The organism is Sutterella wadsworthensis (assembly GCF_003315195.1).
GTDB classification, from domain to species: Bacteria; Pseudomonadota; Gammaproteobacteria; order Burkholderiales; family Burkholderiaceae_F; genus Sutterella; species Sutterella wadsworthensis.
Genome location: NZ_QNRV01000017.1, coordinates 1 through 57671 on the forward strand (window position 1 = coordinate 1; position 57671 = coordinate 57671).

The following is a 57671-nucleotide window of genomic DNA, read 5'->3' on the forward strand; positions in this document are numbered from 1 at the left end:
AGGCGCGGGCAGCGCCTTAGAGCCTGTGGGGAGCTGCAGTCCACTGCTGCAGTTCAAGTGAATCGGCCTTCTCGCAAGAGACGCGCAGGTCAGCAGCAGGAACCCATCCGAAGAGATCCCCAAGCGCCTGAAAACGCGTAAGGACTCAGTAGGGAATCTCCGTTCTTCATGGCGGAGAGGATGTCAATGATGTTTAAATTCTGCGCTTGCCTTGAGGACGGCAGCCTGACGTTCTGCAGCTCGGCGGGCACGTTCTTCATCAAAGAAGGGAACTGCGGCTGAAAGATAGACATACATCGAATAAATCGTCAGCACCGCCGCCAGCCAGATGAGCCCCGTCCCGATCAAGGCAATGTCGATGCCGAAGATCGGGTCGTTCCAAAGAAGACAAGGGATAGCCGTCATCTGTGCAATCGTCTTTGTTTTGCCGTACCAATTGACTTTGACGCGGCCGGATTCACCGATCTTGGCCATCCATTCGCGAATGCCGGTCACCGTGATTTCGCGTCCGATAATGATCATCGCAACGGCCATGTCGAGACGATCGAGCCCGACCAGAGCCACCAGGGCTGCTGACACAACAAGCTTGTCGGCAATCGGGTCAAGGAACGCACCCATGCGGGTAGCCCAGCCTTCGTAGCGTCTGGCCAGAAATCCGTCGAGCGCATCTGTCACGGCGGCGACAACAAATGTGACGCAGGCGATGACGTTGACCCAATGCGGCGCAAGCCATGTTTCAGGGATATAGAAAACGCCGAGAACCACGGGGATCAGCGCAATGCGCAGCCACGTGAGGACCATAGGGACGTTGATTTTGAAAGGCGGCTTGAGCTTCATTATTTTGCCGTTGGGCCTGAAAGGGTTTGAAATAATTAAGAATTTTCAATCAGGGCTGCTCGTCGGATTCGGTTGACAGAGGGGCGCCCGTATTCACCGGGACTGCCGTATGCAGCTGACTGTAGATTTGTTCGGCAAGTTTGCGAGAAATACCGGGCACTTGAGCAATATCTTCAGCTGAAGCATTTTTGAGCTGCTTCATGCCGCCGAAGTGCCCGAGTAGTTTAGCGCGGCGTTTGGGTCCGACGCCGGACAAATCCTCTAATTTAGATGTATTTCGAGTCTTAGCGCGCTTGGCCCGCATGCCTGTAATCGCAAAGCGATGGGCTTCGTCGCGAATTTCGGCGATGAGCATCAGTGCTCGAGACATTTCGCCCAAAATGAGCGGTTCGCGTCGATGACCGTCGATGACTGGGAAGACGAGTGTCTCAAGACCGGTTTTGCGTCCTTCGCCTTTAGCTACCCCAACGATTGCGCCGACATCGAGTCCGAGATCTTCGAAAACTTCTCGGGCCATCTCCACCTGGCCGCGGCCGCCGTCAATTAATACAACTGTCGGAAGCTCTGCTTCTCCGCGTGCTGCAGGCGCATATCTGCGAGCAAGCACTTGCTTCATTGCAGCATAGTCGTCGCCGGGTTCAATGCCCGCTATATTGAATCGCCGGTAGAGCGACGACTGCATGCGGCCCTCTCGGAAAACTACGCAGGATGCTTGTGTAGCTTCGCCCTGTGTATGAGAGATGTCAAAGCATTCGACGGAGAATTCCATGGGATCGTCATTCTTCGGTGCAAATGCAGGACCGAGCACCGCCATCAAATCATTGAGGCGCGCGGTTTGAGTGCCGGATTCAGCGAGTCTTCGGGCAAGCGCTATCTGCGCCCCCTGTATGCACATCTCAAGCCAGCGCCGGCGTGTTTCCTGCGGTTCGCTGACAACGGGTACGCGGCGGCCGGCAAGATCCGTGAGCAGTGATGACAAGCGGGCCGGCAGCTCCGGATCGGCAGGATCAGGTTCAACGATCAACAGGGCCGGAATGGGAAGTTCGGCGTAGTGCTGACTGACAAAGGCTTCAATGACTTCACCCTTCGAGGGCATCAGATCCTGAGCGGTCGGTGCTCGGTCGCCGGCTTTAGGAAATATGGCGCGATCGCCTAAATGGCGGCCGCCGCGCACCATGGCGAGATTCACACAGACAATGCCCTGACCTATCGATGCCGCCACGATGTCGGCGTCAACATCTCCGCCTGTTGTCTCAATGGCCTGCTGATGCCGCATTTGAGTGAGCGCGGCGATGCGGTCGCGCAGATGGGCGGCTTCTTCAAACTGCCAGGCATCCGAAGCAGCCCACATGCGTTTTTCCAGATCGTTGAGAACGTCAATGGAGCGGCCTTCGAGAAACTGTGCAGCACGACGACAATCTGCCGCATAAGCCTCTTTGGTGATAAGTCCGCAGCAGGGAGCCGTACAGCGCCCGATCTGTCCCAAAAGACAGGGGCGTGATCGGTTTTTAAAAACGGATTCTTCGCAGGTGCGCAGCTGAAAAGCTTTTTGCAGCATTTCGATGGCGGTTCGCGCCGCACTCGAACTGGGGTACGGACCGAAAAATTTCGACCGTTTGTCGACGCCGCCACGGTAATAGGAAAGACGAGGGAAGTCGCCCGCGCCAATGCGGATGTAAGGGTAGCTCGCGTCGTCGCGCAGACGGATGTTGTAGTGCGGCTTAAGCGTCTTGATGAGATTGTTCTCAAGCAGGAGCGCTTCGGCTTCGGAACGCGTAACGGTGGTTTCAATCCGCGCAATGCGGCTCACCATCAGCGCTATGCGCGGGGAGAGTCCGGTTTTGCGAAAGTATGAGGAAACACGGTTTTTCAGGTCCCTCGCCTTGCCGACGTATAGGCAGGTGCCGTCGGCGCCGAAGTAGCGATAGCAGCCCGGCAGATGCGGGAGCGTACGAACTTCTTCGCTGGGATTGAAGGTTTGCACAGCGGGGAGCGCACCGCAGGAAGCCGCTTCAGCCTCGGCTGAGGTGTTCTCCCAAGGCGCGGACGCAGACTGTTCGTCATCAGCGGAAACAGTCTGCTCTCCCTCATGAGTCGCTTTCGTGCTCATCAAAGCAAAAGCTGAGCGGCGAATTAATTTTTCTTCTTTTTCCCGTCGTCGCCGAGCAGTTCGTCAAAATGCAGCGTAATGCCCTTATATTCCCGCTCGACCTTTTCGGGGCTGGCGCAGCGGAACTCGAGCCACGCCTTGGCAGGCTGACCGTCGGCTGAGGCTGCCGATGAAGAACCCTTGAGCGGCATCATGCCCATGCCCTTGTCGGTGCAGAAGGCCTTGGCGCGCTCGTAAACGAAATCGGCGATGCGGGCGGAAGATTCAACCTTCGGGCGTTCCGCCGAAATGCGCCAGATAGACCCGACGACCGGTTCAATATTGACGCGGCTGTCGAAGGCCTTTTCAAGCTCTTGAGTCGCAGAGGAACAGCCCGAAAGCAAGAGGGCAGCACCGGCAGAGGCGCAAAGAAAAAGGGCAACAGAAGACTGGCGGGGCATGAGGAGCATGAATAAGTTCACCGTGAAGACGGCGGAAAAAGAAAACCTTCACATTATATGAATGGGCATGAATGAGCGACGGATAGGTTAAGACTCGGAGCGCTTTTCTCAGCCTCGGCACTGCTCCTTTAGAAACGGGCTCCCAAACCATGCGAATGAATACAAATCAATGTGTTGGCTGAAGATAAAAATAATCAAATCAATCAATAGATTGCATACAGTCACAGGCTGTAATTTCTGTAAGGCGGCCTTAATTTGCGGTTCCTAAACTGCCCCGCAAAATAGAACTCAAGCGTCCTTAGGCCCTGGACGCAAAGAACGCCGCTCATGACAACCCCAAGCTCGATTACCCAGCCTCTTATTGAAGTTCGCGGACTGACCTGCGAGCGCGGCGAACGTACGCTCTTTACGGGCATGTCGTTCACTGTGGCTCCGGGTTCGCTGGTCCGCATTGCGGGATCAAACGGGGCGGGAAAAACCACGCTTTTGCGTCTCTTGACGGGACTGATGCGGCCGGCCGAAGGTGAGATCTTCTGGCGCGGCGAACCGATTCTCAAGGCGGCTCAGGATTTCTGGCGCGAGCTCTGCTATATCGGCCACCGCAACGGCGTGAAGGATGATCTTTCCGTGATGGAGAACGTCCTCATCAATGCGCGCATTGCTTCGCTGAGCTGCACGCCCGAAGCTGCTCGCGCAGCATTGGCAGCCGTGGGCCTCTCAGACTACGAAGACGTTCCTGCCGGCCAGCTCTCGCAGGGACAGCGCAGACGCGTTGCGCTGGCGCGTCTTTGGCTTTCAGAATCTGTGCCGCTTTGGATCCTGGATGAACCCTTTACAGCGCTCGATGTCAAGGGTGTCGCCCGGCTGGCGGACTTGGTTTCCAAACATGTTGCCGAGGGCGGCGTGGTCATGCTGGTGACGCATCAGGAAGTGCCGGTGGATCCGAAGCACCTGTTCATCATTGAACCGGAGCGTTGGGCTCCCAAGCGCCGATCGGCGGTTGAGCGGGCGATGGCGGATGCGGCAGCTGCCGAAGCCGAAAGCGCTGCCCGGGACTGAAGAGAGGAGACGCCAAGATGTTTAATCTCTTCATGACGATTCTGAAACGCGATCTGACGCTCTCACTTCGCCGCAAGTCTGACCTCGCTCAGGTGATCTTCTTTTTTGCGGTGGTTGTAACGCTCGTGCCTTTGGGTGTCGGTGCGGAAACCAATATCCTGCGCAGCATCGCCCCGGGTGTCGTTTGGGTTGCGGCGCTTCTCGCGGCGCTCCTTTCGCTCCCGCGTATGTTTGCGACCGACCATGAGGACGGCACGCTCGAACAGATGCTCGTGGCTGCAGAGCCGGTTCCGGTCATTGTGGTGGCTAAAGTAGCCGCGCATTGGATCGTTACGGGGGTGCCCATGACCATCTTTGCGACTATTTTCGGGGTGATGTTCGACTTGGAGCTCGATGTGACGCTCGTCATGGTAGCGAGTCTCCTGATTGGTACGCCGGTGCTCTCTCTCGTTGGTGCGGTCGGCGCTGCGCTGACGCTGGGACTTCGTGCCGGCGGCGTCCTGACGTCGCTTCTCGTGCTTCCGCTTTATATTCCCGTCCTCATTTTCGGCTCGGGAGCGGCAACTGCCGCTGCTATGAGTCTCTCACCGGCTTCTCACTTCATGATCGTCGGCGGGCTTTCGCTCTTTGCACTCGCATTGGCGCCTTTTGCAGTGGCTGCGGCGCTGCGGATTGCCGAACAGTAAACCTTCATTATTCAGAACAAAAATAATTCATCGCAGGAGAACAGAACCTGATGAGCACTTCAATTACATTGGAAGGCTTCTATCGCAAGGCCGGGAAGCTTATTCCATGGTTTATGAGCGCAGCACTGGTGCTCTTTGTCGTCGGCGTTTATCTCGGGTTCTTCGTCTGCCCGATTGAGGCGCGTCAAGGCAACTCTTACCGCATTATTTTTATTCACATTCCTGCGGCGTGGCTCGCCATGTCGCTTTACCTGCTGATGGCCGTTGCGAGCATCGTGGGACTGCTTAAAAACTCCCGACTTGCTTTCATTCTGGCGCAAGCGATGGCGCCGACCGGCGCCCTCATGGGCTTTATTGCGCTTTTTTCGGGTGCATTCTGGGGACGGCCGACGTGGGGCACATACTGGGTGTGGGATGCTCGCCTGACATCCATGCTGATTCTCTTCTTCCTCTATCTCGGCTTTATTGCGCTCCATTCGGCCATTGACGATAAGCGCCGCGCTGATCAGGCTGCGAGCGTCATTTCCATCGTCGGTGCCGTGAACGTCCCGATTATCTACTTCTCGGTGCGCTGGTGGAACACCCTTCATCAGGGAGCCTCCATTACTTCGAGCGGCTCTTCGATTGCGCCGATCATGCTCAACACCATTTTCATCATGCTGGCTGCCGGCACGCTCTACGGCGCAGCCGTCGTGCTTTCGCGGACTCGTACGATGATTCTTGAACGCGAACGCAAGAGCGATTGGGCGCAGAAGGCTGCGCTGGAGGGGAAATTATGAACAACTGGAACTCTCTGGCTGACTTCATTTACATGAACGGCCACGGTTACTACGTTTGGTGCGCATACGGCGCATTTGTGCTCGGTGTTTTGTTTGAGCTTTACGGCCTGATTACTCGCCGCCGAGCGATCTGTCGGCGCATCATGCGCGAAGCACGTGCAGCGCAGTCGACGCTGGAAAGCTGATCCCCCTGCGATTGAGACCCCAAGGAAAAAACATGAACGCCAAAACTAAAAAACTTGCCTTGATCGGCGCAGCCGCCGTAGTGCTCTGCGCAGGCATCTTCATGGCACTGCAGGCCTTTAACGAAAATCTGGTCTTCTTTTTCTCACCCACTCAGGTAGCCGCTAAAGAAGCGCCTGTGGGCCGCACGTTCCGCCTCGGCGGCGTGGTTGAGAAGAATTCAGTCGTTCGGGAAAAGGACGGCGTAACCGTCCACTTCCGTATCACCGATACGGCACAGACGGTTAATGTCGAATATAAGGGCATTCTGCCCGACCTCTTTGCCGAAGAGCAGGGCGTTGTTGCGCAGGGCAAACTCAACGAAGCCGGTGTGTTTGTTGCGAGTGAAGTGCTCGCCAAGCATGACGAAAACTACATGCCGCCTGAGGCCGCCAAAGCGCTCGAAGATGCGCATAAGGCCGGCGTAGCCAAGGCTCACGCTCAGGGCATGGACTCGAAGAGCCACGCCGAGGCGGTCAAATCGGGCGCTCCGATGCCGGCCAACCATCCGTAAGGATTAAGGGACATTATTCTTCGCGCTGCGAAGCTGCTCTGCGCCGTTTGACTCGGAACAACGGCAAAGAACGAACTGCGCAGCGCCTTCACCAGCGGCGGACACCATAGAAGGCCCGTCCATTTACATTAGAAGAAGCCGATGACCGAGCGAGGCTCTGATAGAGAACCTCCCGGTATGTCAACAACGGAGAAATCAAGTGATACCTGAGATTGGTCACTTCGCACTGATCCTGTGCCTTGCGCTCAGCATTGTCCAGGGCGTTCTGCCGCTCGTGGGCGCAGCCCGCGGCAGCGGTCCGCTCATGGCAGTGGCGCGGCCTGCGGCTGCAGCCAACGCATTATTCGGCACGATCGCCTTCGGGTGCCTTGCGTACTCGTTTTATATTTCCGACTTCAGCGTGCTCAACGTTGCCAACAACTCCAACTCGATGCTGCCCTGGTACTACAAGGTCGCAGCGACTTGGGGTTCTCATGAAGGCTCGATTCTCTTCTGGACGGTAACGCTTGGCTGGTGGGGAGCTGCAGTTGCATTCTCGGCGAGGAAGCTCCCTGAGGATATGGTGGCTCGCGTGACGGGCGTTATGGGGCTTGTCGGCATGGGGTTCCTGCTCTTCATGCTCTTTACCTCCAATCCGTTCCTGCGAATTTTCCCGGCACCGGCCGAAGGTGCAGACTTGAATCCGCTCCTGCAGGATCCGGGGATGGTCTTCCATCCGCCGCTGCTTTATTTGGGCTACGTGGGTTTCTCGGTTCCCTTCGCCTTTGCGATTGCTGCGCTCCTTTCCGGACGTCTTGATGCGGCCTGGGCGCGTTGGATGCGTCCTTGGACGACGGCTGCCTGGATTTTGCTCACGCTCGGTATTGCGCTCGGTTCCTACTGGGCCTACTACGAACTCGGCTGGGGCGGCTGGTGGTTCTGGGATCCGGTCGAAAACTCGTCCTTCATGCCCTGGCTCACGGGTACGGCGCTGATTCACTCGCTTGCAGTGACTGAAAAGCGCGGCTGCTTCCGTATTTGGACAGTGCTCTTGGCGATCATCACGTTCTCACTCTCGCTCTTGGGGACCTTCCTCGTCCGTTCCGGTGTTCTCACGTCGGTGCATGCGTTTGCTACGGATCCGGAACGCGGCCTCTTTATTCTGGCTTTCCTGATTCTGGTGATCGGGCTTTCGTTCCTGCTTTTCGCTTGGCGTGCGCCAACGGTGGGTTTGGGCGGCAACTTCGCACTGATCTCGCGCGAATCCATGCTGCTGGTCAACAATGTTTTGCTGGTGGTGGCGATGGGCGCCGTCCTTTTGGGCACGCTCTATCCGCTCTTCCTCGATGCGCTTAATGCCGGCAAGATTTCTGTTGGGCCTCCGTACTTTGATGCGGTCTTCGGTCCGCTGATGCTCCCGCTGGTGTTCCTGATGGCAGTGGGGCCGATCGCACGCTGGAAGGAAGCCGATCCCATGACGCTCGTGAAGCGCCTCGCCTGGTGCTTTGTGGTGGCGATCGCGGTCGGCATTGCCGTTCCGCTTCTGATGGGCGCATGGAGCACCTGGGTCTTTACCGGCACGACGCTGGCTGTCTTCGTGATGTGCGGCATCGTTGAGGAAATTCGCGGCGAACTGAAGTTTGCCCCCGCCGGCACCGGCATCTTCGGTCGTCTTACCCGCATGACGCGTGCCACGTGGGGCATGCACCTTGCACACTTTGGCGTAGCAGTGTTCATCATCGGAGTGGCGCTGGTGAAGGGCTATCAGGCTGAGCGCGATGTCCGCATGTTTGAATCTGACGTCGTGCATGTTGCGGGCTATACCTTCACCTTCAACGGCGTGAGCTCCGCTCGCGGCGCCAACTTCACCGCCGACCGAGGCGATTTCACGCTCTCGAAGGACGGCAAGGAACTTCAGCACCTTTATCCGGAAAAGCGCAAGTACTTCAGCTCCAATTCGATGCCGATGACAGAGGCCGCCATTCGCCATTCCATTACGGGTGACGTGTATGTGAGTCTGGGCGTGCCGAGTTCGGACGGCGGCTGGGTGGTTCGCGTGTATTCGAAGCCTTTCGTGACTTGGATCTGGTTCGGCTGCATCATCATGAGCGTGGGCGGCCTGCTTGCGATGCTTGATCGCCGTTATCGCCGCCGCCGTGAAAAGAAGGCGGCGGAGGCGGCCAAGTCCAACAGCGCCGGCGCAGCGCCAGCCGTTTGATCGTCTCGGAGAACTCAGAAAATGATGAAAGCGAAATTCCTTATTCCGTTTGCTATCTTCGTGGTGCTCGCGGGGTTCCTCTTCAAGGGGCTCTACCTCGATCCCCGCGCTCTGCCTTCTGTGCTGATCAATAAGCCGCTGCCGACTTTTGAACTGCCGACGCTCTTTGATCCGACTCAGAAATTCAGCACCGAAGAGATGAAGGGCAAAGTCTGGATGCTTAACGTTTGGGCAAGCTGGTGCCTGCCCTGCAAGGAGGAGCACCCCTATCTTGTCGGGCTGAAGCGCTCGGGCCTGAAAACCCCGATTGTGGGCTTCCTCTATAAGGACACGGTCGGCGCCGGTCGGCAGGTGCTCGAAGACACAGGCAATCCCTATGACGTTGTGATCTTTGAAGAGAAGAACAAGGTCGGCATCGATCTCGGTGTTACGGGCGTGCCGGAAACCTTCATCATCGACAAGAAGGGCGTCATTCGCGCCAAGGTGAGCTATCCGATTCTGGATGATCTTTGGAACATTCAGGTGAAGCCGCTTATCGAAATCCTGGAGAAGGAAAAATGATTAAACGCTTCATTCTTGCCGCCGCAGCCTTAGGCGCCGCTGCGCTTCTCGCACTGCCGCTCGCTCAGACCGCTCAGGCGGCTCCGCGTGAGGCTGCGCCGACGGCCTTTGATCCGGTAGCGCACAAGCGCGTCGTTGAGGTGTCCGAGCAGCTGCGCTGTCTCGTCTGCCAGAATCAGTCGATTGCGGAGTCCAATGCGGAACTTGCCGTTGACTTGCGCAACCAAGTGATCGAACAAGTCAAAGCCGGCAAAACCAATCAGGAAATTGTTGACTACATGGTCGACCGCTATGGGGACTTTGTGCTTTACAAGCCGCCGTTCAAACTTTCCACGGCAATTCTGTGGCTTGGACCGCTCTGTCTGTTCCTGATCGGCATTGGTGCCTTCTACATCAACCTTCGCCGACGCAAGCGCCTTGTGGCGGAATCTGTCAAGCCATTGACGGCACAGGAGAAGGCGATGGCCGATGACCTCCTGAGCGGACGCAAGGAGTAATCGAAAGTGACGATTTTCATTATTCTCTGTGTACTCATGTGCGTGGCAGCGGTTGCGGCCGTCTGCCTGCCGCTCTGGTTCGGGTCCCGGGCCAAAGCGGAAAGTGACCGCCGCAGTCAGGTGCTCGCTATCCTTCAGCAGCAGGCCAATGACCTTGAGGCGGAGCGAGCTGCCGGTCGAATCGATCAGGATGAATACGAAGAAACGCGCAGCGAACTTGAACGCCGCGTTTTGGAAGAAGCCAAGCACGAAGAAGAAATCAAGAGCGGGCGCAGCATGATGATGCCGCGCGTGCTCGCAGTGGTGCTTCTTGTGGTTATTCCGGCTTCTGCAGCAGTCGCCTACTACGCGCTTGGCCGCTATACGGCCATGGATCCGGCCTTTATCGAAATGATGGAGCGCCAGAGTGCCAATTCGCGCGGTCACTCGCAGCGCGATATGCAGAAGATGCTCGACGATCTGAAAGCCCGATTGGCTGAAGATCCGAGAAATGCTCAGGGCTGGTTCCTGCTTGCCCGTACGGCGGCCTCGATGAATCGTTTCGATGATGCCGTGGAGGCTTTCAAGAAGTTGAATGCACTGGTGCCCAACAATGCCGACATCATGGCTGATATGGCCGACATGATGGCTGCGGCCAACGGCAAGGTCATCACGCCTGAAGTCGAGAAGCTCCTGCAGGATGCCCTCAAAGTGGATCCTAATCAGTGGAAGGCCTTGGCGCTGCTGGCCATGCAGTCTTGGGACCGCGAACGCTATGCTCAGGCTGCGCAGTATTGGGAGCGTCTGCTCAAGGTTGTGCCGCCGGACTTCCCCGACCGCGATCAGATTGCTTCTAATATCAATGAAGCCAAGCGTCTTGGCGGCGTGAATGACTCGATCTCGGCCGTTTCGCCAAATGCCGGCGGTGCCGGCGGCAAGTCAGCGGCGGCGCCTTCTTCGACGGCCGTTGAGCCGGTGCCGACAGCATCGCCCGCGACCATGAGCGCTGTGGCCGGTACGGTGACGCTTGACGCTGCGCTCAAAGATCAGACCTCGCCAGACGATACGGTCTTCATCTACGCGCGCCCGGCTTCAGGAAGCCGCATGCCCGTAGCGTTCACCAAGGTGAAGGTGAAGGATCTGCCCTACAACTTCGAACTCAATGAAACCATGCGCATGGCCATGGGGGCGGAGACGCTTGCCAACACAAAGATTGTGGTGGTGGGTGCGCGCATCTCCAAGACCGGCAATTTCATGCCGCAGCCGGGTGACCTGGAGGGCGAAATGGATCAGCCCGTTGAGGTCGGCGACCGCGGTCTGATTGTGACGATACGCAAGGTTCGTCAATAGCACCAAAGTCTGCTCCGAAGAAAAAACAGCGGCCCGTTGAGGCCGCTGTTTTTTTTGAGCCATTGCTGTCGGCAAGCTGTCACGAAATATTCATGACGACGTCAGATGAGCGTTACAGCCTCGTCACATGGAGTGCTGAAAATAACAGCTGTTTAGTTTTGCTCATCCCTCACACGTTCATGCTTGTTCTCGAGAATATCGCTAAGCGCTACGGCGACAAGTCCATTCTTTCTGAAATTTCACTCGCCATCCCCAAAGGCAGCATCGTCTCCATTTTGGGACCGTCCGGCTGCGGCAAGACGACGCTTTTGAATTTAATTCTCGGGCTGGTGCCGGCAACCTCCGGACGCATTCTGGTTGACGGTGAGAATGTGACGAACGTTCCGATGGAAAAGCGCGGCTTCAATATTGTCTTTCAGGACTATGCGCTCTTTCCCAATCTCAATGCCGAAGAAAATATTGTCTACGGTCTGAAGAATTGTCCGGGCCGATCCACTCCGGAAGAAGTACGCGATCTCATCCATTTATTGGGACTCGAGCCGCATCTTAAAAGCCGCGTGCAGGAGCTTTCCGGCGGTCAGAAGCAGCGCGTGGCGCTGGCGAGAACGCTGGTGATGAAGCCGCGCCTTCTGCTCCTTGACGAGCCGCTTTCTGCGCTTGACGGATTGATTAAAGAATCCATCAAAGAGCGCATCCGCACCATTGCTCGGCAGCTCAAACTAACGACGCTGATTGTGACGCATGATCCGGAAGAAGCGCTGACGCTTTCGGACAAGGTGCTCATCATCAATGGCGGCCGAATTGCACAGTTCGATACGCCTCAGGGCATTGTGCACCGGCCGGCGGACGATTTCGTTCGCCGCTTCATTCTTTCGCAGCTGACGATCAAGCGCGACAATATTTATCGACTGTTTGGGCAGCCCGCAGCCGAGCAGTCGCTGATGCCGGCAGCGAGCTGAGAGGATGACGTCCATGACGACAGCGTCTTCGGGCAGTACGCTGCTCGCGGGGGTATCGGCGTTCCTCACGGGCGCCGGCACGGATGAGCGCAGACATTACCGAGTGCTCTATGGGGCGGTAATGATTTTCTTCGCGCTCTTTTTAGGCGTCCCGCTCGCCTTGATCTTTGGCCAGTCGATTTTGGAGAAAGGCACGCTGACGGCCGCGAACTGGTTCTCGGTGGTCATGCGCCCGGGTTTCTGGTCGATGATGGCCAACAGCTTTGCGGTGAGTACTGCCGCAGCGGCTGTCGCTACCCTTTTGGGTTTCTTCGCTGCCTACGGTCTGGTGATTTCACAGCTGCCGGCTTGGGTGAAGAAAGCGGTGCGGATTCTGATGCTCCTGCCGCTCTTTCTGCCTTCGATCACCTATGGCTTTGCCGTCATTTACTCCTTTGGCCGTATGGGGCTTATCAGCCAGTTCTTTGGTCCGCCGCCGTTTTCGATTTACGGTTTTTGGGGACTGCTGATTGCTGACGTGGCTTACCTGCTGCCGCCCGTTTTCTTGATCATCAGCAATGCCTTTATTTACGTTGATCCGCGCTACGCAATCGTCTCGCGCGTGATGGGCGACGGGTTCCTGAGACGCTTTTGGACTTCGGCGCTTCGTCCGGTCGCCGGTGCCTGCGTTTCCGCCTTTATGCTGGGCTTCTTCTTGGCCTTCACGGATTTTGGCATTCCGATTTCCATTGCGGGTCAATATGATGTGGTCGCTACCGAACTCTATTCGACGATGATGGGTGCCGTGCCGGATTTCGGCCGCGGTGCTGTGGTGGCGATATCGATGATGGTGCCGGCAGTCGGTGCGGTGGCTTTGCTGCGGTGGAGCGAAAAACTCAATTTCCGCAGTACGGACATTGTGCGGCCGATGCTCATGCCGTCAGCCGCAAGAGACGGAGCATTTCTCCTCTTCTATGCGGGATTGGCGGCAGTGCTGCTTTGCATCTTTGCCGTGATGTTCATCGTGCCCTTTGTTGAGAACTGGCCTTATAAGCCGAACTTCACGATTCAGCATTTCATCGACATTTTGGGCGAAGACGATATCGGCGGGATCTATCTCCGTTCGATCGGCGTGGCAGCTGCTTCTGCGGCCATCGGTACGTTTATCTCCTTTGCTGCGGCGCTTATTCAGGCGCGCTCCAAGCTGCCTCGCGTCTGTCGTTCCGCCATGGATGGATTGGCCATGATGACGAGTACTTTGCCGGGCATGGTGATTGGCGTGGGCTTCCTCTTCGCGTTCTCAGGCACGATTCTACAGAACACGATCGCCATTCTGATCCTCGCGAACCTGGTGCACTTCTTTGCTTCGCCTTACCTGATGGGGACGGCAGCGCTCTCACGCATGAATGCAGGATGGGAGACCACGGGACTGCTGATGGGTGATACCTGGATTCAGACGATCCGCCGTGTGGTGCTCCCGAATGCGCGGGCGACGCTCATTGAAATGTTTGAACTCTATTTCATCAATTCAATGGTGACCATTTCAGCGGTGGTCTTCCTCTGCGGCACGTCGACGATGCTTCTGACTACGAAGATCAAGGAATTTTCCTATTACGAGCGGTTTGACGCAATCTTCGTGCTGTCGCTCTTGGTATTCGTGACAAACGTCGCCGCAAAACTCATTCTCGACAAGTTGGCAGAGTGCTCGCGCACTGATCAAAAGGCCGGCTCAACTCGTTCATAACGCTTGCTGCTGAACGCACTCCCGCAGTGACCGACTCCCCAGCGGCATGAAATTCAAACACCTCTCTTATTTGTCATTTACTTGTATTGGATAAAAAAATGAAGCAAATGTTCACTCTCGCGGCTGCTGCCGCCGCAGTATCTCTGCTTGCCGGCTGCAATGGTGAAAAGCCCGCTGAGCAGAAAGCTGCCCCTGCGGCTGAGGCCGCGGCTGTCATCATTTATTCGAATGCTGACGAAGAGGCACAAAAGGCGATGAAGAATGCCTTGGATGCCAACGGCATGAAGGGGCTCTATAAGATTCAGGGGCTGGGCACCTCCGAACTCGGCGGCAAGCTCGCTGCCGAAGGCAAGAATATTGAAGCCGACGTGGTAACCACCGCTTCCTACTATCTTGACAGTCTCCAGAAGAGCCAGAAACTTTTCCAGAAGCTTGCGTTCACGCCGGACACGATCAATCCGACACCGGATTACTATGCGCCGATCCTCGGCAACTGCGGAGCGCTCTTCATCAATACTCAGGTGCTCGCTGCGGACAAGCTGCCTCGTCCCACCCGCATTGAGGATCTTGCTCAGCCCATCTATGCCGGTCATATTTCCGTGCCGGACATTCTGGGTTCTTCCACATCGTGGCTGATGACGCAGGCTGTCATTGCCGATAAGGGTGAAGCCGAGGGCGCGAAGATTCTTCAGGCGATTGAGAAGAATGCCGGTGCGCATCTGACGAAATCGGGTTCCGCTCCGCTCAAACTCATTCGTGCGGGTGAGGTGGCTGTAGGCTTCGGGCTTCGTCATCAGGCCGTAGCGGACAAGGCCAAAGGACTTCCGGTTGACTTTATTGACCCGGTGGAAGGCAACTTCATGCTCACTGAAGCGGCTGCAGTTGTCGACAAAGGGGATAAGACCAATCCGAATGCACAGAAGGTGGTCGAAGTGATCATCAAGAATGCTCGCCCGGAACTGCTCCAGTACTACCCAGTGGCGCTCTACAAGGGTGAAACGGTATCGGCCGAAAACAAACCGGCCAATCCGAAGCAGTTCCCTGAAGCCTTGACTGTGGAGCTCCTCCAGAAGCACCAGAAGCTCGTCAAGGGTGAGTAAAGACTCACAGAGCGCGCTTCTTCAGTTCGAACCCCTCGACGAGACCTGTCTGATCGAGGGGTTTGTCTCTCAAAAAACACCCGTGCGGGCAGCCTTCAGAGGCTGCTGTGCATCGGGTGTCTAAGCACACTAGAAAAAATACTGCTGGCGCATGCTTTCATGCGCAGCATTTTGAATGATGCAAATGCCCAATATTGCTGATCCCAATACCTACAAACTTTTAACGCCCGGCCCGCTCACTACGACGCTCGCCGTCCGCGAAGCCATGCTTGTCGACCGCTGCACTTGGGACGACGACTACAAGGCAATGACCGAATCCATTCGCGCTTCGCTCTTGGAACTGGCCGAAGCAAACCCTGCCGAGTACGGCGTCGTGCTGATGCAGGGCTCAGGCACTTTCGGCGTGGAATCTGTTCTCTCAAGCGTGCCGGGTGCAGCCGACCGCGTACTGGTGCTTGTCAACGGCGCTTATTCAGAGCGCATGTGCCAGATTCTGACTTATCACCGCATTCCGTTTGACCGCATTGACTGCGGCTGGGATGAGACGCCTGATGCTCAAAGAGTTGCCGAGTGGCTGGATGCGCACCCCGAAACGACGATGGTCTCGATGGTGCACAGCGAAACGACGACGGGTATTCTCAACGACATCGAAAGTGTGGCCCGCGTCGTAAAGGCGAAAAATCGCTTGTTCATCGTGGATGCCATGAGCAGCTTCGGCGGGGTGGAAATCCCGGTGGAGTCTCTAGGCATTGATTTTTTGGTTTCCTCGGCCAATAAGTGCATTCAGGGCGTGCCGGGCTTTTCCTTCATCATTGCCCGCAAATCTGCGCTGCTTGCCGCTAAAGGCAATGCACGTTCGCTCTCGCTCGATTTGACTGCGCAGTATGAAACGCTCGAGAAGGATCACGGCAAATGGCGGTTCACTTCTCCCACGCATGTCGTGGCGGCATTTGATGAAGCGCTCCGGGAGCTCAAAGCCGAAGGCGGCATTGCAGCTCGGCATGCCCGCTATGCTGCGGTCAATGAGGCGCTGCGTGAAGGCATGGCCGAACTGGGCTTTAAAGCCTACGTGGCAGCAGATCGGCAGGGGCCCTTCATCACGACTTTCCTTTATCCGGATCAGGCCGGTTTCGATTTCAAGCACATGTATGCGGTGCTCAAGGCCGGCGGATATGTCATTTATCCGGGCAAGCTCACGGAACGTCCGAGCTTCCGGCTGGGCAATATCGGCGAAATTCACAGTGACGATGTGCCGAAAATTCTCGGCCTTTTCCGCGGCTATCTCGCATCACTCTGAACATCCATCTCAGGCAGATCATTATGAAGCAGACCATTCAAGGCGTTATTTTCGATTGGGCGGGCACCACGGTTGACTTTGGCTGTTTTGCGCCGGTTTCAGCGTTCGTTGAGGCTTTCCGCAAGGCAGGCATTGATGTGACGCTCGAAGAGACGCGGGCGCCGATGGGCAAACTCAAAATTGAGCATATCCGCACCATGCTGGCGATGCCCGCGGTCAAAGCACGCTGGACAGAGCGTTGGGGACGGTCTCCGGAAGAAAGCGATGCGCAGGCGATTTATCACGACTTTGAGCCGGCTTTGTTCGCTGTGCTCGATCGTCACTGTGAACTGAAGGACGGCGTTCTTGACTGTGTGAAGGAGCTGCGCAGCCGCGGTCTGAAGATCGGCAGCACCACCGGCTACACCCGCGAGATGATGAATGTGGTCGAAGAGGCCGCGCGTCAAGCGGGTTATGCGCCGGACTGCCTTGTCACGGCGGATGAGACGGGCGGTTTCGGACGTCCTTGGCCCTACATGATTTTTGAGAACATGCGCCTGCTGAAGCTCCCCGCCGTGCGTACCGTTGTGAAAATCGGCGATACGGTGAGCGACATTGAAGAGGCGCGTGCCGCCGGCGTCTGGGCTGTCGGCGTCGTCGACGGTTCATCCGTCATGGGACTTTCGCACGCTGAATTCAGCGCGCTCACGGATGCGGAAAAAGCTGCGGCACGCATCCGTGCTCGTTCAGTCCTCTTGGCGGCCGGCGCTGATTTTGTGATTGATTCGCTAAGCGAACTGCCCGGACTCATTGACGGCATCAATGCTCGTCAGGGCCGGTGACCGCTGCTGCCCTGAAAGGGCAGCAGAGAAACTGTCTCCGCCACGTTTCCGCTTCTCAGCGGGAGAGGAGTGAATTGAACGCTCATGCATCCTTAGGGTGCATGAGCGTTTATCAAATGATCAAGCGCGGCAGCTCTTTTATTTGCCCGTTGTGCTGTCGACGAGATTCATGCGCATGATGGCAATATGGCGCGAACCGGGCTGGCGTTCAATATCAAAGCAGTCCCCTTCGATCTGCGGGAAGAGCTTAAGGAACTCATCCATCTCACGGCGTGCGTCTTCGGGGAAGGTCTTCCCGATGAGTCGGCAGGTGTCGGCAACATGACGGCTGTTGCGCGTTCCCACCACTGCCGCTGCGGCTTCGGGCTTACCGATGGTGTAGAGAGACGACAGACCGGCAATTGAAAGACCAGTCGATTTGCCCAAAGCAGCAAGGCGTTCGAGGAGTTTCTGATAACCCGCCCAGCCGAGCGTATCCTCAATGACCAGCAAGTATTTGACGAGAGAACGGTTTTCGAGGCTCTGAAGGTCCGGTTCAGGTTTGCCGAGCCACTTGTCGGAAAGAAAGCCCCCGGCGACCGTGCCGTAAGCGATGAGCTTGACGCCGCTGCGGCGGCAGAAATCTGTCATGGCCTTTTCCGGGCGGCGGTCGAGGAGCGAATACTGGCACTGATTGGTAACGACGGGAATGCCGGCATCCACAAGCTTTTTGAGGTTGGCGGTGTTGAAATTCGTCGTAGAGATGCAGCGGATGAGTCCCTTTTCTTGGAGCCGCATGAGTTCGCCGGCCGTATCAATCATGCCGGGAACGTCGTAGTCCCACCAGTGGAACTGCACCATGTCGAGACGTTCAACGCCAAGACGCGAAAGTGAGCGCTCAATCACGCGCTCAACGTAGGCGCGGTCGACATGAGCGAGATCCTTAAGATCGGGGACAAATTTGGTGTGAATCTGCGGCAGCGACAAGCCGGCGCGGCGCCGTTCGGCAATGATTTGGCCGTAGAACGCTTCAACCCCCGTATAAATGTCTGCGCAGTCAAAAGTATCAAAGCCGCGGTCGAGCAGTTCGGCGAAGGCATTGTGGGCGTCCTTCATGTCGAGCGCATGTGCGAGCGCATGACCGGTGGCGAGCTGCCAGCCGCCGTTGATGATTTTGGGAATGCTGTAGTCGGCAGTGAGCTGCGTACGGGCAATGGATGGCGTCATGACGGAGGTCCGAAAAAAGTTCAGTTTGAATTAGGGATGTTTGTCTGTTTTGGCTGGGAGCGGCACGACGGTGCATTCACCGTGTCGGAACCGCCGCAGCCCCGTGCGTGAAATGCGAAAGCGGGCGCCGCAGTTGGGATCCGGACAGGCAATGAGCGCGTCAGTGGTCATCCAGTCTGCCGCGGCTGTCGGCCGCTGTTTGGCAGGAATCAGCGGCAGCAGCGCGGCCATGGCATAGAGGGAAAATCGGCCGCCTTCGGGGAAGACCAGATCTTCACCTTCGACTTTGAATCCTTGGCCGAGATGATGACGGCAGACGAAATTGCCGCCCTCCACGGTAACGGTAAGGTCAAAGAGTTCAAACTCATCCGGTTCGAGTTCTGAGGATGCTTTGGGCAGGGAGTTAAGGGGGGCAGTCATAGTGTGTCTCAAAGGTGCGCCGCATTCCGGTTCTCTCTGATGAAAGCGGAGTCAAGTCTTATGCCTTGTCCGTGGCCTGAGGTTCATCACTCATCTTAGGACGTCCGATGCCGGTGGCGATCGATACTGAGAATACGACGAAAAGCGCAATGGGATAGAACGTGGCCGTCATCAAAGAAAACGGCGTGAGGGACGGGTCTCCCAGCGCCGAGGCGGCTGAAAGCGTAATGAGTGAGAAGGCCGAAAACGGCAGAACCACCGGGATGCTGTTGGCAAATCCAGCGAGCAGATAAGCGCGGCGGTACGGATCGATGCTGCTGCGCAGCAGTCGGTCGGCCAGCTGTCCGGCCAGCGCCACAGCGACGCTCGTGACGGCGGCAAGGCAGGTGGAAATGAAGACCGTGGCGACGGCCAGAGTCACTTCGGCGCGGCGCGGCGACTGATTTTCGTTCGTGAGGAACTTGGCCGTGGCATCGGCAAGCCCGGCGTGTTCAATAACGCCCGTAAAGCCAAAGAGTGCAAGGCACATCAGCATGATGCCTGAGACGTTGGCGATGCCGCCCGTCAGAATGCCGGAAATGGAGCCATTTTCTACGCGAACGATCTGCGAGGGTTCAATCACGCCGGTGAGCAGACCGATGATCAGTCCGGCAACGGTTGCCATCGTGACAGCGTGGAGTGCGTCGCGCATCTTTATCGCAATGTAGATGAGGAGCACCACCGGGATCAGCATCAGGAGACGCATCGGATCTGCGGCGGCATTGAGCGCTGCGGATGGTTCTGAAGCGCTGCCGCCGAGAGCGTAGAAGGGGAGCGCAATGATGAGCGCAATGACGGCAAACGGGAAGCGGGTCTTGACAACGCGGCCGAGATCAAGGGGCTTGCCGAACTTATCCGTCTGCGTCATGGCCGAGATGATGGCCACGTCCGAAACCGGCGCGAGGTTGTCGCCGAAAATGGCGCCCGAAAGAATGGCGCCGGCCATCAGCGGCACATCGCAGCCGAGCGCAGCGCCGAAAGGCAAAAAGATGGGGGATGCAGCCAGAATCGTGGAAATGGAGCTGCCGGTGGCTGTGGCCAAAAGCGATGAAATGAGAAAAACGGCTGGGGTGAGCAGCGGCGTTCCGGCAATTGCGCCGCCCGTGAAGGCGGCGAGGGCTTCGGCGAGCCCGGCGGCCTTCATCATGGCCGAGAATACGCCGGCAGCCATCAATAGCAGCAGCACGGTTGCCGTCATTGGCGATGCGGCGCCTTCCAAGACCGCTTTCCAATAGCGCATCGGCTTTTGGGTGAGCAGCGCGCCTGCTACCAGCGCCGTGAGACCGGCACCCGCAAGCGCCATCAGATCGAATACTTTGAGGACGATAAAAAGGTAGACCGAAAGCAGCGCAAAAATGAGAAATGGAATGAGGAGCGATGCGGGTCCGAAGAAAAAGGGAATGCGGTTTTCGTCAAGCGAAGCGTCAGAGGCGCAAGCCGGTGCAGGGGAGGTCATGGTGAATTCTCGTGAGGGCATGAAGGAGAAAAACTGCAAATCGTCTGCGGCGGGACTTCTTTTGTTTTTTTGAGATACGGCTGAAAAACAAAACCCGCCGGAAGGCGGGTTGGACTGAGAAACTGGGGGAAAGCATCAAGTGCGCTGCACGATCTTTCCTTCTCTCAAACCGGCGCGCAGGTCTGCGCACCCGCCATTGAACTTGACGGGAGTCGCCACCACTGACGGCGAGGCTGCAGGCAGGAGAGAAAATTTTCCGGCTTCATAGTGATTTCATCGTACCTGCCGTCACTCGAAAAGGGCTTGGTAGGACTGCAAAACCCAATTGATGCATATCAATCACTTGTTTGTCCAAATTCAAATGCTCCACTTGATTTTTTAGAAAAATTACGTGAAAAAATATGAATTTTTCAAGCGGAATCCGTAAGGAAGCTGAAATTCATCGTTGTCATACGGCGAATTTCGCGGTTTTGCCGTTTTTTTGCATCTCGTGCTATGGTGCTTGAAACGCGTTGCGGCAGTAGACCTGATAGGTATACAGCTGCGGCCGATTTCTTCGAATGTTTTCATGAGCCAATAGGAAGCATTATGCAGGTGTACATCCGCACTTCTTGCCGAGCTGCCGACGTCCTTCACGGCCGCCGCTCGAATGCTCTCCGCACCAGCTCTACATCCTCTACATCCGCGTCTCGCAGCACAACAGGCAGCGAGACGCTTGACGCCTTGCGGATGCACGTTCGAAGAGACTGACAGGCATTCGGAGAAACCGAATTCCACCAGCACCCAACAAGCGGGAACCTAAAAGGGTTCCCAAAAACGAACGGGAAGCTCCGAAAGGCGCCTCCCGTTTTTTTTATACCTCTTCCCTCTTTAATTTAATTACAGCCTCAACCGCCGAACATCGAAAAAAAACGGCTTGCCAAGCAGTTTTAACCGGCGGAAGGTTTTTGGAGACGCTCATGGATCTCATCCGGAACTTCAAAATTCACGCGGCGGCACTCATTATTGTGGTGCTCGCGGAACTGGTGGGTGTACAAAAGTTCGGTCTAGTCGTGCTTTTGCCGCTGCTTTATGCACTCGTATTTGGTGCATTGGTGAGCTTTCCGCGCTGGAGTGTCGTGAGGCTCGATGAAATGAATCGAGCCGGCAAGATGCTCTCCGTGGGCGTTCTTTTGCTGATCACGAAGATCGCGCTGGACATCGGTCCGAATATTGAAATGATCATGCAGTCCGGCTGGGCGCTGATCATGCAGGAATTCGGCCACTTCTTCGGCACGCTGATCTTCGGTCTGCCGGTGGCGCTTCTCGTCGGCATGAAACGCGAAGCGATCGGCGCGTGCTACTCCATTGACCGAGAACCCAACGTCGCCATTATTTCGGAGCGCTTCGGCCTGGATTCTCCAGAAGGCCACGGCGTAATGGGCATGTATGTCTGCGGAACGGTCTTCGGCGCGCTTTGGGTGTCGGTTCTGGCCGGCGTCATTGCTCAGATGGGTTTCTTCCATCCGCATGCGCTTGCCATGGGCGCCGGCATAGGCAGCGCCTCCATGATGGCCGCAGCGACGAGCTCGATCATCGTCGTTCATCCGGAATGGGAAGAAACCGTGCGTGCCTATGCAGCGGCGGCCAATCTCCTCACGTCTGTGATCGGCATCTACTTTGCGCTCTTTATTTCGCTCCCCGTTACGATCAAGGTTTATGAGTTCTTTACGGGTGACAAGGGATCGGCGAAGCCTAAGGTCAACGACTGATCCTCTTCCATGGCAACGAATACAAGCGAACAAGACAAAGGAAACGAAAAATGGAAATCCGCAAACTCATGGAAGAAATGAAGGACGTGCTGTTCATCCTTCTGGTGACGGCCTTCTTTACCTGGATCGCCAACTGCATCCAGCTCCCGAAAGTCAATATGGCCGAAAGCTCGATTGGCGTACTGCTTCTCGTCGTGATCACGGCCTTCGGCATTCTGGTTTCGCACCTGCCGGGCTTTCGTATTCTCCCGATGGTCTTTTGGGTATCGATCATCGCAGTGGTTATCTCGCTGCCGGGCTTCCCGGGCGGCGACTGGGTCATCCACTATACGAAGCAGGTAGGGTTCCTGCCCATCACGACGCCGGTGCTTGCTTACTGCGGCCTGTCGCTCGGCAAGGATATCGACGCCTTTAAGCGTCTTTCCTGGCGCATTGTTCCGGTGGCGCTGGCCGTCGGTGCGGGCAGCTTCATCTGCGCAACTGTGCTCGCTGAAATCATTCTGCATCTTGAAGGCATCTTCTGATGCATTGAGGCAGCTTTATTCGCCCGCTCAAGTCCGGACTGTTCAAGTTCACTGGGCGGGCGCAGAATTTGTCATTGACAGGTAAGAGGAGTCTGCGCAGCGCCAAACCGATCCACCCGGTTCCGGGCGATCGGCTGAAGATCTGCGCAGTCTCTTTGAATTTTTTTTGAGCTCCATCGGAGTCGCTTCATTTGCAAGGTTTTTTCCAAAATGAATAAGGAAGAACTGAAAGCGCGGGTCTGCGAAGTTATTCGTCGCCGCAACCCCGACATTGTCCGTCTCGGGCATGCCATTTTTGCCGAGCCTGAACTCGGTTTTAAAGAGCAGAAAACTTCTGCCAAAGTTCGTGCCGCCTTTGATGCGCTCGGCCTGGACTATGAAACGGGCTGGGGCATCACTGGCGTGAAGGCGCGTCTTGCCGGCAAGGGACACCGCCGTACGGTTGCCGTTCTGGGCGAGCTCGATGCCATCGTCTGCCGCAACCATCCGCACAGTGATCCCGCGACGGGCGCAGCTCACTGCTGCGGACACAATGTGCAGATCGGCAATCTGCTGGCTGTCGCCTATGCAATGAAAGAATCCGGGGTCATGGATTATCTCGGCGGCGATCTGGTCTTCTTTGCTGTTCCGGCCGAAGAATATGTCGAAATTGACTACCGCAGCGGACTGCGCCGCGAAGGCAAGCTTCAGTTCTTAGGGGGCAAACAGCAGCTTATTGCCGAAGGCGCCTTTGACGACATCGACATGGCTATGATGATGCACGTCAACGCGACCACCAATCCCGAGGGGGAATTCACCGTTGGGGCAAGTTCGAACGGCTTTGTCGGCAAACTGATCGAATATCACGGCCGTGCTGCTCATGCGGCTGGTGCTCCGGATCGCGGCATCAATGCACTCAATGCGGCAATGATGGGGGTGATGGGCGTCAATGCGCTGCGCGAGACCTTCCGCGAAGACGACTGCGTGCGCTTCCATCCGATCATCAATTCCGGCGGCGACCTTGTGAATGTCATTCCTGACTACGTGAAGATGGAGAGCTACACGCGTGCGGCCAACGTCGAGGCGCTCGCCCGCTACAACCGCGACATTAACCGCGCACTGAATGCGGGCGCCATGGCGCTGAACGCTAAGTGCGATATTACGGATCTTCCGGGCTACCTCCCGCTTAAGCCCGATGAAAACTTCCGTACGCTGCTGCGCGAAAACGCCAACCAGATTTTCGGCGCAGCAAACGTTGAGGAAGGCGTTCATTCTGCCGGCAGCACGGATATGGGCGACGTATCCCATCTCATGCCCTGCGTGCATCCGTGGGTGGGCTGCGTTACCGGCACGCTCCACGGTGCAGACTACGTCGTTTCGGATGAGGAGACGGCGTATGTGAAGACGCCTGAGGTGCTGGCCATGACGCTGATTGACCTGCTCTGCGACGATGCTAAGGAAGCCGATCGCATCTGCCGTGAATTTAAGCCCGTATTCACGAAGGAGACGTATCTGCAGTTTATGGATGATCTTGTTCGTCAGCATTGACTGAAGACGAGCTCTGCCTGATCGTTTGCCAAAGTTCGGCCAGGCACATTTGAACGGCTTCTGTGGAATATTGCTCACAGAAGCCGTTTTGTATGCTTGCAGGACGTTCATACGGTCTGCTGTCGGTCAATGCAGTCAACAGGGAATACACGCGCAACGCTATGAAGCGTTTGACTTAAGTCATTGACATTGCCCGCGCGGATGATTGGTTTTGAGCGAATGTCTCAATTCTGTGTAGGATTATGGGGTCCGAAGCGCCCGTGAAGGCGAGGAGGAACGGGACGGCCCCTCAGGCCGGATCCGCGGAAGATGCCGACCATCAGGCTGATGCACTCAAAGGAAAACGTGCCGCCCGGAAGGCATTGACCAAGGCTGACGGAAAAGATCCCGTCGGCATAAATTCACCACTGACTGGAGGGCGCTTTGTGTCCGTCACTCAGTCAGAAGCCAACCCGGGAGGGTCCGGCAGTTCGAAAAATCCCCGCGGAGAGGAGGCCGCCAGCGCCTGAGACTCGAAGCATGTGAACGATAAGAAGAGGGATCACGTTCTGCTGCACAATCCGCTTCATAAATATGAGGCCCTCTGATGGCTATGTTCAAAAAAATGGCTGCGGCTGCCGCAGCTGCCGCCGTTGTTTTCTCTTTTTCAGCCGCCGCTGATGCTGCTCAGACACTTCGAGTCGGCAGTCTCACCGTTTATGCGCCGTTCGAATATGTGAATTCGCAAAACGGTGAATACGAAGGCTTTGACATGGATCTGATCCGTGAAATCGGACGCCGAAAAGGGTTCGATGTGCAGATTATTTCCATGACGCTCGACGGTCTCGTGCCGGCGCTGGTGAGCGGCAACATTGATGCGGCTGTTTCGGCGCTGACGATTACGCCGGAACGTGCGGAAAAGGTCGATTTCACCAAACCGTACCTCAACGCCGGTCTCACCGTGATGACCACGAAGGATAACGCTCCCAAGATCAAGAGCGTCAAAGACCTTGAAAATAAATTGCTTTGCGCCGAAATCGGCTCAAGCGGCGCATTGGTGATGAAGCGTATCCCCGGCACGACGGTGCGTACCTTCAATTCTGCTGCGGATGCCTTTTTGGAACTCAATAAGGGCGGCTGCTTCGCAATGCTCAATGACGGTCCCGTCAACAAGTACTTCCTTACACAGAAAGCTTCTAAGAGCATGAATCTGACGGCGCTTGATTTTGTCGTTTCCGACGACTTCTACGGCATGGCCGTCCAGAAGGGCAATAAGAAGCTGTTGAAGGAGCTCGATGACGCATTGGACGAGATGCGTGCTGACGGTACTTTCCAGAAGATCTACGACAAGTGGTTCGGCGACGTCAAGTAACTGTTCTGACGCTGTCGAACTAAGTATCGGCAGATTCTTTCAGAGCCTCCAGAAAAATCTCGGCATTTTCTGGAGGCTTTCGTTTGATTGGCAGCGTTAAGCGCATTCGGGCTCAGACTGAACCCCAGCCGGCCGGAGTTTCAATCTCGGGCATAAAGTGTTTAAGGGTTGGCTGCGAGTGCATGCGCGGTCTGGAGCACCGTGCGGACAAGCGCCTGAGTTTCCATTTCGGGATCGAGCCGCTCAACCACAAAGGCCGGCCCATGGAGAGAGGCGCCCATGGAGGTGAGCGGGGAAGCTGAGGCGTCTCCGTGCAGGTCCGAGCCGCAGAAAATCCAAAGCCCGGCGTGCTGATCCTGAGGCCGGATCGGCCGGATGGAAAAGAGATAGCGGAACACTAAGCTCATCGTCTGAGAAGCGATCACGGTCTGCATGCGGGAGAATTTAGCGTCAGCCACAAAGTAAACCGCCCGTGAATGGTCGGCCGAGTCGGCGTCGTGCTTCAATGCGGCACGAAGGATAAAGTCCGGCGTGTAAAAGGGCTTGTCGGCGGTTCTCAGCGTGTTGGGAGAGTCGCTGTTTTGCATCAGGGACCAGTCCGAAGTGCGGGCGAGTCCAAGCCCGTTTTCTCCGGCATACATCCCGCCGCTCACGACCGGTTGGTACCAGAGTGTGAGTTCGATGCCGTCTTTCTCAAACGTGAAGGTATTGGCGTGGGGACGTTCGTCACTGCCCGTGGTCAGGCCTTGCGCTCCCTGATAGTCATATCTTGAGGCCGTCGTCTGCAGGAACCCGTTGGCGGAGAATGCGTCGAGCAGCGCTGTGAGAACGTAGTATTCGTATAAACGGCTGTTCGCCATGCAGGTGAGCAGCATCTCGCCTTCCTCCAGACCGGGCGGCGGAGCTTTGCGCCAGTTGGAAACCGCCTCAAAGATTTCTCGATAAGGCGTAATGGCGAGAAAGACCGGCGTTGGGCGCAGCGGCCATGGATGCATTTCGCCTTCAATGCCGAGGGTGCGCACATAGAGCTCGCGCAGTTGAGTCAGGCGCTCTCGAAACTGCAGAAAGCGGCTCGCGGCAAGCTGGAGACGTTTGGCGGACTCCGCAAAAATGGCGGCGGTGGAAGGCACATAACCCTCAGGGACATTGAACTGCGTGTGCGGAAGCTGCTCGGCCGCTGCCGTGAGTTCCGCAGATTCCGTGTCGATTTCATGGGCAAGCGAGGTTAAAAACCCGACCAGCGCTTGGTTTTCATAAGTATTGAAGGAGGGCTGTGCAGAACGAATCAAGGACCTGCGCGGCAGCCAGGCGGGTCCTATGCCGTTCGGGCGTATGCCGATGCCGCCGGGAGCCGGTTCGAGCTCTTCGGGATGGCGAACAATAAATTCGAGGGTTTTCTGTGTAAAGCTTTTGAGTTTGGCAAAGGCGCCGACCTCTTCACGTTCGCTCAGACGGCTGCGTGCATTCGTACGAAAATAACTGAAGTGCCGTTCATAGAGCTGAATAATGCGCTCGAGCGCTTCTTCCTGATTGCGAATCGCTTTTTCCGAAGATGATTCGCCGCAGTCCTCTTTCGTTCGATCGTGCGAGCACACTTTCGGGAAGAGTCTGTCGCTCGCTGATGCGACTCGTACAGCCATTTTAGATATGGCTTCGGCGCGTTCCCCTTTAGGCAAAAGCACATGGATGGGCGGCGCATAGAAAAGCTCCGGGACTAGAGCGTCGGGTCTGCGAAGCGAGACGGAGAGTCTCGCAAGACCAAATACGTCCGCAAAAAGATTCGGGTCAGTCGGCTGAGCAAAGAACTGCAGGCCGTCACGGCTCGTCGATGAACATAAAACGACATCGTCATTGAGCTCAATCGTGACCGCAGCGAGCCGCTTGAGCATGGCGCCTTCACATTCAATGCGGTACGGCCGATCTGCAAAAACCGTCGGCAGCGTCCTCACGAGCGTGTCTGCGCAGAGGTGGACGGGCGCAGACTGGAGCGTAAGCTCCACCGTTTCGCCCTTCCAGCTGAGCGGAACGAGACGCAGCCGGTTAGCGGCGATTCGAGAGATGGAGTGTGAATCGTCGCTCACGGCTGCGGCAGAGGAATGAATCGCGTCGTTCACCACTCAGGCTCCTTGCGTGATGCTCTTGGATATCGGTCGGTAGCTTCACAAGAAGCTGAAGTATCCGAGTGCACGGTCGCCGCGGCTGATCATCGTTTCGAGCAGTCCGGCGGTTCGCACCAGCCGCCGCCGGTGAGCCGCATCCAACAGATTGACGAGCGCCGATCTGTAGTCCGGGCCATTGCCGGAAAGATGCGGGAGCAGCCGGGAGGCTGCGGCGCAGTCGAGTGCAGCGTCTGCCACACTTTGCCCCAATTTTGGATCTTCACGGAAAACAGGCAGACCGCCGAGCACGGCTTTTTCAAAAGCGAGCTGCACACGAATTGACATCGGCGTTCCGGCAGCAGCCGTAAGCGAAATAAGCTCTTCCAAGCCTTCCCTCGCGGCGCCGGTGAGAGGTGTTGTGCCGGCGGAAAATAATGATGAAAGTGCCGCCCAGCTGATGATCTGCGGCGTAAAGCTCCGCGGAGTGCGAATCAGGGCTGCGCGGTCTGCGGCCGGCAGGGTAATGACGGCAGCGCGATCGACGAGGCGAGGTGAGAGTGTTTCAGTCGTGTGGTCGTTGTTGATCGTAGCGAGAAAACGAAGCGCAGGCGAAATCTTCAGTCTTCTGTGGTCGCCGAGGCTGATGGAGGCGTGACCAGAGGCATCGTCGCAGACATTCATGAAGTCTGCCCAGTAGTACTCCATGGGCGAGAGGTTGGCTTCATCGAGAAGCATCACCGCAGGGAGTTTGGGCGCTCCGAGCCGAGCTTCAGCATCGAGAGCCTGGAAAGCATCGCGCCGGCGGTCATCAACGCTCTCAAAAGTCTTGGTGAGCGGATTCCAATATCCCACGAAGTCGCGTTTGGAGGTCCAGCCGCGCTCCACGGAGATCGGCAGATAGCGGTCGGCAAATTCCGGCGACGGCCAAAGCGCGAGCGATTCGGGCGACTGACGGCCGAGCGCCTCCGATACGAGGTCGAGTCCAAGGACGTGCGCAAGGATGGAGCAGATCGATGTTTTGCCCGATCCCGGCGGCCCGGAGAAGACGGTCAGGAAGTTCTGCGTGAGGGACAAAAAGAGGTTGAGGATGTCGTTGGCACTGTAGCTGCGAACGGCTGAGACGCCCCTTACCAGATAATCGGCAAGTTCGGCGCCCGAAAGCGCAGAGGTCTTCAGACGGCGGATGGTCTCGGCACGGATGACAACGGATTTCTCAGTTTCTTCCCGGCGAAAGTCGGCTGCTGCTTCCATGAATTTGGCTGCGGCACGGCCGTCGAAAATATAGTTCTGTGCGCGCTGGGCAGCTTCGGAAACGCGGGATTCGAGATCTTCGGCAGACTGTGTGAGGTCCTCAATGCGGGATTGAAGCGCCTCAGCATCCTGAGCGAGTGTCTGACGTTTGGCGTTGACGGCCTCCAGATCAGCAAGCGCTGCGAATTCGGCTGCTGTGTGTTTGCGCTGAGCTGCGAGTTTGGCTTGTTCGTCCTGGAGCGCCTGAAGGGCAGCGGTCTTTTCTGCCTCAGCGGCAGAAAGTTCAGCCTGAGCACGGATGCGTTCGGCTTCGATTCGCTGGGCCAGCTGATCGACCTGCCGCTCTTTCTTTTCGAGAATACTGACGAAAGCAGAACTGGCACCGAGCTGCTTGAGCGTTTTGGCATCCGAAAAGATGCGTTCGAGCACGGCCTCAAAGAGCGGGCCCTTTTCAAGCGCCTGCGCACCCATCGAAATGCGGGCAAGATCGGCTATTTCACGAGTGAAAAGGCTGCTGCGGCCGGATGCTTCCAGGAGTTTTTCCAGACGAGCCCGGCGGCGTTCTGAAACCTCAGCGACATCGGGAAAGAGTTCATTGGCAGAATGCTCGGCCGCAAGCCACGATTCAATCTGCCTTCTGCCCGCATCCGTTCCGGATGAGTGCGGAGCGGCCGAAGCCGACAGTGCTCTTTGAGCGGCCTGAGCAGCTTTGGCGAGGAGTGCTCTGTCGCTCAATATGTCAAAGCGCCCGACCTTGAGTCCTTCCGTGTCGAGCACGGCGCTTTGGCCGACGACAATTTGATCAACGGCGCGATAGCTTTCGTGCGTTTCAAGCAAATCAGGGGCGGTGCCGTCTGCTTCAAGCCCTGGCGCAAGGCCGTCGGCGAGGCCTTCGGGCGCAGCCAGATAGGGATGGTGGCCCGCATCTTCCTTGAGGGTCCACGGACCGAGGAATCGGCCTTGGTAAGCGAGCAGCACCGGCACGGAAGAGATCCCCATGCTTTGCCAAACTTTATTGTTTTTGGCGGCCTTTGTGCCTTTAGGCGGTTCAACGGTTGGATCGAGCGAGAGGCGCACCGGAATGGTCTTGCTGAAGTCGACTTCGGCAGATTCCGGAAAGACGATTCGATAGATGCCGATGTCGGAAGCACGGCGCATGCGGCCCTGCCGCGTCAGCTTATCGAAGTCAATACGGTATTTGAAGTCCGGGCGCGGAGCGCCCGTACCCACGTCAAGATTGATCTTCAGATCTGCAGAAAAATCGATGTCGGCAGCATAAATGGAGCCGTCGTTGACAGCTCCCGTCGAAACGCCCTTCAGATTGACGGCGCCGAGGCTTGGGAAACGCGTGCGAAGGGACTCTTCAGAAGCGGCTTCAAAACGCTCCTCAAATGGGTTCCATACGGCAAAGCAGAAGAAGTTGACAAAGGTTCCGGTGCGGTGCACGAAGCCAAGCCACCGTTCACAGCCGGGCGTTGGCTCTCGGTCGGGATTGCGCAGCGGCGCTTTCAAGGGCGCGGGCGATTGGACGGGTTCGGGATGCTGCCCAGCTAATTCGCCGGTCGGCTTAGAGCCGCTGACAGCACTTTGTGCTGCGGATGCAGGTTCTGCGGCAGGGAGCACATTGTCTGCGGCCGGCGTTGGCGCGGTGACGGAGGCTTCGGCGCTGAGGGCGTCAACCGTATTCGGGTCACTTTTGAGTTTGGCTCTCTGAGCGGGCAAAACCGCTCCAGTTTTTTTCTGTGCGCCTCTTTTTTCCACGGGGTGTGCGGGAGCGGCTTCCTGAACCGTTTCATCGTCCTCAGCAGCGGCCGCCAGCGCAGCTGCAGCCGTCTCAGCTTGTCTGCGCTGAGCGGAGCGAACCGCCTCGGCCATTTCTTGCTCTCGATGCAGCGCTTCCGCACGTTCAGCGGCGCGGGCTTCTGCTTCGCGGGCTCTGGCCGCGGCGTCTTCCGCGTGACGGATCATGTCGGACAACGGGACAATGCCGGCATCGTCCATCTTCTTGAGAATCAGCTGTCCGGCGAGCGAAAGTGCGTCAGCATCTGCGGGCGAATCGCCGTCATCCTGAAAGAGCCCGCAAGGCCAGGCGCCGGCCAGAAAGGAGGCTGCTTCTGCGGGCTGAACTGTCCCTGCATCGTCGATGTAGTTTTTCAGTTCAGAGAGATAAGGCCGCCGGCCTTCTTTATTGCGGTCCAAAAAACGACCCTGCGCGAAGGATGGGTAGAGCGCCGAGCATCGCTCAAACATCTTTTCTCCGATCGCCAGCCGTAAAACAGAAAGCAATCCGGGGTCGGAACGGTCTGCCGACAAGATGCGCTTCATCAGCGCATTGTTGCCGCGCACGCGGGTGATGCGCACGCCTCGCGTAATCGGGGAGCCGCGCAGCGTTTTTGACTTGAGCAGCCCAATGATTCGAGATTCGGCATCACTGTCGATATGCTCAATAATCCAGCGCAGAAGGAGCTGACGAACCGGAAGGGTGCCGTACGGCTGAGGGGCCTCGCTCCGCTCCTTTTCGTCGGCTTGAGCCAGGTCTGGCTGCACTGAATCACTCTCCGGGGCGGCAGCTTCACTTTTTTCAGCGGAGTCTGCAGTATCCGGCCGTTTCGTCAGATCGCCCGCTTCGTTGCTAAGTAGGAGATCCGGATAGAGCGCAGAGAGATCAAAATCAAGGAAGCCGAGGTGCAGGAAATGCTGATAGGTTCGGCGTCCGAACAGCGTGAGACGTCCGTCGGGCGAAAAAAGACCGCAGCGCCAGATGCCGGCCAGCAGTTCGGGAACTCGGGATTTGGAAATGTCTTTGGCTAACTCTGCCAAAGCGAGGAGCGCCGCTTCGCGTTCTTCGTCAGCGTCTGCAGCATGAAAATGCGCGACGTTTTGAGCAATCTTGGTATGGAGCGGGCCGCAGGAAACAGCCAGCATGGCTTGTTCAAAAAAAGCGGGCGTCTTTTCTTCCGCAGCGAGCAGGGCGATTTTCAGATCCTCGCGGGTGCGCAGTTTGCCAAGCGGAGCGCCTAACGCGATGGCTTCTGCGGGCTGCGGTGTTTTTAGAACGGCAGCCACGCGTTTTTCGGCCTTGCCGGAAAAACTTTTCAGCAGTTCGTCAAAGAGGATGGGTTTAAGCACCGGTCCGGCCGCAGTGGCAGGATCCCATACGGTTAATTCGACTGGTGCGCTCGAGTTTCTCTGGCCGTCGGCAGTGCGTGAAGTCGGGACAGGCTGAGCTGCGGGGGCTTCTTTTGGGGGCGCAGAGGCCGGCGTCTGCTCTTCTGGGTCTGCATTGGCGTCAGGCGTGCGTTCATCGGATTGGCAGTCCTCATCTGCCGGCACGTCGTACTTCGTTCTGAGCGCAGCAATCAGTGCTCTGCCGAAATCAGTAACTTCATTGCTCACCGGGGCAAACATACCGCACATCCACCCTGCGGCGAGAATGCTCGCTGCCATGGCTTTGCTCGGACACGTTTTGGCATAAGCGATGAGAGAATCGCGGAACTCAATGAGCTGCTCCTCCTTGCCGTCTGTAGGCGTGAGCGTCGACCAACCTTTTATGTCGGGGAAAATGTCAAAGAGCCTTGGTTCCCAGAGCTGAATTAAGCAGAATTGAAATTCAGAATGAAAACGAAAGTCTGCACTGAACTGCAGAAGCCGGCGCTTGAGCGTACTGTTGTATCGAGCAGAAGTGAGGTCCAGATCCGCAAAGTATCGCTGGTTTCGCAGTGCCGGCTTTTTTAAGGTATTGAGCAGCCGCTTTTCTGCGTCCGAACTTGCGTTGTCAATAAGGTAGTCGAATATACGGCGGTAGAGCATGGCTGTCAGACGAAGAGGATGGGTGTTAGCCCAAGCATCTTAGCGCCTCAACTTGATGCTCTGGCCAATAAAAAAACGCGGCGGCCTTCCGGGGAAGCGAAAACTACGGCAAAGGGACGCCGAGCTGACGAATGATCAGGCGGGCATTCGTTTGGGAGCGCTGACGGCAAAAACAGATTCAAAGCGCCTGATTAATTCAATGAGACGAATGGGGAGCAAAGCATCGACTTTGGCTCGAAGATCTTCAGGAACGCCCCAAGCGGCCTCAGCGGCTGCCCCGGCAATAGCGGCGATGGTATCGCAGTCGCCGCCGAGCGCTACGGCCCGGCGCACGGTCTCCTCATACGATGAGCTTCCTAAGACCAGTGCAGCTGCCACAGGAAGCGTCGCTGAGCACCGTAAGTCCGTGCGAATCGGACGAGACGCCTCCAGAACGGTCAATTGAGGCAATTCGCCGAGCGGCTGGCCCCACAGACCATTCCATTCGCGGCGAAGGTTTTCGGGATCAGCGCCTTCTCGCAGGCGATAGATGAGCCACACGGCAGCCTGAGCGCCCGCAACGCCTTCCGGGTGATTATGCGTTGGGAGCGCCGAAAGGGCTGCGAGTTCAAGCGCTTCGAAGAGCGATCCTGCTGCCCATGCGCATCCGGATGCGCGCATGGCGGAGCCGTTGCCGAGACTCCCGGTAGGCGCTTCGGTGTCGCTCAGCATCCAGCGCATAAATCGACTGCCGTAGCCAGCCTTTGGGAATGCACAGCCCCAGTCGCGCAGAGCCCCTCTCACTTTTCTCTGAAATTGCACTGGGTCAACGCGCAGTGTATTCTCGCTTACATCGTCACGAACCGCAGACGCAATCAAGGCGTCTGCGACGGCACACGTCAGGACGGAGTCGTCTGTGGGATGGGCGTCCGGCGGAAAGATCGGGAGCTCCTCAGGACTTTTGAGCCAATTGTTGAATTCAAACGTACTCCCGAGCACATCTCCGATAACGGCGCCGTACAACATAATGAAATCTCCGATTCGCCCGGTCTGTTCAAACGCCTAAATGAAGCCTTATTCCCGAACGCTGAAACGGCTAATAAGTCAAATTATGACGCATCGGCCTCAAGTGTATCGCGGCAGTTTAGATGAGACGAAGCGAAGGATAGCAGGTTAAGCGCTTGAAACCTTAGAAGAGCTAAAAGCAATGAATATCAATAAAGAAGCGTCTGTTTGCCGTACTCGCCGACAGGTGCTTATCAGCACAGCATCAATCGTTTTCAGTACGGGGTTCCTGGCATTTCTGCCCAAAAGCGTTTGGGCTGCCGGAGAGCCTCAGACCGCTCCGGCAGACTGGAGCGGCCATGCGGTTAGAGCCGCCGAAAAAATCCTTGAGGCTTGCTGCCGTCATCCTTTCACACAGGGTTTGGCTGACGGGACTTTGCCAAAAAAGGCATTTCTCTTTTACGTTGTTCAGAATGTTCACTATCTCGCGGGCTACGCAGCTTCGCTGCATGCCCTGGCCGGACGCGTGGCGACGATGTCTAATCTCCCCCTTGAAGAGCGCAAGCGCATTGCCAAGCGTCTCCATGGATGGGCCAAGGATACCGATGCTGTCCGGGAATCGCTCGATAGTGTGTATGCCGCACATGCCGCAGGGAAACATTTGGCCGATGATCCGCTTTTCAAGACGATTGAACCCGCGACGCTGCTTTACATTAATTATGAAGCGCTTTGTGCCAAGACATCGCATCCGGCTGTCGGCATAGCAGCGCTTCTGCCTTGTTTTTGGGTTTATGACGGGCTGGGGCAAGTCTTTGTGAAGGCGCAAAAGAAAAGCAGGCTCCAAAAGAATCCCTTTGCGGACTGGATCGCTGGTTATGGGTCGCCGGAGTATTCGGCGGAGGTGCGTCAGGCACTCGGAATTGCTGATGAACTTGCTGCGGAAACGGATGAAGCTGTCAAAGCGGAAATGACGTCAGCATTTCTGACAGCTTGCCGGATGGAGCTTCATCTCATGGAAGCTGCCTGGCGCGGACTGACGTGGGAACCTGTCGCCATGCCGCGTTAACCGCCTCTCAGCCTGCTGCAATCGCCTCGCTAGACATGCCCGTCGGTACAGAGCCAGAGCTCATCTCGGCGGCACTTTTTTCGAGTGCCGTCGTGTGAGCTCAGCCGCTGCGGGGCCTGCCGAGCGGAGTGAAGTTTTGATCATCGATATAGTTTGTGCTTTATGAGAAGAGGTTTTATTTCCGCTGAATAAAGAAATGAAACGCATGCAATTCGTTCATTTTCGCGTCTCAGACTGCAGGGCATACACTTTTTGCGCCTATCAATAAGATTTTTTATTCGTGACGAATATTCACCACATGCGGTTTTTCCGAACGTTGGTCTGGGAAGAAAGCAGTGATTGCTTTTACAAGAAAACCGACCAAAATGGCCGAGACTGCGGTTCCTTCCCGTAACCCGACCAAACTGCCCAGCACCGCAACTGAAAGAATGCCGGCAATGACAACCAGTACGGTATCGTTTACGATTTTGACGGTGCCGAATGGGCGATGAAATACGGCCGCAAAAGCGAGCACAATGCCTTCGCCTGGCTGCACAATTGTTTTGGAGCGAACTTGCAGGATGATTCCTACAGCAAGTACCAGATTGCCGAACATACTCATTGCCATGCTCAGCCACCAATTGTTTGGGCTGTATGGCTGCAAAAGGTGCATGTTGAGGTCGATGAATGCGCTGAAGACGAGTACGGCAGGAATCTGTAATAAATTGAGGATGGAAAAGCGGCTGCGCAGAAGCAAGGCTTGAAGGACAACGAAGAATACGTTGAGGATGAAGGTAGTCGTTCCGAATGAGAGCGGAAAGATCTTGGAAAGCACATACGGAACTGTGCTGATAGGCGTTGTGCCGATGTTTGAAACTGCTGTCAGAGAAATACCAAAGGTGGCAAATTCCATGCCGATAACCAGCATGGCAATGCGGCGGCAGAGATGGGATAAACGATCTGAAGTATTTTTTAGTTGATTCATCGCGGAGTCAGTGCAGAATGTTTGATTCTAACGATTAGAGCCGATTCCTGCGTACGGCTGTGATGAAGCAGCTGATCCGAATGGAATGAGACTGTCGCTGCTGTAAATCTTCACTGCGGCATAAATCAATTTTTGGATGAATGGGTTTGAAGTGAACCGAGTTGAAATTGCAAACAGCCGGCCGTTCCAATAGTCCATGAGGCGTGCGGGCTCATGCAGTAACAAAAGCGCCGACAGAAGTGTTCTCTCCTGCCGGCACTTTTTCGGGCAAACGTCCGGAAATTAGCGCTGTATGCCTCTTATGCGGTAAAACGGAAGTTCACCTGTGAGACAAAACGGCGGTGGCCGACGAAACCGCGAATGTAGGTGTCCATGAAGCAGCCCGGTACTGCCCAGCGGGCGACTTCATTGGCACGGAAGGAAAGCGTCCAGCTGCCGTCATCATTCTTCGCTGATGAAATGGGCTTGGCCGGGGCGAGAACGGATTCCTTTTTGCCTGAAAAACCCAGACTCCACAGCACGCTGTTCGGATCGAGATCGAGTTCGGAAGATTCAACCGCGGGCGTAAGCGTAATGGCTACCAGTGCGTTCGGGTCGCTCACGGAAATATCTACGGCTTCAGCGTCTGCGAGCACAACATCAGCGGCATCAATTGTGAGTGCATCGCGCAGTTCACGATACGTTTCATCCGCCTTGGCGCACATGCGGCACGTGAAGTCGCCCAAGAGCTTCTTAGCTTCAGCATGCGGGAGGGCTTCGGCTTCATGCTTAACCTTCTCCGCTGCGCCGATGAACTCAGCCTCAAGTGAATCGCGCACCGGCCAGATGCCGGCCATCAGACCGCGGTTGAAGTTCACGATTTCGCTGAGCGAACCGTAAATGAACCAGCTGTGATCTTCATTGAAGTCGAGCATGTCAGCGGGCATGCTGAAATGGAACCGGCGGGCGTCCTCGAGCGTTGACCATTGGTAGCCCTGCGGGATTTCGCCGGCCATCGGGAACCAAGGCACATAGGGATTCGGGTCCTGAGACGACGAGCAACGCCAGAGCACCGTATAAAGCGGGTCATCGGCTATATCTGCCACCCAGGATTCGCGCGTATGGGCGCGAGAGATGTCTTGTGCACTCGCGTGGAAGGCGTCGGCCCGGCCGTCGCCGCGGGTGCGGTATGTTTCTTCAGCCGTAAGACGAAGAACCGCCTTCACGTCCTCAACGCTCATTTTATGCGGAGGCGTAACCATTTCCGGATAATGGTTCGGATCGTCGAAAACTTCTCTCGTGATGTACTGCCAGCCCGTGCGCATGCGGATGCTCTTATTGGGGTCGAGGCGGATTTCGTCGGGCTGATAGGCGACGGAGAAATCAAACTCATGGTAGTAGCTGCCTGCGGCCGGCGAGAAGCGGCCTTTCTTGACGGCGTAGTCAATCAAGTCAGGCGAGGCAATGACGTTTTCCGTATCGGAAAAGTCCACCACACGGATGGCTAAGTAATTAGAAATCAGAACGACTTTGTCGTCTGGCACGCGGTGTGCGACGAAGTGCTTGCCCTTAACAACATTGAGTACCCAAGCTTCCTGAGCGTCGGCAAAAGAGTAGTTTCGTGCGGGACTCCAGTAGCCGTATTTGCTGATCAGCTCGCCCGCAATTTCAACGGCTTCACGGGCAGTATGCGCTCGCTCCATCACGCAGCGGCGAAGGAGGAACCCAATGCCTCCTTCGAACAAACCGACTTCTTCGTCCGAGAGGTGACCGTCATAAGAGTCGCCGCCGGAGTTTGAGCACATGACGACGCCTGCGTCATTGGCCATGCCCTGATCAAAGGAGGAGCCGGGGGCCGGCGCAAGCATATTGCTCCAATAGGTGCCGAGCGTGACAGGCGCCTGAGGAACGCGGGCGCGGCCGGGTTCTCCTTCAACGAATTCACCTGCCGAGTGCGAACCGCCGGGCACCCAGAATTGCTGATGCATGCAGCGTCCGCCTGAGTCCTCATTGTGGCCGAGGATGACGCGACCCGTGGTCGAGGCCAGACGACCGACAATCACCGTTGTGCACATACCAACTCCTTTTCTTTTCGAGCGTATTCAGAAGAGACGAAAGGCGCAGAAGTGAGCGCCGTTTTTCGTCCATGAATGATTGCAATTTAAAAAGAGACCCAGATGCAAAATCTGGGCCTCCCAAGCATGGAACTATTTTATGGCTGCGTCTCTTGCTGAGGCACTGACTCATTCCATAAGTCAATGTAAATTTTGTCCATTAACGCAATAGCATTATTCTTTGCTGCCTTCCGCAGCGACCTTGCCTTCGACCGGCGCAATGCCGCGGGCTTCTGCGCGCTTCGTGATGATGGTGGCGCCAATGCCTGCCGTCGTGATCAGGAGCATGCCGCAGATCGACATCAGCGTCGAGGGCTCATCAAAGAGGAGCCAGCTGATGATCGCGGCAAAAGGAATGGCAGAGAATCCAAGGCATGACGAAAGCAGCATGTTGCCATAGGCATAGGAGCGGGTAGTGGCGATTTGACCGAGCGTGGCAAAGGCGCCCATGGCAAGCACGGCGAGCGCCGCTTCGGGACTCGGCATATGAAGACCGTCTTCGAGCAGGTACGCGCCGATCAGTCCGAAGCAGGTGCCAAAGCACGTGAAGTAAAAAACAATTCGCCAAGAGGGTTCCTGCAGTCGGCCGAGTTCTTTCATCTGCCAGTAAATTGCCAAATCCAGGAGCGCCACAGAAAGCGTCAAAAGCGCCGGCCAGAGCTGGTCGCTTGAAAAGCTCGGCTGCAGAATGATCGTAATGCCGCTGAAACCGGCGATGATTGCAGCCGCCAGTCCCCAGGGCGCCCGCTGATGCCGCAGCAGCGCCAGGATGATGAAGTTTACCGACATGAAGAGCGGTGTCGTATAGACGAGCGTCATGTTAGTGCCGAAGGGCAGCTGTCCGAGCGTGAAGAACCAGACGGAAATACTGAGCGTACCGAGAATAGAGCGCGTGATGTTGCCCATCAAATGAGGCGTTTTAAGCGACAAATGGTTGCGCTTCACAAAGAGTCCGATGGTAATGACGCCGAAAAGGGATCGGTAAAAGACCATCTCCAGCGTCGTCAGCTCACCGTTGGTGAGTTTCACGCAGGCGGCCATCATTGAGAAGAAGAGTGCTGCAGCGAGCGCCCAAAGAGACTGCTTCAACATGAGAGATGTGGCGGGGAAAAGTTATGTCGGGAAATGATTGATAACAAACCGCCTCGATTCCGCTGATCTGTGCGGAACCGAGGCGCGTTCGGGAGCGGTGCCTGACCGGCCGTCGATTTAATTATTTTTCGGCATCAGGCCGAAGTTTTCAAGATGTTGCGGTAGCGATAGGGCAGCTCAACCAGTTCGAGCGGCTGACCGTCGGGGGTAAGCGTGATGCCGGTAAGGAGTGAGCCGATCGTAGCGGAGAAAAGCACGAGCGTGCGTCCGCCCAAGGTCACAGCACGCACAACTCTGCCGACCTCTTCACCCTTAGCGTAGACGGGAGCGCCGGCCGGAGCGGCCGCTTCTGCGGAAAGAATGCCGACGGCGGCACGACGGTTCGTTTCGCCGAGATGTTGCAGGCGGGAAACAACTTCCTGACCGGGGTAGCAGCCCTTGGAAAAACTGACGCCGTCAACGAGTTCGAGGTTGACAGCCTGAGGCACAAACGTTTCGCGCGTGGGCGGAAGCACCTGAGGAATGCCGGCGGCAATGGATGAGGCGAGCGCCCAAGCTGCAGGTGCCGGCGTCAGTCCAAAGTCTGCGGCAGTCTTTCCTGCGGGCAGGATCACCAAGGCGCGGGCACCGCCCGCACAGAAGCCGGGAACCGTTTGAGACGGTTCAATGCCGAGCAGCGTAAAGCCGTTCTTTTCAATGCAGACGCCGTGGGCGGGCATTTCAAGGCCCAGCGCAGAGAGTGTCTTCGCACCTTCCTCACCGACCGCGATCAGCATGGCAGGTGCGGGGTCAACAACTTCGAATGTGACTTTGGAGCGCAGCACATACATATGCAGGCGCTTGAGAAAACCTTCGGCCATTTCCGCGGGCAGCGCGAGCATCACGGCATCACCGGGAAGCCAGGCGCGCAGGACGGCAAGCAGGCGCCCTTTGGGAGAGCAGTAGCCGGCAAGCGTTGTGCGGCCGGCGAGGTTCTCAATTTTCTGGGTGAACTGGCCGTGGAGGAAATGCCGGGCGTCTTCGCCCGTCACACGAATGAGTGCAGTGTTCGGTGCGCAGGCAATGCTTGGCGGCACTGCCAAAGAAGTGGTCGTCTGTTCCATGGTTTGATTTGGGGTCAAGGCCGTTCCTAAGCGGCTGCGGCCGACCCTCGCAGTTTTAATTGAGTTCTTGTGACGTGAAAGCATAGCCGTTTGAGGAAAAAGATGCTTGTTCTTTGACGGCTGGCGCGATGCATATTGGAGACCGCGTCAGCGAGGCGCCGGCCGATTCTCTGAAGCGTCATGCGCTAGACTCAGGCGTCCTGATGATTTCCGTTAAGTGCAGAGAATTGAAGTGAAGAACATTGAGACGCCCAGCAATGCGGCTTCAGATGAAGCCCCTCTTGAGAAGCCGGACGAGGCGCCTGGCCTCGAAACTGTTTCGGAGTCTGAAGCTTCAGCGGTTAAGAAGAGTGAAGAGGAATGCAGTCAGACGGGGGCGCAGCACTCAGCGGAAAACTCGGCCGGCGAGCCGACGGATTCGTCCGAAAAGACAGTGCATTCTGCTCACAAACCGCATTGGGGGCGCCGACTCTTGATGCTGGCTCTTCTGGTAATGCTGCTTGCCGGAGGCGCTGCCGTAGCCTGGCAGCAGGTTCGTGCCATGCTCTATGAAAAACCCGCGGTGATGACCTGTGACACTGTCGTGGTGCCTGTGCTTGAAGGCGACAGCGTGACGCGAGTGCTCGGCCGACTGGCTCAGGCGGGTGTGGAGGTGCCGATTTGGCAGGCGAAACTTTTAACAAGGCTTGAACCAACGCTGGTGCGCAAGATTCATGTCGGCCGCTTTCGTTTTACCCGCGGCATGACGCCCTACAATGTCTTGGAGACGCTTTCCGGACCGGCGCTCGTTGATAAACAGCTGCGTATTCCGGAGGGCGCCGCTTTATGGACGGTTGAGGATATTCTGGCTTCGGCGGAGGATCTCTCTCCCGAATCTGCCAAACTCACCGATGATGCACTGCTCGAGCGTTTGGGCGTTAAATCGATGGAAGGCGCTTCGGATACCGCGACGCTCGAAGGTTTCTTAGCGCCCGACACTTATCGATACGGCAGCGGCACGAGTGATCTCATTGTTTTGGAGCAGGCTGCCGCTCGGCAGCGCAGACTCGTCGATGAGGCTTGGGCAACCCGCTCGGAGCTCTGTGAGGCCAAAACCCCCTATGAGCTTCTGATTCTCGCCTCCATCATTGAAAAAGAAACGGGCGTGAAGAGCGATCGGCATCTTGTGAGTTCTGTCTTTAACAACCGTCTAAGGATCGGCATGCCGCTGCAGACCGATCCGACGGTGATCTACGGACTCGGACCGATGTTTTCCGGCAATCTGACGAAAAAGGATCTGCAGCGGCCGGGCGACTGGAACACTTATCTCAATAAGGGCCTCCCGCCCACTCCAATTTCGATGCCTTCGGCTGCTTCTATTGAGGCGGCGGCGCACCCGGAACCTTCCAAGTATCTTTACTTTGTTTCCCGCGGTGACGGTACGAGTGAATTTTCAACGAACCTGCGCGATCACAATCGCGCGGTAAACCGCTTTATCCTCAAGCGCGGTGCGCCGGCTAAGTCCGTTCAGGCAGATAAGCCTGCCTCGACTGCCGAGGCGCCGCAGAACGCTTCGAAGCCCGCATCGGTAGAATGACGGCCACAGGCAGGCTTGCTTTCAGGTTCACTATTCAAAGCGGAGTATTCAGGGCATGTTGGGGCGCTTCATTACGATTGAAGGCATTGACGGTGCGGGCAAGTCCACGCAGACGGAAAGCCTCCTCAAGCATTTAGCCGATCAAGGCGTCAGCGTCCTCCACACGCGTGAGCCGGGCGGAACGCCTTTGGCGGAAAAAATCCGCGCCATGCTCCTTGCCGACGATATGGCGCCGGATGCTGAAACGCTCCTCTTCTTTGCCGCCCGCGCCGATCATGTTCGGCGGGTCATTCGGCCGACTTTGGAGTCCGGCCGCTGGGTGCTTTCTGACCGCTTTACCGATGCTACTTATGCCTATCAAGTGGGCGGCAAGGGGTTTCCCGGCGAGAAAGTAGAGGCGCTTGAGAAGTGGACGCTCGGCGGTTTTGCGCCGGATCTGACGCTGCTCTTTGACATTGCTCCCGCTGTGGCCGCCGCACGGCTGCGTGCCCGGGCCGGAGATCAGGATCGATTCGAGCGTATGGGAGAAGCTTTCTTTACCCGCGTGCGGGAGGCTTATCTGGCGAGAGCAGCTGCTGCTCCGGAGCGCTTTCTGATTATCAATGCGGATCGGCCGGCAAAGGATGTGTCAGCAGACATTTTTGCGAGGATTTCGTCATGGCTTTAGCGCCTTATCCGTGGCTCGAAGAGCCCGCACAGACGCTTTTGGCGATGCGTGATCGGATGCCCAATGCGGTGCTTTTGTACGGTGCCCCGGGTGCGGGGCTCTATGAGCTCGCACTCGCGTTTTCCAAGTCGCTCTTTTGTCTTTCGCCCCATTCGGACGGCACCCCCTGCGGGCACTGCACCGGCTGCCGGCTGGCGCAGGCCGGCACCCATCCGGACTTTAAGCAGGTGCTTTCGGAAGCTCAGTGCGCACGCTATGACGTGGCGTATGAGCCCGCGGAAAACGAACGCAGCGATGCCAAGAAGAAGCTCTCCCGCGAAATCCGCATTCATCAAATTCGTGTGCTGGGCGATTTTTTGTCGCTGAACGCCAATCAGGGCGGCCGTCGTGTGGTGCTCGTGCATCCGGCCGATAAACTCCGGGCTGAAGCGGCAGCGTCACTCCTTAAATCCATGGAGGAGCCTCCAGAAGGACTGATTTGGGTTCTTACGGCTGAAAAGCTCGATGATGTGCTGCCGACGATTCGCTCCCGCTCTCGGCTGGTGCGCGTGCCAATGCCTGATCATGAGGCGGCGCTCGCTTTTTTGAAGTCCAAAAAACTCAAGAAACCGGAAGAGGCCCTTGCGATGGCGGGCGGTTCGCCTCTGGCAGCGCTTGAACCCTCTGCAGACGATCGGCTTTCCGCTAAAACGGAGAATGCCGTGCTCGAATTTTTGCGTGCGGGCCCCGAACTCTCGGTTGATGCCCTTGTGCGGCTTTATGCCCCCGATCTCACGCTCCCGGCTTTCTCGCTCCTCGTGTCGCGCTGGGCGCACGATCTGATGCGCTCGGCGCTTGGCCTTCAGCTGCGGTACTTTATCGACGAAAACGCCGCCATTGAACGCTTGGCCTCGCACACGGATGCTAAGCGCGCAGCGGGGTTCTGCACGCAGGCGCTCTCGTGCCGCCGAGCAGCTGACCATACGCTCAATCCTAAGCAGACCGTTGAATCGGTGCTGCTTCGCTATAAGCAGATTTTTCAGTGAAAAAAGGCTGCAAAACGCGGTCTTCATCACCGATCCTCGCAGAATAAGCCCGCAGCGGGATGGCGGAGCACGGGCTCCGGCGTTTCCGGAGCCGTCAGGGCGCTGACCGGTGATGAGCTGCGTCAGAAAAAGATTCAGAGCGGGCGCGGCAGCCGCCCGGACTGAATCAAATTCCCGTCACTTCCAAGATGGGGCGCTTTAGAGCGCCTTCATGTGACTCATCGCTTCGCCCATTTCTGCTTCTTCGGGCGAGAGATACCGGCCGGTGGTTGCAACAGAAGCGTGTCCCATGGCGGCCTGAACGACATTGACGCTCATTTCCTTTAGGGCCGAGACCGCAAAGGTGTGGCGCAGCCAGTGTGTGGACGATGCACGCAGTTTGGCGGCGTCAAGCGGCGCACTGAGCGCCACCTCATCGGCCACGCGGTCGAAGAAGGACTCCAGCACACGATAGAGGCCGCTGCGGCTCATGGGGCCGCCAGGATTGCGGCCGCGTCCGAGGTTTACGAGGAGCGGTGTATCCGGAGGCGTCTGAGCGGCTTCGGGAATGCCTCGTGCTGCGAGTGCCTGATTGATGATGCTGAGCTGCTCAGCGGTGAGCGGCAGCCGTCGGACTTTGCTGCCTTTGCCGATCACTTCAATGGCCGGACGCTCACCGCCGCCGAAGCTGCGCCGGACAATCCAGCCGGTACGGGCTTCAAGCATTTCAGAAGCCCGCAGACCGAGTGATTTGCCAAGCATCAGGATGAGCTTCATACGTTCACGCGGCTGTCCCTCCGGGATGAGCGACAGGTGCCCTGTGATTTCACTCCACTGTTCGGGGGTAAGCGATCGATCGGCAAATGCCTGCGGCGCGCCTTCGCCCTTCAGAAGCGGTACCTTGGGGCTCACTTGGTCGAAGGGATTGAAGATGAGGTAGCCCGTGCGCTTCAGAAAATTAAAGAGCTGGCGCACGACGACGATGGCGTTTCGGCGGCTTGCCGGCGAAAGCGGGCCATTGTAGGGCCGCCAGGCTGCGGATGATCGTTCGGCATTTTTTTCGCCGATCCAGAATGCCTGCGGAATCCGCCATTTTCGGCTGAACGTCTTGTCATCGGTTCGCCCGAGATCTTCGAGCCAGCGCAAGTACTGAGAAGCTTCATCGGCGCGAATGTCCGAGAGCGCCGTTTCTTTTTCGACCAGACTCCAGAGCAGAAAACGTTCAGCTTCCTTTCGATAGCTCGCATGCGTATTGGGATTCCCGGCTCGAGCGTTAAGCCAAGTACGGATGGCTTCCAGGTCATCGCGGGCAGAGAGCGCACAAGCCGCGGCCGGCGCCCGGTTGAGTCCCTTTTTGCCCGAGAGCGCCTCGGGGAGTTCAATTTGTTCAATCGGGCGAATACGCGGGTCGCCCGGCGCAGAGAGCCCGCGTGAAGCATCGGTCTGACGCCGGCTGGCCGATGTGCGCACCGCCGGGAGCGAACCGGGCGGAAAGAAGCGCGGCGTCACTTCACCGACGGATTTGCCCCAGCGCGCCAGCCACATCATGAGTTCCCCGGCCAGAGCGGCATCAAGCCCTTCAATTCGGCGAAACCAGGTATTTCCGAGTGCTGCTGCGCATTCGTAGAGATCCTCGACAGTTTCAATGCCCGCTGCCGCCATCGGCAAGGCAACAGTGGGCGTCAGCAGCCGCGCGAGACGGTCGTCGGGAGAAAGCGTGCGTTCAGGAAGGGATGGAAGTTTGGCCATAACCGACAAGGAAAAATGGGGAGGGTTGAGGCGGCAGTATTGCTTTAGGAGACCTCGCCTACTAAACCGCCTGCGAGGCAAGGCTAATATACGTTGGAAGCTTATGGCGCACTCAAACGCTTTGCGAGAGTGTGATGCTCCTCTCTTTCATTTCATCATTTTTGCGCATCATGACGAAGATTCGCCGGTTCCCTTTTTTTTCGGCCGCCGCCGTCCTCGCGCTGACTGTTCCGCTTTCAGCCTTGGCCGACTATCCCGACCTGCCGCCGGAACCGCCGCGCGCGGCTTCGTCCTTCATCGGCATGGGAGCGGCTACCGGCACGCCTTCAGGGGATGTTGCTCAGGCTGTGAAGCCCGTTTTGCGCTCGCTTCCTGTGCCGACAATGGTACAGTCGGCGCCTTTTAATAAAAGCGATCTTTATGCGGTGCCGGTGACAACCAATTTCCCGCGCCCTTTGAAGATCGGCGTGCAGGCTTCTTTAGGCTTGTCGTCTCGAGCGCAGTGGCTGCGATTTACGCTCGAAGAACTCAAGTACGTTCTGGGCGAGGCGAATCTAGAAATTCTCTGGTTTGACAATCGGCAGCTCGAACTTGGCGTCAAGAGCCGTCAGCTCGACTTCATCCTTGCCGATGCGGATGAATTCGCGCTGGCGCAGTCGACTGGATATTACGAGGCCTCCGCAAGTTTTCTGCCTAATGCGGCGATTCGTGCCGAAGATGCGCAGGCCGCGGTCATTTTTACGCGCCGCGGACGTGAGTCGACAGCGTTCAGTGCTTTGGCCAATCCCAGCACGACGTTTGCCGCCACCAGCCGCGACTCCTTGGCCGGCTGGGACGCGGCGGTAGTGAAACTCTTTCAGCACGGTATTTCTCGCATCGACATAGAAGATCGAACAACCTTTTACGGGTGGTCCTCTGCCTCAGTGCTTCATGCCGTGCTTTCAGGAGCGCAGACGGTAGGCATTCTTCCGGCATGCGAACTTGAAAAGCTCGAAAACCGCGGGAAGGTCGGCATCACGCATGACCTTTCAATCTTTTCTCCGCAAAGGGACGACACGCTTTCCTGCGCCCACTCGACGATTACCTATCCGTCCATCACGGTGGGCGTGCTGCGTACGCTTGATCCTGCTTGGAAAAAGGCTGTCAGCACGGTGCTTTATGCCGCGGCAAGCCAGCGCTACGGCGGCGAGTGGGCGCTTCCGGCCGTCAACCGTACGATTTACGATTTGTTTTACGAATTGAAGCGCGGTCCGTACGAAAACCTCGGGTCATGGAATCTCAACCGTTTCCTGCGTGAAAATGCCGAGTTCATTGCCTTTGCGCTCTTGGCGGCCTTCATCATCATTTCGTATGCCGTCAGTTTGTCGGTATTAGTTAAGCGCAAGACTGCGCAGCTGCGCAGAGCCCTCGAAGAGCGTGAAATGATCGAGGCCGAAGCCGTTCAGTCGCGTCAGCATATTGCCAACCTTGAACGCACCGGCATTGTCGGACAGATGTCCACGATCATTGCGCATGAGCTCAAGCAGCCGCTTGCGGCTATTGTCAATTTCGCGGGCAGCCTGAATCGCCGCGTGCAGAAGGGCAATTACGACGAGAAAGCGTTTGGCTGGGCACTGGGGGAAATTCTGGATCAGGCCGAGCGCGCCAATCAGATTGTCAACCGAGTCCGAGCCTACGCCAAACACGACTATCCGCCGCGAACCATTGTGGATTTGTACGGCGTCATCGGGAATGCCATCACCAACTTCCGTCGTGCGCGGCAGACGGCTGCGGAAGTGATCGTGCGCGTGAACAAGCACTCTATGGCGGAGGTGGACGCGTGGGAAATTGAACTCGCGGTCTTGAATCTCATGAAAAACGCAGCAGACGCCATTTCCGGCGTTGAACACCCGAAGATCATCGTTTCTCTCACGCCCATTGACGAAAAAACTTGGGCGCTTTCTGTGGAGGACAACGGTCCTTACATTACCGATGAGGCCTTTGACAATCTTTTCAAGCCTCTGCAAACCACTAAAGGCGCTGACGGAATGGGGCTGGGACTCTCCATTATTGCAAGCATCGCCGAGCGGCACGCCGGACGCTGTACGGTCGAACGGGCAGGAGCGCAGGGGCTGCGCTTTACGCTGGTGCTCCCGAGGATCGTCGGCGGCAATGAACCTGACCTTGCCGAGGACGGACTTCCGCCGAAGATGACGGTTTATAAGGAAGGAGAATTGGCTTCAGCGAGAGGGGCCGACGATTTCCGCATTGAGAATGCCAAACCCAAAACGCGCGCGGCAACGATGGATCCTAACAATACGAACGTGAGCGGTATCTAGGCGCTCACATACTCTGTCAATGAGGGCATCTTCGGCAGACAGAGAATCCAAGTACGGGCAAGCCCGCGGCAGCCGCGAGGCTGACTGTAATTTCAAGGCTCAAGCGTTGACTAAAGACGTTTGAGCCTTTTTTCTCCCTAGGGCTGTCATCCGTACGGACGGTTGCTACGCGTCTCTGAAGCGCTTTGAAAGACACTCTCAAATAAGGTTTGGCAGTACTCAGAATGTACGAAAAAAATGAACGTTCAGATCGAAGTCGTTAGGCAAAACGTAGCTATCGGCAACTAATTATCCATAAAATATTTCTAAATTCAGGGTCGGTAATTTCCCTAAATACCTAGGTTTATCCTATAGTTAAATGAGAACAATTCTCAGTACCAATCAAAAAAGACAATTATCAGATTTGATATTGTCATATGGGAATTCGATAGTAAAAATCGATAAACAAAACTATACGTTCCGAAAATCGGAATCGTATATCGTGTCAACCTAAAAAGGGTGACAAAATATCTCTAGAGAGGTATTTATGTTCGATATAACAGCCTGCATCGTTCGGAAATGACGAAAGTCGAGCAAACATTTGAAATATATCGAAATGATCCATTAAGACATCCTGAAGAGCACCTAATTCTGAGTATTTTTGACTATTCAGAAGGTTGAGAACACTCCCCAAAAGGTTTTGAGTCTTAAGAAGAAGTTAAGGGAGTAAATTGATGTTGCGCCGCCCGTGAGGGATGCGCATTGACCTCAAAGAAGCCGATCGAAAGATCTGAGCTATTTAACAACATCTATATATATAGAGACCCGAAAGGAGCTAGATATGACCAAGCAGCACAAGCTTCTGTCTCTCGCCGCCTGTATGTCGGCAGCGCTCGTCGCTTCGTCAGCCATGGCAGCTGAAACCCCGGCGGCCCAGACCTCCGCCAAAGAAGTTCTCCCGCGTACGCTTGAAGGCTATGTCTCTCAAGATAAGGCTTTCTGGGACTACCTGAAGGCTAATCACCCCTACTTCAAGTATTTGAAGGAAGGCCGCGTTGTCGGTAAGTTCACGATGTCCGATCGTGAAGAAGAATGGGTGAATTTCGGCGGCGGCGACAAGTACCGTGAAGACACCGGTCGTACGACCGCTGTGACGTACCGCCTCCCGTACGAATCCTTCCTCGATCTGCCGAACAATTTCGTCGGCCCGAAGAAGTGCGGCGAATGCCACCCCTCTCAGTATGAAAAGTGGGAACGTTCGCGTCACAACAAGATCGTTCGCTTCCCGGAAGAAATGACCGAAGCCGTGGTTCAGGGCGACCTGAAGCGTCCGCTTTACGGCTCGAAGGCTTCCGTCCTTCCTGAAGGCATCAATGTCGAGGACGTCTACGTCCTGATGGGCACGCCGCGTACGAAGTACGGCTTCGTCGATAAGTGGCTCGTCCGTGGTACCTACCACATCGAAGACGGCGGCAGCCTCTCCCAGGCTACCGGTAAGATCGTTGCCGGCGGCAACCAGTTCTCCCGCAACTGGGCCGAACACATCACCCCTGAAGTTGCCAAGAAGATCAACGCATGGGATCCGACCTTCCCGACCAAGCTCGAAGACTTCGGTGCTCAGAGCTCCAAGGTCTGGGGTATGAACTCCTACGGTGCTTCGAACCGTAAGCAGGCCATGTTCCAGCCGGGTTCGTCCTACTGCGAAATCTGCCACACCTGGAAGTTCGACTTCAAGAGTCAGGATGAACTCTTTGCCGCCCTCGGCGACGGCGAAAAGCTTCGTGCGCACACGATCGCTAAGGGCGTGAGCTGCGAAGAATGCCACGGCGCAGGTGCTCACCTGTACGGCGCCCGCGGTGCCGGCATGCCGTCCGACTGCGAACGCTGCCACCAGCGTTTCGTCTACAACCGTGAAGACGCTAAGGCCAATCCCAAGGCTCCGTTCACGTCTTACTTCAAGAGCTTCTGCCCGGCTTGCGGTACCGAAGGTTCGCAGTCGCACTACACGAAGCACTATCAGAAGGGCATGCGCTGCACGACCTGCCATGACCCGCACGAAGTTACGTCCAACGACTGGACCAGCCAGTACACGGTTCCGAACCTGAAGAAGAACTGCCAGGACTGCCACACCACGGCCGCCTACTTCTTCTCGCAGGGCGGTACGCACAGCCGCAACAGCTGCGAATCCTGCCATATGCCGAAGATGGGTTCCTGCGAAAACTTCGCCGCGATCCAGCGTCCTGACATGGCCGGCTTCGACAACGTCCGTGCGTCCCACATCTGGCGCATCCTCGTTGATCCGGAAAAGAAGTCCATCAACCCGCCTGAAGGCGCTGACCGCAAGCTCGTGTCGCCGAAGGGCTGGCACCTGACCAAGGACGAAGGCCGTCCGTACCTCGACTTGATGTGGACCTGCGGCCGTACGGCTTACCAGGATAAGCACGTCGTCGACGCGATGGGCTGCCACAGCCCGATCCAGTCGAAGTTCCCGGAAATGATGCGCTTCAAGGATCAGAAGACCATCTATAACAAGGTCATCGCCTGGCAGACCCCCGTCAAGGAAGGCTATGCCAAGGTCATCGCCGACATGGCCAGCATCCAGGATCTGCTGAAGGTCACGAAGCTCTCGACGGCCGATCGCGCGCAGGTTCAGCTCTATGCTGAAGAAGCCCGCCTGAATGCCGCCAAGATCAAGGACGACGGCTCCTGGGGTGTCCACGCTCCGAAGTTTGCCAAGCAGCTCGTTGACGAAGCCACGACGTACACCACGCAGGCTCTCGCCATCCTGAATGCCGCGAACAAGACCGCCAAGAAGTAATCCTTCCTGAGTGATCTTTCCCGAAGAGGGCTCTGCAAAGAGTCCTCTAGGAGCAGGATAGAAAAGCTCGACAGTTTCGACTGCCGAGCTTTTCGTGTTTTTACTTTGATTTATAAGGATATTTCAAGTATTGCCATAACAATTGCTTAATCTTTTCCTGTTAGGGTTCGCCATAAATCCCTATGCATTGCCGAACCCAAAAAAGCAATGCATCAGCAGACCCTTCACGAAGGAAGAAAAATGCAGAAGAAGTCCTTTGCCGCGTTCAGCACGGCGCTTGCCGCGGTCCTGATGATCTCGACCGGTTCTCCGGCTTATGCCGCCGATGCCGCTGACGGCTCCAAAATGACCGTGCAGCAGATGCGCCAGCCGATTCCGCTCTCGCTCAACAAGGTTTCGAAGGTGCTTGGACAGCCTGACGTCTATGTCTACGACTGCAATCCGGAAGACATTTATGAAAAGAGCCATTTGAAGGGATCCATTCATGCCAACAAGGCCGATTGGATGAATCTGCTGCCGAAAGACAAAAAGAATTCCTTTGTGATTCTTTACTGCATCAACCGTATGTGCACCGTCTCGTTTGAAGCGGCACTGGAGGCGATTAACGCCGGCTACGAGAATGTGTACGTCATGCCTGACGGCATTCAGGGGTGGGTCTCCAACGGCTATCCCTTTGAAGGCACTTCTTGGAAGCCGTACGAAAGCAAAGCACCTGTGCTTTTGCAGCGCAAGGACTGAAGCATTGCTCACCCATTGCGGCAAAGAGCAGAATGCTTGCTGTTTGATGCACACTAAGGTGTGCATGCAGCATTTCGTCTTAGCGGAGATTAAACAATGAATTCCAACCATCCCGCGCTGATTTCCGGCGGGTTATTTTTCGTCATCGGCCTGGCTTTGGCCGCCGCGCTTTTTACGGGGCTCTTGCCGCATTGCTGGCACAACGGTCCGAGCGTCTGCTATTGGATGACTAGAGCAGCAGGCGGCGCATCGGCGGTTGTTGCATTTCTCGGTCTCGCCATGATGTTCTCTCGATCGGCCGGTGCGGGATTCGGCATGGCTGTCGGGGTCTTCTTAAATGCAATTCTGATTGCCGGCGTTGCGGGTCCGCTGATTGGGCCGTGCCCGAGTCCGATGATGCACTGCCACAGCATCACTCAGCCGGTGCTGATTGTTGCCGCAGCGGTCATCGCAGTCATTGCGCTGATTGAGATCCGCAGATTGGCCTGCCGCTGAAGCGGTTATTCACCCAAAATAAACAGGATGCTGCCTTCTCGGAATTGGCCGGCTCTGCCGGCCAAGCACAGAAGGAAAGATTTAGAGAGCATGACGAATCCTCAGCCTTCACAGAACGTTGCAGGTCAACCTGCAAAAGCGGCAGGTGAATATAAGCCGCTCACGACGTTCACCATCGCCGCCGCGAACGTTACGCAGCGGCCGCTTCGTTCGCTTTTGCTCGGACTGATCGCCGCGGTTTTTACGTTTCTGCTCTTTTCGAGTGCGATGGTAACGGCCAATCTGGAAGCCGGCATCAGTTCGCTCGCTGCCCGAATGGGGGCTGACGTGTTAGTCGTCCCACAGGGACAGGGCAAGAAGATCCAAAGCGTGATCCTGCGTGCTGAGCCTTCAACGTTCTATCTGGACGGAAAGCTTCTGGATGTCGTGCAGAAACTTCCCGGGGTGGCCAAGGCTTCAGGGCAGCTCTTCATTTCGTCTTTAGACGCGCAGTGCTGTTCGGTCAAGGTGCAGCTGATCGGCATTGACGAAGCCACTGACTTCGTAATCGCTCCATGGCTTAAACATGCTGCGGATAAGCCGCTCTCGGGCAATGACGTCATTGTCGGTGATTACATCTATGGTGAAATCGGCAGCACCCTGAAGTTTTTTGATCAGGAGTACCGCATCGTCGGCCGTCTTGCGCCGACAGGCATGGGATTTGACTCGTCAATCTTCATGACGCTTGATGCGGCTCGCCGGGCCGGCAGGGCTGCCTCGCCGGACAGAGCAGACGAAATGGCTCAGAGCCTCTCGGCCATTCTTGTGCGGGTGAATCCCGGTGTTGATCCGATTACGGTTTCTGATGAACTGCTCGATCAACTCGGGCTGAAAGCGAATGTCAATTTCGTGTTTGCCTCGAACATGATGAGTGATACGTCTGCGAAACTCCAGAAGGTCGTGAGCGTTATGTACACCGCTGCCGGCGGATTTTGGGCGGCTGCGGCCATCATCATGCTGATTGTCTATTTCTTTGCCTTCAGCGAGCGTCAGCGGGAGTTTGCGACATTGCGGGCCCTGGGTGCCTCCCGCGGCAAAGTGGTCGGCATTGTGCTCGCGGAAGCTTTCATTATTTCAATGCTGGGATCCGCCGTCGGCATTGGTCTCGCGGCGTTGGTGGTATCGAATTTTTCGACGGTCATCGCTCATGCGATCGGACTGCCTTATCTTGCTCCGGAGACCGGCAGCTGGCTGCGGGCGTTGGCAGCGAGCGTAGCGGCGGGCATTCTTACGGTGCCGTTGGCGTCGCTGCCGACTGCCTGGCGGATTGGCCGCAGCGACATCTTCACGACCTTGCGCGAGGATTGACGCCATGAAGCTTTCTGCCAAACAGCTTGGCCGCCGATATGAACGCGCCGGACGTCCTTTCTGGGCGCTGCGCCACGCGGATCTGTCGGTCGGTGCAGGAGATTTCGTCACCGTTTTGGGACGCTCGGGATCGGGCAAAACGACGCTGCTGACGCTCCTTTTGGGTTTATGCATGCCGACAGAGGGCGAGGTCGCTTTTAACGGCAGGGCCCTCTCGGGAATGTCGGACGAACAGATTTCCGCGCTTCGCAATGCGCACATCGGCTATGTCCCGCAGCATGCAGGACTTGTGCCGACACTCACCATTCTGGACAACATTCGTCTGCCGTGGCATTTGGCCAATCGTCGGGGGACTGAACCAGCAGGCCGCGCTGAAGAGCTCCTCACTGCCGTTGGTCTTGCTGATCTGGGCGGACAGTATCCTCGAGCGCTTTCCGGCGGAGAGCTTCGTCGAGCGGCGTTTGCGAGAGCGCTCATGAATTCGCCCGAGCTGATTGTGGCTGATGAACCCACTTCCAATCTGGACCGCGAAAGCGCTGAGGTTGTGGTGCGGATGTTGATTGAGGCCCGCCAAGCGGGTGCCGGCGTTTTGCTCGTGACGCACGATACCTTAGGGATTGGGGCGTCCAATGCGATTTACGATATGGTCAACGGCGAGCTCAAGCTTCGAGAAGAAGCGGTGCAAAGCGTTGATCCCAAATCAAACCGCTAATATTTAAATAACCATCTGGAGATCCATGTCATGCAGAGACGCAATTTGATCGGAAAGGGGGCTGCACTTGCGGCTTTTGCTGCGCTTCCGGGCGCATCGCTGCTTGCGGCTGAAGCTGCGGCAGACGAACCGGCACCAAAGAAGAAAGATAAGGACAAGGATCTTCCTTTCCCGGTGAAAGGCAAGGTAACGGTTGTTGATTTCGGAGCGCCTTGGTGCGCGAGCTGCCCGGAAATGGCCAAGCTGATGGAAGAAATGCAGAAGGAATATGGCGACCGCGCTGCCTTTATCGTCATCAACATTGATGAATGGAACGGCATTGAAAACGATTACCTGATCGAAGAAATGCCCGCACAGATCTTCTACGATGCATCCGGAGAGCCGATTTGGCAGCACCGCGGTCCGGTGGATGCAGAGACGATGCGTGAACGCGTCAACATTCTGCTCAAAGGCTGATATCTCTCTTTCGACCCGAATAACAGCCAGACAAAAGGCGCAGAGGCATTGAGCTTTCTGCGCCTTCGTTATATCTGTGACTGAAAGATTATTCCACGGGCTGCGGGAGCGGCCGGCCTAACAGGAATCGGGTTCCATTAGGCACATTGTCAAAAGTGCAGCCGGGCACGAATACATTGACTGCGGAAGAAATCTGCATTTCAGGCCAAGGACCGAAATGCGCGCCAAAACCTTTAAGCATGGCAAGACCGGTGGGCGTCACAAGCTCCCCAATGCCTGACGAAGGCCGCACCGCAACGCCCGGCATCATGGCAAACATTGCGGGCGCCGGGTAAGGCACCGTGCCGTGAGCACAGATCACCTCGCCGTCGCTCACAGGAATGGGGCTTGCAGCAATTCTTTCGAGCTCGAGCGTCTCGAGAAACTGTGCGCACAGACCGACAGCGAGAATATTGCTTAAGCGGCCGACTTCATGGAAGTGAACTTCATTTTCCGCAGTGCCGTGCACTCGAGCTTCGGCGCACACGAGTTCGTGCCAAACAGCTCGGGCACGCTGCCGGGCGCCCGCGGAGAGACGGCTCGCGGCGTAAATGGCTTCGATGTCTTCGGGATGCCGGTGACCGTGTCCGGTTTCGGCAGGCGTGAGGAACTTCACCGTCCACCCGCTGATGCCGCGCACCCAGGCGGGTTTGAGTTCCAGTCCGATGTCAAGGCCTGGAAACAGGCTTCGCAGATAGGCGCCGGCAGTGCCGGAGGTTTGTTCGGTCAGTGCCAGAAGCCCTGCCGTGAAGGACGATGCGTTAAAGCCCGCATGAATGCGGATGGCGAGAATGCTGTCGGGCATAGTGGTGTCCAAAGCGGAACAAAAAGAAAGGGTCAGCGGGCGGTTTCGGACGGCGCCTGCGGATAAAGAGCCGCCAGGACTCTGGCGGCCGCGCATGCCGCGCCGTAGCCGTTGTCGATATTCAGTACGGCGACGCCGGGCGCGCAGGATGCGAGCATGCTGCGCAGTGCGGTTTCGCCGCCCTGAGCGATGCCGTAGCCGATGGAAGTCGGCACAGCAAAGAGCGGACGCATGGTGAGGCCGCCCAGTACAGAGGCGAGCGCAGCGTCAAGACCGGCAGCGCAGATGACCGCATCGCAGGCGTTGATTTCAGGGAGTGCGGCTTCAATGCGCCAGAGGCCGGCTACGCCGCAGTCGATGAAGGGCTTGACTTCGTAGCCGAGATATTCAAGCGTTCGAGCCGCTTCCATGACGACGGGGGCATCGGCGCTCCCCGCAGAGACTACGGCGCACACGCCGGGCCGGCGGGGACGCACGGCGTTCCAGGCCGTGCGCGAAAGCGGGTCGAAGTTGTATTTTCCTGCCGTATCCGGATCAATTTTCGCAAAAACCTCGGCATCCAGACGCGTGAAAAGAACGGGCGGCGCATTTCGGAGGGCAAATCGTGCGAAAAGACCCGCAAGCGTGTCAAAAGGTTTGCCTGCGCAAAAGACAGCTTCAGGGAGCCCGATGCGGCGCTCGCGGTCAAGATCGAAGCGTACGGCGGAGTCAAGCATGTGCGGCCTAAAACGTTAGGAAGTGGTGAGATGGGGCATATGCGAAGCTTATGCCGCGGTGCGGGTTCCGTGTTCGACGCCGACAAGCTTAATGCTTTCAGCCGTGCGGCCAAAGTCTCGGCGCTTGCGGACGTCGCGAAGCGGTGAATCGCCAAAGAGGCGCTTATAGTCTCGCACGAACTGAGTCGGGCTTTCGTAACCTACGGCATAAGCTGCGGCAGAGACTTGTGCGCGCTCGGCAAGCATCAAATGCTGTGCTTCGCACAAACGAATTTGCTTTTGGAACTGCAGCGGGCTCATGCCGGCAACGGCTTTAAATTGGCGATGAAAATTCGACGTCGACATGCCGTGAAGCTTCGCCAGAGCTTCAATGGATATGGGCTTATCGAAATTGCGCCGCAGCCACCCAATAGCACGAACGACGGTGTTCGCCGGGGCGCTTTCACGTAGAAGCGGCAGGAGCCGCGCTGCGGTAGGGCCGGCCAGCAGAAGGCTGTGAATATCGCGAATAATGCAGGGGGCTCGCAGCGGTGCAAGCTCGGGCGTTTTGAGCAGCTTGATGAGCCGCTCAAAGTCAAAGAGCAAGTCTTCAGTCGGTTCAAACACAAAGATGGCTTCGGGCGGCAGCTCCGCGTTCTCTTTCTGGTCGGTTTGCGGCAGGTGTTCGGCCAGTTCGATCAGCGTAGCGCGGTCAAGCGCCAAAGAAACCGATAAGAAAGGTTCTTCGGGGCTCGCGTGCATCGCTCGAAAAGTACTTGGCAGCGCGGCGCCGCAAAGCAGTCCTTCCCCGGCACCGTAGGAAAAAAACCGGCCTCCGACCGTCACGGTCTTGACGCCCGAGAGGATGAACGATACGGCGATCTCGCCCGTGGAACAGGAAAGCGGCACTTCGGATTCAAAACGATGTGTGCGGAATCCTTCTGCCGGGGTCGTGCTGACGCCCAAAGGCGGATTGGCCGACATTAATTCCCGGCGCATGTCTGCCAACATGTTTTGAATCGTGGTCATTTGTAAATTTTCCTATGTCGTCAGTGGACTTCGAGTTGACGGAGGTAGTGCGGCGTATCGAGAGAAATAGGTTATTTTCTACCCGAAAACGTTTCTCCGAAGTCTGCATCAAGCAGTTTCAGGCAATTTTCTCTGTCTGTCGAGCGTTCTTCCCGCCATTGATAGAAATAGGCAGGAAATTGATTGTCCGAGACGATTTGGCAGTTTTTCGTTCAAAACGGGCATAAAGAATGGCGTTGACATCGGCAGAATGCAGACTGTTGAAAACTGTAATTTTTCTCGAACTTTTAAAAATAATTGAATACATTAATGTAACCGTCGTTATAGCTTTTGATCTATCTTTGGACTAATTCGATCGGTGAGAACCCTATCTCTTAGGGGGAACGCTAGAATCAATAGGAACCAGTAAGGAGAACCCCATGATGTGAACGGAACGGCCAAAGAAGCCGTCCGGCATGGGGTGGGCTGGAGGACCCCTCGGCGGGCGGCGTGGACCAAAGGACGTCGCCCGCAAGACTATCCATGCCCGAAACAAAAGAAGAGAGCGCAACAACAATGCAAGCCGCATTCAGCTACGGGCACTGGCAGGGACGCCGGCTCGACAATCGTTCGGCCGTAGATTCCTGCGACCTTCCCGTCGGTTTCCCGCTTGAGGAGGCCGCCGCCTTTAATCAAGGCAATCCGTTAACCAGCGTGATCGGTCCGCAGGGTTTTCTCGTCTTTGAGAACGCTCCGCACCTGACCGTTATTCTTTATGCCTATTACGAAGATGCACGCAGCTTTTCCTGCGGACGCTGTACGCCCTGCCGCATGGGAACAGTGCTGATTGCTGAGGCACTGAAAAATGCCGTTGAAGGGCGCGGCAGCACCGTAGACTGGGACGAAATCGCTGAAACTGCCCGCCATATGAAGGTGTCGAGTCTCTGCGGCATTGGGCTGCAGTCAGCCGAACCGATTCTGGGGGCGATCGAAAACTTCCGAGCAGAGCTCGAAACGACGGAACCGGTAGCGGGACTCCAGGGACTCAAAGACGCCAAGCAGTATGTGAGCACGGCGACTGCCCCCTGCATTGAAGCCTGTCCGGCGCATGTCAATGTGCCGCGCTACATCGATTACATTCGTGACGGGCGGCCGGAGATGGCCGAAGGGGTGCTTCTCAAGCGTTATCCCTTGGTCGGAACGTGCGGCCGCGTGTGTGTGCGCCCTTGTGAAGCCGCCTGCGCCCGCCGCTTCAATGAGCAGCCGATTGCCATTCGCGATCTGAAGCGTCACGCCGCTGATGAGCTCGGCGTGGGCTCCGCGGAACTTTTTGACGATGCCATGCTCAAGCACCCTGCGCCGGGGGTTGATCCCCATCAGCGCATTGCCGTAATCGGT

At 56.7% G+C, this 57671-nt stretch carries 47 protein-coding genes (1 of these 47 running past the window's edge); 30 read left to right on the plus strand and 17 right to left on the minus strand.

Going from position 1 to position 57671, the window contains the following annotated elements; all coding sequences use genetic code 11:
- Positions 1-183: 183 nt before the first annotated feature.
- The 3 genes from pgsA to DES29_RS07640 are packed head-to-tail and all read right to left on the minus strand — an operon-like array spanning position 184 to position 3396.
- Complete coding sequence (pgsA, locus tag DES29_RS07630; RefSeq protein ID WP_021995896.1) at positions 184-837, minus strand: CDP-diacylglycerol--glycerol-3-phosphate 3-phosphatidyltransferase; 654 nt, start codon at positions 835-837, stop codon at positions 184-186.
- Between the two features lie 49 nt (positions 838-886).
- Positions 887-2947: an excinuclease ABC subunit UvrC gene (uvrC, locus tag DES29_RS07635; RefSeq protein ID WP_113854687.1), complete on the minus strand. Its 2061-nt coding sequence runs from the start codon at positions 2945-2947 to the stop codon at positions 887-889.
- Between the two features lie 23 nt (positions 2948-2970).
- On the minus strand, positions 2971-3396 hold the full coding sequence (locus DES29_RS07640) for a hypothetical protein (protein ID WP_021995900.1): 426 nt from the start codon (positions 3394-3396) through the stop codon (positions 2971-2973).
- Between the two features lie 318 nt (positions 3397-3714).
- Between DES29_RS07640 and ccmA the strand changes: the two genes are divergently transcribed.
- From ccmA to phnX, 14 genes are all read left to right on the plus strand, one after another.
- Positions 3715-4446 carry a cytochrome c biogenesis heme-transporting ATPase CcmA gene (gene ccmA / locus DES29_RS07645; RefSeq protein ID WP_046446198.1) on the plus strand — a complete coding sequence of 244 codons (732 nt, stop codon included), beginning with the start codon at positions 3715-3717 and terminating at the stop codon, positions 4444-4446.
- A 17-nt stretch (positions 4447-4463) separates the two neighbouring features.
- On the plus strand, positions 4464-5132 hold the full coding sequence (gene ccmB, locus DES29_RS07650; protein WP_005429787.1) for a heme exporter protein CcmB: 669 nt from the start codon (positions 4464-4466) through the stop codon (positions 5130-5132).
- A 50-nt stretch (positions 5133-5182) separates the two neighbouring features.
- Entirely contained in the window at positions 5183-5911 is a 729-nt protein-coding gene (gene ccmC, locus DES29_RS07655) for a heme ABC transporter permease CcmC (RefSeq protein WP_016474699.1), read from the plus strand.
- The gene (ccmD, locus tag DES29_RS07660) at positions 5908-6096 is read left to right on the plus strand and encodes a heme exporter protein CcmD (RefSeq protein WP_016474698.1); all 189 of its coding nucleotides are present in this window, start codon (positions 5908-5910) and stop codon (positions 6094-6096) included. Before ccmC ends, ccmD begins: the two co-directional genes overlap by 4 nt.
- Before the next feature lie 32 nt (positions 6097-6128).
- On the plus strand, positions 6129-6647 hold the full coding sequence (gene ccmE / locus DES29_RS07665) for a cytochrome c maturation protein CcmE (protein ID WP_005429793.1): 519 nt from the start codon (positions 6129-6131) through the stop codon (positions 6645-6647).
- 199 nt (positions 6648-6846) lie between these two features.
- Complete coding sequence (locus DES29_RS07670; RefSeq protein ID WP_021995903.1) at positions 6847-8844, plus strand: heme lyase CcmF/NrfE family subunit; 1998 nt, start codon at positions 6847-6849, stop codon at positions 8842-8844.
- Between the two features lie 21 nt (positions 8845-8865).
- Positions 8866-9405, plus strand: coding sequence for a DsbE family thiol:disulfide interchange protein (locus DES29_RS07675; RefSeq protein WP_016474696.1), 540 nt, complete (start codon positions 8866-8868; stop codon positions 9403-9405).
- The gene (locus DES29_RS07680; protein WP_005429799.1) at positions 9402-9902 is read left to right on the plus strand and encodes a cytochrome c-type biogenesis protein; all 501 of its coding nucleotides are present in this window, start codon (positions 9402-9404) and stop codon (positions 9900-9902) included. The genes DES29_RS07675 and DES29_RS07680 overlap by 4 nt, the downstream gene beginning before the upstream one ends.
- A 6-nt stretch (positions 9903-9908) precedes the next feature.
- Positions 9909-11231: a c-type cytochrome biogenesis protein CcmI gene (gene ccmI, locus DES29_RS07685; RefSeq protein WP_005429801.1), complete on the plus strand. Its 1323-nt coding sequence runs from the start codon at positions 9909-9911 to the stop codon at positions 11229-11231.
- 92 nt (positions 11232-11323) lie between these two features.
- Positions 11324-12190: an ABC transporter ATP-binding protein gene (locus DES29_RS07690; RefSeq protein ID WP_016474695.1), complete on the plus strand. Its 867-nt coding sequence runs from the start codon at positions 11324-11326 to the stop codon at positions 12188-12190.
- Between the two features lie 13 nt (positions 12191-12203).
- Positions 12204-13913 carry an ABC transporter permease subunit gene (locus DES29_RS07695; protein WP_113854688.1) on the plus strand — a complete coding sequence of 570 codons (1710 nt, stop codon included), beginning with the start codon at positions 12204-12206 and terminating at the stop codon, positions 13911-13913.
- Between the two features lie 98 nt (positions 13914-14011).
- Positions 14012-15013, plus strand: a complete 1002-nt coding sequence (locus DES29_RS07700) for an ABC transporter substrate-binding protein (protein WP_005429807.1) — start codon at positions 14012-14014, stop codon at positions 15011-15013.
- Positions 15014-15197: 184 nt separating this feature from the next.
- Positions 15198-16310, plus strand: a complete 1113-nt coding sequence (gene phnW, locus DES29_RS07705; RefSeq protein WP_236578906.1) for a 2-aminoethylphosphonate--pyruvate transaminase — start codon at positions 15198-15200, stop codon at positions 16308-16310.
- A 23-nt stretch (positions 16311-16333) separates the two neighbouring features.
- Entirely contained in the window at positions 16334-17131 is a 798-nt protein-coding gene (gene phnX, locus DES29_RS07710) for a phosphonoacetaldehyde hydrolase (RefSeq protein WP_016474692.1), read from the plus strand.
- A 138-nt stretch (positions 17132-17269) separates the two neighbouring features.
- Here the strand turns inward: phnX and DES29_RS07715 are convergent, their stop codons facing one another.
- The 3 genes from DES29_RS07715 to DES29_RS07725 are packed head-to-tail and all read right to left on the minus strand — an operon-like array spanning position 17270 to position 20252.
- Complete coding sequence (locus tag DES29_RS07715) at positions 17270-18337, minus strand: aldo/keto reductase (RefSeq protein ID WP_005429812.1); 1068 nt, start codon at positions 18335-18337, stop codon at positions 17270-17272.
- A gap of 30 nt (positions 18338-18367) precedes the next feature.
- Positions 18368-18757, minus strand: coding sequence for a TIGR04076 family protein (locus DES29_RS07720; protein ID WP_016474690.1), 390 nt, complete (start codon positions 18755-18757; stop codon positions 18368-18370).
- A 58-nt stretch (positions 18758-18815) separates the two neighbouring features.
- Entirely contained in the window at positions 18816-20252 is a 1437-nt protein-coding gene (locus DES29_RS07725) for a Na+/H+ antiporter NhaC family protein (protein WP_021995910.1), read from the minus strand.
- 959 nt (positions 20253-21211) lie between these two features.
- On the opposite strand from DES29_RS07725, the gene DES29_RS07730 reads away from it, so the two are divergent.
- From DES29_RS07730 to DES29_RS07750, 4 genes are all read left to right on the plus strand, one after another.
- Positions 21212-22003 carry a DUF3100 domain-containing protein gene (locus DES29_RS07730; protein ID WP_016474688.1) on the plus strand — a complete coding sequence of 264 codons (792 nt, stop codon included), beginning with the start codon at positions 21212-21214 and terminating at the stop codon, positions 22001-22003.
- A gap of 50 nt (positions 22004-22053) precedes the next feature.
- The gene (locus DES29_RS07735; RefSeq protein WP_005429820.1) at positions 22054-22527 is read left to right on the plus strand and encodes a hypothetical protein; all 474 of its coding nucleotides are present in this window, start codon (positions 22054-22056) and stop codon (positions 22525-22527) included.
- Between the two features lie 210 nt (positions 22528-22737).
- Positions 22738-24054 carry an amidohydrolase gene (locus DES29_RS07740; RefSeq protein ID WP_016474687.1) on the plus strand — a complete coding sequence of 439 codons (1317 nt, stop codon included), beginning with the start codon at positions 22738-22740 and terminating at the stop codon, positions 24052-24054.
- A 586-nt stretch (positions 24055-24640) separates the two neighbouring features.
- The gene (locus tag DES29_RS07750; protein ID WP_016474685.1) at positions 24641-25405 is read left to right on the plus strand and encodes a basic amino acid ABC transporter substrate-binding protein; all 765 of its coding nucleotides are present in this window, start codon (positions 24641-24643) and stop codon (positions 25403-25405) included.
- A gap of 161 nt (positions 25406-25566) precedes the next feature.
- On the opposite strand, the gene DES29_RS07755 is transcribed toward DES29_RS07750, so the two are convergent.
- The 3 genes from DES29_RS07755 to DES29_RS07765 all read right to left on the minus strand — a co-directional run bounded on the left by DES29_RS07755 (position 25567) and on the right by DES29_RS07765 (position 33570).
- Positions 25567-27519, minus strand: coding sequence for a hypothetical protein (locus DES29_RS07755; RefSeq protein ID WP_236578907.1), 1953 nt, complete (start codon positions 27517-27519; stop codon positions 25567-25569).
- Between the two features lie 45 nt (positions 27520-27564).
- A complete protein-coding gene (locus tag DES29_RS07760) occupies positions 27565-32565 on the minus strand; it encodes a hypothetical protein (RefSeq protein WP_113854689.1) in 5001 nt (1666 codons plus the stop codon).
- 135 nt (positions 32566-32700) lie between these two features.
- A complete protein-coding gene (locus tag DES29_RS07765) occupies positions 32701-33570 on the minus strand; it encodes an ADP-ribosylglycohydrolase family protein (RefSeq protein ID WP_016474682.1) in 870 nt (289 codons plus the stop codon).
- Positions 33571-33751: 181 nt separating this feature from the next.
- On the opposite strand from DES29_RS07765, the gene DES29_RS07770 reads away from it, so the two are divergent.
- Positions 33752-34615, plus strand: coding sequence for a TenA family protein (locus DES29_RS07770; protein ID WP_021995332.1), 864 nt, complete (start codon positions 33752-33754; stop codon positions 34613-34615).
- A gap of 274 nt (positions 34616-34889) precedes the next feature.
- Here DES29_RS07770 and DES29_RS07775 read toward each other — a convergent pair whose 3' ends face one another.
- From DES29_RS07775 to ygfZ, 4 genes are all read right to left on the minus strand, one after another.
- Entirely contained in the window at positions 34890-35522 is a 633-nt protein-coding gene (locus DES29_RS07775) for a YczE/YyaS/YitT family protein (protein ID WP_016474680.1), read from the minus strand.
- A 356-nt stretch (positions 35523-35878) separates the two neighbouring features.
- Positions 35879-37633, minus strand: coding sequence for a C69 family dipeptidase (locus tag DES29_RS07780; RefSeq protein WP_021995330.1), 1755 nt, complete (start codon positions 37631-37633; stop codon positions 35879-35881).
- Positions 37634-37846: 213 nt separating this feature from the next.
- The gene (locus DES29_RS07785; protein ID WP_005429836.1) at positions 37847-38764 is read right to left on the minus strand and encodes a DMT family transporter; all 918 of its coding nucleotides are present in this window, start codon (positions 38762-38764) and stop codon (positions 37847-37849) included.
- Positions 38765-38898: 134 nt separating this feature from the next.
- A complete protein-coding gene (gene ygfZ, locus DES29_RS07790) occupies positions 38899-39885 on the minus strand; it encodes a CAF17-like 4Fe-4S cluster assembly/insertion protein YgfZ (RefSeq protein WP_236578909.1) in 987 nt (328 codons plus the stop codon).
- Between the two features lie 199 nt (positions 39886-40084).
- Here ygfZ and mltG point away from each other — a divergent pair, with 199 nt between their 5' ends.
- From mltG to DES29_RS07805, 3 genes are read left to right on the plus strand one after another with little or no spacing between them, the layout of a single operon-like run.
- The gene (gene mltG / locus DES29_RS07795) at positions 40085-41443 is read left to right on the plus strand and encodes an endolytic transglycosylase MltG (RefSeq protein ID WP_236578910.1); all 1359 of its coding nucleotides are present in this window, start codon (positions 40085-40087) and stop codon (positions 41441-41443) included.
- 55 nt (positions 41444-41498) lie between these two features.
- On the plus strand, positions 41499-42110 hold the full coding sequence (tmk, locus tag DES29_RS07800) for a dTMP kinase (RefSeq protein ID WP_021995740.1): 612 nt from the start codon (positions 41499-41501) through the stop codon (positions 42108-42110).
- A complete protein-coding gene (locus DES29_RS07805; protein ID WP_021995739.1) occupies positions 42101-43135 on the plus strand; it encodes a hypothetical protein in 1035 nt (344 codons plus the stop codon). Before tmk ends, DES29_RS07805 begins: the two co-directional genes overlap by 10 nt.
- Before the next feature lie 198 nt (positions 43136-43333).
- Here DES29_RS07805 and DES29_RS07810 read toward each other — a convergent pair whose 3' ends face one another.
- Positions 43334-44863 (minus strand): tyrosine-type recombinase/integrase, encoded by a 1530-nt coding sequence (locus DES29_RS07810; RefSeq protein ID WP_016474674.1) that lies wholly within the window; start codon positions 44861-44863, stop codon positions 43334-43336.
- 170 nt (positions 44864-45033) lie between these two features.
- On the opposite strand from DES29_RS07810, the gene DES29_RS07815 reads away from it, so the two are divergent.
- From DES29_RS07815 to DES29_RS07845, 7 genes are all read left to right on the plus strand, one after another.
- The gene (locus tag DES29_RS07815; protein ID WP_236578911.1) at positions 45034-47181 is read left to right on the plus strand and encodes a sensor histidine kinase; all 2148 of its coding nucleotides are present in this window, start codon (positions 45034-45036) and stop codon (positions 47179-47181) included.
- 820 nt (positions 47182-48001) lie between these two features.
- Positions 48002-49978 carry a doubled CXXCH domain-containing protein gene (locus DES29_RS07820; protein ID WP_016474672.1) on the plus strand — a complete coding sequence of 659 codons (1977 nt, stop codon included), beginning with the start codon at positions 48002-48004 and terminating at the stop codon, positions 49976-49978.
- A gap of 240 nt (positions 49979-50218) precedes the next feature.
- Positions 50219-50716, plus strand: a complete 498-nt coding sequence (locus DES29_RS07825) for a rhodanese-like domain-containing protein (protein ID WP_016474671.1) — start codon at positions 50219-50221, stop codon at positions 50714-50716.
- A gap of 96 nt (positions 50717-50812) precedes the next feature.
- Positions 50813-51211, plus strand: a complete 399-nt coding sequence (locus DES29_RS07830) for a DUF4418 family protein (RefSeq protein ID WP_016474670.1) — start codon at positions 50813-50815, stop codon at positions 51209-51211.
- A gap of 90 nt (positions 51212-51301) precedes the next feature.
- Positions 51302-52558, plus strand: a complete 1257-nt coding sequence (locus tag DES29_RS07835) for an ABC transporter permease (RefSeq protein WP_165655078.1) — start codon at positions 51302-51304, stop codon at positions 52556-52558.
- Positions 52559-52562: 4 nt separating this feature from the next.
- Positions 52563-53270: an ABC transporter ATP-binding protein gene (locus DES29_RS07840; protein ID WP_113854692.1), complete on the plus strand. Its 708-nt coding sequence runs from the start codon at positions 52563-52565 to the stop codon at positions 53268-53270.
- A 30-nt stretch (positions 53271-53300) separates the two neighbouring features.
- Positions 53301-53726: a TlpA family protein disulfide reductase gene (locus DES29_RS07845; protein WP_016474667.1), complete on the plus strand. Its 426-nt coding sequence runs from the start codon at positions 53301-53303 to the stop codon at positions 53724-53726.
- Positions 53727-53814: 88 nt separating this feature from the next.
- Here DES29_RS07845 and larC read toward each other — a convergent pair whose 3' ends face one another.
- From larC to DES29_RS07860, 3 genes are read right to left on the minus strand one after another with little or no spacing between them, the layout of a single operon-like run.
- Positions 53815-54570 (minus strand): nickel pincer cofactor biosynthesis protein LarC, encoded by a 756-nt coding sequence (larC, locus tag DES29_RS07850; RefSeq protein ID WP_113854693.1) that lies wholly within the window; start codon positions 54568-54570, stop codon positions 53815-53817.
- Positions 54571-54602: 32 nt separating this feature from the next.
- Positions 54603-55286 (minus strand): nickel pincer cofactor biosynthesis protein LarB, encoded by a 684-nt coding sequence (larB, locus tag DES29_RS07855; RefSeq protein ID WP_046446210.1) that lies wholly within the window; start codon positions 55284-55286, stop codon positions 54603-54605.
- 48 nt (positions 55287-55334) lie between these two features.
- Positions 55335-56294, minus strand: coding sequence for an AraC family transcriptional regulator (locus tag DES29_RS07860; RefSeq protein ID WP_016474664.1), 960 nt, complete (start codon positions 56292-56294; stop codon positions 55335-55337).
- Positions 56295-56816: 522 nt separating this feature from the next.
- Between DES29_RS07860 and DES29_RS07870 the strand changes: the two genes are divergently transcribed.
- Positions 56817-57671, plus strand: partial view of an FAD-dependent oxidoreductase gene (locus DES29_RS07870; protein ID WP_236578912.1) — the beginning only. The gene runs 1233 nt beyond the window's last position; only the first 855 of its 2088 coding nucleotides appear in the window; its start codon is at positions 56817-56819; its stop codon lies off the right edge, out of view.

Excerpts from the sequence above, each read along its gene's own strand:
- pgsA (WP_021995896.1), bottom strand. The coding sequence starts at position 837 with ATGAAGCTCAAGCCGCCTTTCAAAATCAACGTCCCTATGGTCCTCACG.
- uvrC (WP_113854687.1), bottom strand. The coding sequence starts at position 2,947 with ATGAGCACGAAAGCGACTCATGAGGGAGAGCAGACTGTTTCCGCTGAT.
- DES29_RS07640 (WP_021995900.1), bottom strand. The coding sequence starts at position 3,396 with ATGCTCCTCATGCCCCGCCAGTCTTCTGTTGCCCTTTTTCTTTGCGCC.
- ccmA (WP_046446198.1), top strand. The coding sequence starts at position 3,715 with ATGACAACCCCAAGCTCGATTACCCAGCCTCTTATTGAAGTTCGCGGA.
- ccmB (WP_005429787.1), top strand. The coding sequence starts at position 4,464 with ATGTTTAATCTCTTCATGACGATTCTGAAACGCGATCTGACGCTCTCA.
- ccmC (WP_016474699.1), top strand. The coding sequence starts at position 5,183 with ATGAGCACTTCAATTACATTGGAAGGCTTCTATCGCAAGGCCGGGAAG.
- ccmD (WP_016474698.1), top strand. The coding sequence starts at position 5,908 with ATGAACAACTGGAACTCTCTGGCTGACTTCATTTACATGAACGGCCAC.
- ccmE (WP_005429793.1), top strand. The coding sequence starts at position 6,129 with ATGAACGCCAAAACTAAAAAACTTGCCTTGATCGGCGCAGCCGCCGTA.
- DES29_RS07675 (WP_016474696.1), top strand. The coding sequence starts at position 8,866 with ATGATGAAAGCGAAATTCCTTATTCCGTTTGCTATCTTCGTGGTGCTC.
- DES29_RS07680 (WP_005429799.1), top strand. The coding sequence starts at position 9,402 with ATGATTAAACGCTTCATTCTTGCCGCCGCAGCCTTAGGCGCCGCTGCG.
- DES29_RS07690 (WP_016474695.1), top strand. The coding sequence starts at position 11,324 with ATGACGACGTCAGATGAGCGTTACAGCCTCGTCACATGGAGTGCTGAA.
- DES29_RS07695 (WP_113854688.1), top strand. The coding sequence starts at position 12,204 with ATGACGACAGCGTCTTCGGGCAGTACGCTGCTCGCGGGGGTATCGGCG.
- DES29_RS07700 (WP_005429807.1), top strand. The coding sequence starts at position 14,012 with ATGAAGCAAATGTTCACTCTCGCGGCTGCTGCCGCCGCAGTATCTCTG.
- phnW (WP_236578906.1), top strand. The coding sequence starts at position 15,198 with ATGCCCAATATTGCTGATCCCAATACCTACAAACTTTTAACGCCCGGC.
- phnX (WP_016474692.1), top strand. The coding sequence starts at position 16,334 with ATGAAGCAGACCATTCAAGGCGTTATTTTCGATTGGGCGGGCACCACG.
- DES29_RS07715 (WP_005429812.1), bottom strand. The coding sequence starts at position 18,337 with ATGACGCCATCCATTGCCCGTACGCAGCTCACTGCCGACTACAGCATT.
- DES29_RS07720 (WP_016474690.1), bottom strand. The coding sequence starts at position 18,757 with ATGACTGCCCCCCTTAACTCCCTGCCCAAAGCATCCTCAGAACTCGAA.
- DES29_RS07725 (WP_021995910.1), bottom strand. The coding sequence starts at position 20,252 with ATGACCTCCCCTGCACCGGCTTGCGCCTCTGACGCTTCGCTTGACGAA.
- DES29_RS07730 (WP_016474688.1), top strand. The coding sequence starts at position 21,212 with ATGGATCTCATCCGGAACTTCAAAATTCACGCGGCGGCACTCATTATT.
- DES29_RS07735 (WP_005429820.1), top strand. The coding sequence starts at position 22,054 with ATGGAAATCCGCAAACTCATGGAAGAAATGAAGGACGTGCTGTTCATC.
- DES29_RS07740 (WP_016474687.1), top strand. The coding sequence starts at position 22,738 with ATGAATAAGGAAGAACTGAAAGCGCGGGTCTGCGAAGTTATTCGTCGC.
- DES29_RS07750 (WP_016474685.1), top strand. The coding sequence starts at position 24,641 with ATGGCTATGTTCAAAAAAATGGCTGCGGCTGCCGCAGCTGCCGCCGTT.
- DES29_RS07760 (WP_113854689.1), bottom strand. The coding sequence starts at position 32,565 with ATGCTCTACCGCCGTATATTCGACTACCTTATTGACAACGCAAGTTCG.
- DES29_RS07765 (WP_016474682.1), bottom strand. The coding sequence starts at position 33,570 with ATGTTGTACGGCGCCGTTATCGGAGATGTGCTCGGGAGTACGTTTGAA.
- DES29_RS07770 (WP_021995332.1), top strand. The coding sequence starts at position 33,752 with ATGAATATCAATAAAGAAGCGTCTGTTTGCCGTACTCGCCGACAGGTG.
- DES29_RS07775 (WP_016474680.1), bottom strand. The coding sequence starts at position 35,522 with ATGCTGGTTATCGGCATGGAATTTGCCACCTTTGGTATTTCTCTGACA.
- DES29_RS07780 (WP_021995330.1), bottom strand. The coding sequence starts at position 37,633 with ATGTGCACAACGGTGATTGTCGGTCGTCTGGCCTCGACCACGGGTCGC.
- DES29_RS07785 (WP_005429836.1), bottom strand. The coding sequence starts at position 38,764 with ATGTTGAAGCAGTCTCTTTGGGCGCTCGCTGCAGCACTCTTCTTCTCA.
- tmk (WP_021995740.1), top strand. The coding sequence starts at position 41,499 with ATGTTGGGGCGCTTCATTACGATTGAAGGCATTGACGGTGCGGGCAAG.
- DES29_RS07805 (WP_021995739.1), top strand. The coding sequence starts at position 42,101 with ATGGCTTTAGCGCCTTATCCGTGGCTCGAAGAGCCCGCACAGACGCTT.
- DES29_RS07810 (WP_016474674.1), bottom strand. The coding sequence starts at position 44,863 with ATGGCCAAACTTCCATCCCTTCCTGAACGCACGCTTTCTCCCGACGAC.
- DES29_RS07815 (WP_236578911.1), top strand. The coding sequence starts at position 45,034 with ATGACGAAGATTCGCCGGTTCCCTTTTTTTTCGGCCGCCGCCGTCCTC.
- DES29_RS07820 (WP_016474672.1), top strand. The coding sequence starts at position 48,002 with ATGACCAAGCAGCACAAGCTTCTGTCTCTCGCCGCCTGTATGTCGGCA.
- DES29_RS07825 (WP_016474671.1), top strand. The coding sequence starts at position 50,219 with ATGCAGAAGAAGTCCTTTGCCGCGTTCAGCACGGCGCTTGCCGCGGTC.
- DES29_RS07830 (WP_016474670.1), top strand. The coding sequence starts at position 50,813 with ATGAATTCCAACCATCCCGCGCTGATTTCCGGCGGGTTATTTTTCGTC.
- DES29_RS07835 (WP_165655078.1), top strand. The coding sequence starts at position 51,302 with ATGACGAATCCTCAGCCTTCACAGAACGTTGCAGGTCAACCTGCAAAA.
- DES29_RS07840 (WP_113854692.1), top strand. The coding sequence starts at position 52,563 with ATGAAGCTTTCTGCCAAACAGCTTGGCCGCCGATATGAACGCGCCGGA.
- DES29_RS07845 (WP_016474667.1), top strand. The coding sequence starts at position 53,301 with ATGCAGAGACGCAATTTGATCGGAAAGGGGGCTGCACTTGCGGCTTTT.
- larC (WP_113854693.1), bottom strand. The coding sequence starts at position 54,570 with ATGCCCGACAGCATTCTCGCCATCCGCATTCATGCGGGCTTTAACGCA.
- larB (WP_046446210.1), bottom strand. The coding sequence starts at position 55,286 with ATGCTTGACTCCGCCGTACGCTTCGATCTTGACCGCGAGCGCCGCATC.
- DES29_RS07860 (WP_016474664.1), bottom strand. The coding sequence starts at position 56,294 with ATGACCACGATTCAAAACATGTTGGCAGACATGCGCCGGGAATTAATG.